This window comes from Devosia nitrariae (genome assembly GCF_030160115.1).
Classification (GTDB): Bacteria; Pseudomonadota; Alphaproteobacteria; order Rhizobiales; family Devosiaceae; genus Devosia; species Devosia nitrariae.
The window spans coordinates 281,535-337,920 of the sequence record NZ_BSNS01000002.1 but is presented as its reverse complement, the minus strand read 5'-3'; the positions used below and the strand labels follow the sequence as shown (position 1 = coordinate 337,920).

Annotated in this window: 53 protein-coding genes, 1 tRNA gene and 2 pseudogenes (2 of these 56 only partly in view); 31 read left to right on the top strand and 25 right to left on the bottom strand. The window is 63.8% G+C overall.

Going from position 1 to position 56,386, the window contains the following annotated elements; translation table 11 throughout:
• The 6 genes from QQK18_RS02280 to QQK18_RS02255 form a co-directional block, all read right to left on the bottom strand.
• Positions 1–975 carry the 5' portion of an aldehyde dehydrogenase family protein gene (locus QQK18_RS02280; RefSeq protein ID WP_284338651.1) on the bottom strand. 408 nt of this gene lie to the left of the window's left edge, so only the first 975 of its 1,383 coding nucleotides appear in the window; it begins with the start codon at positions 973–975; its stop codon lies off the left edge, out of view.
• An 8-nt stretch (positions 976–983) separates the two neighbouring features.
• Positions 984–1,400 carry a type II toxin-antitoxin system VapC family toxin gene (locus QQK18_RS02275; protein WP_284338650.1) on the bottom strand — a complete coding sequence of 139 codons (417 nt, stop codon included), beginning with the start codon at positions 1,398–1,400 and terminating at the stop codon, positions 984–986.
• The gene (locus QQK18_RS02270) at positions 1,390–1,842 is read right to left on the bottom strand and encodes a helix-turn-helix domain-containing protein (protein ID WP_284338649.1); all 453 of its coding nucleotides are present in this window, start codon (positions 1,840–1,842) and stop codon (positions 1,390–1,392) included. Before QQK18_RS02270 ends, QQK18_RS02275 begins: the two co-directional genes overlap by 11 nt.
• A 50-nt stretch (positions 1,843–1,892) precedes the next feature.
• On the bottom strand, positions 1,893–3,257 hold the full coding sequence (locus tag QQK18_RS02265; protein WP_284338648.1) for a glutamine synthetase family protein: 1,365 nt from the start codon (positions 3,255–3,257) through the stop codon (positions 1,893–1,895).
• A 60-nt stretch (positions 3,258–3,317) separates the two neighbouring features.
• Entirely contained in the window at positions 3,318–4,808 is a 1,491-nt protein-coding gene (locus tag QQK18_RS02260) for an amino acid permease (protein ID WP_284338647.1), read from the bottom strand.
• Between the two features lie 85 nt (positions 4,809–4,893).
• Entirely contained in the window at positions 4,894–5,664 is a 771-nt protein-coding gene (locus QQK18_RS02255) for an N-formylglutamate amidohydrolase (protein WP_284338646.1), read from the bottom strand.
• Positions 5,665–5,754: 90 nt separating this feature from the next.
• Between QQK18_RS02255 and QQK18_RS02250 the strand changes: the two genes are divergently transcribed.
• Together QQK18_RS02250 and QQK18_RS02245 are read left to right on the top strand one after the other, a co-directional pair.
• Positions 5,755–6,627: a MurR/RpiR family transcriptional regulator gene (locus QQK18_RS02250; protein ID WP_284338645.1), complete on the top strand. Its 873-nt coding sequence runs from the start codon at positions 5,755–5,757 to the stop codon at positions 6,625–6,627.
• Between the two features lie 199 nt (positions 6,628–6,826).
• Complete coding sequence (locus QQK18_RS02245; RefSeq protein WP_284338644.1) at positions 6,827–7,366, top strand: GNAT family N-acetyltransferase; 540 nt, start codon at positions 6,827–6,829, stop codon at positions 7,364–7,366.
• 3 nt (positions 7,367–7,369) lie between these two features.
• Here the strand turns inward: QQK18_RS02245 and ppk2 are convergent, their stop codons facing one another.
• Positions 7,370–8,227 carry a polyphosphate kinase 2 gene (ppk2, locus tag QQK18_RS02240; protein WP_284338643.1) on the bottom strand — a complete coding sequence of 286 codons (858 nt, stop codon included), beginning with the start codon at positions 8,225–8,227 and terminating at the stop codon, positions 7,370–7,372.
• Between the two features lie 32 nt (positions 8,228–8,259).
• On the opposite strand from ppk2, the gene QQK18_RS02235 reads away from it, so the two are divergent.
• The 7 genes from QQK18_RS02235 (at position 8,260) to phoB (ending at position 16,068) form a co-directional block, all read left to right on the top strand.
• On the top strand, positions 8,260–9,591 hold the full coding sequence (locus tag QQK18_RS02235) for an ATP-binding protein (RefSeq protein WP_284338642.1): 1,332 nt from the start codon (positions 8,260–8,262) through the stop codon (positions 9,589–9,591).
• Positions 9,592–9,893: 302 nt separating this feature from the next.
• Positions 9,894–10,931, top strand: coding sequence for a substrate-binding domain-containing protein (locus QQK18_RS02230; protein ID WP_284338641.1), 1,038 nt, complete (start codon positions 9,894–9,896; stop codon positions 10,929–10,931).
• 73 nt (positions 10,932–11,004) lie between these two features.
• Positions 11,005–12,384 carry a phosphate ABC transporter permease subunit PstC gene (pstC, locus tag QQK18_RS02225; RefSeq protein ID WP_284338640.1) on the top strand — a complete coding sequence of 460 codons (1,380 nt, stop codon included), beginning with the start codon at positions 11,005–11,007 and terminating at the stop codon, positions 12,382–12,384.
• Between the two features lie 7 nt (positions 12,385–12,391).
• Entirely contained in the window at positions 12,392–13,678 is a 1,287-nt protein-coding gene (gene pstA / locus QQK18_RS02220; RefSeq protein WP_284338639.1) for a phosphate ABC transporter permease PstA, read from the top strand.
• A gap of 51 nt (positions 13,679–13,729) precedes the next feature.
• A complete protein-coding gene (gene pstB, locus QQK18_RS02215; RefSeq protein WP_284338638.1) occupies positions 13,730–14,554 on the top strand; it encodes a phosphate ABC transporter ATP-binding protein PstB in 825 nt (274 codons plus the stop codon).
• Between the two features lie 73 nt (positions 14,555–14,627).
• The gene (gene phoU, locus QQK18_RS02210) at positions 14,628–15,338 is read left to right on the top strand and encodes a phosphate signaling complex protein PhoU (protein ID WP_284338637.1); all 711 of its coding nucleotides are present in this window, start codon (positions 14,628–14,630) and stop codon (positions 15,336–15,338) included.
• 28 nt (positions 15,339–15,366) lie between these two features.
• A complete protein-coding gene (gene phoB, locus QQK18_RS02205) occupies positions 15,367–16,068 on the top strand; it encodes a phosphate regulon transcriptional regulator PhoB (RefSeq protein WP_284338636.1) in 702 nt (233 codons plus the stop codon).
• Positions 16,069–16,201: 133 nt separating this feature from the next.
• Here the strand turns inward: phoB and arsK are convergent, their stop codons facing one another.
• A complete protein-coding gene (gene arsK, locus QQK18_RS02200; RefSeq protein WP_284338635.1) occupies positions 16,202–17,425 on the bottom strand; it encodes an arsenite efflux MFS transporter ArsK in 1,224 nt (407 codons plus the stop codon).
• 29 nt (positions 17,426–17,454) lie between these two features.
• On the bottom strand, positions 17,455–17,958 hold the full coding sequence (locus tag QQK18_RS02195) for a DUF6428 family protein (protein WP_284338634.1): 504 nt from the start codon (positions 17,956–17,958) through the stop codon (positions 17,455–17,457).
• Between QQK18_RS02195 and QQK18_RS02190 the strand changes: the two genes are divergently transcribed.
• The 4 genes from QQK18_RS02190 to QQK18_RS02175 all read left to right on the top strand — a co-directional run bounded on the left by QQK18_RS02190 (position 17,957) and on the right by QQK18_RS02175 (position 23,313).
• Complete coding sequence (locus tag QQK18_RS02190; RefSeq protein ID WP_284338633.1) at positions 17,957–18,358, top strand: ArsR/SmtB family transcription factor; 402 nt, start codon at positions 17,957–17,959, stop codon at positions 18,356–18,358. The two genes, QQK18_RS02195 and QQK18_RS02190, sit on opposite strands and share 2 nt — an antisense overlap.
• A gap of 106 nt (positions 18,359–18,464) precedes the next feature.
• Positions 18,465–18,944, top strand: a complete 480-nt coding sequence (locus QQK18_RS02185) for a GbsR/MarR family transcriptional regulator (protein ID WP_284338632.1) — start codon at positions 18,465–18,467, stop codon at positions 18,942–18,944.
• A 19-nt stretch (positions 18,945–18,963) separates the two neighbouring features.
• The gene (locus QQK18_RS02180; RefSeq protein ID WP_284338631.1) at positions 18,964–20,178 is read left to right on the top strand and encodes an efflux RND transporter periplasmic adaptor subunit; all 1,215 of its coding nucleotides are present in this window, start codon (positions 18,964–18,966) and stop codon (positions 20,176–20,178) included.
• A gap of 3 nt (positions 20,179–20,181) precedes the next feature.
• Positions 20,182–23,313: an efflux RND transporter permease subunit gene (locus tag QQK18_RS02175; protein WP_284338630.1), complete on the top strand. Its 3,132-nt coding sequence runs from the start codon at positions 20,182–20,184 to the stop codon at positions 23,311–23,313.
• Positions 23,314–23,317: 4 nt separating this feature from the next.
• Here the strand turns inward: QQK18_RS02175 and QQK18_RS02170 are convergent, their stop codons facing one another.
• On the bottom strand, positions 23,318–24,058 hold the full coding sequence (locus QQK18_RS02170; RefSeq protein WP_284338629.1) for a phosphotransferase family protein: 741 nt from the start codon (positions 24,056–24,058) through the stop codon (positions 23,318–23,320).
• A 277-nt stretch (positions 24,059–24,335) separates the two neighbouring features.
• Between QQK18_RS02170 and hemA the strand changes: the two genes are divergently transcribed.
• Positions 24,336–25,616 carry a 5-aminolevulinate synthase gene (gene hemA / locus QQK18_RS02165; RefSeq protein WP_284338628.1) on the top strand — a complete coding sequence of 427 codons (1,281 nt, stop codon included), beginning with the start codon at positions 24,336–24,338 and terminating at the stop codon, positions 25,614–25,616.
• 343 nt (positions 25,617–25,959) lie between these two features.
• Here the strand turns inward: hemA and mscL are convergent.
• Positions 25,960–26,397: pseudogene (gene mscL, locus QQK18_RS02160) on the bottom strand (large conductance mechanosensitive channel protein MscL); the annotation flags it as partial.
• A gap of 189 nt (positions 26,398–26,586) precedes the next feature.
• Here mscL and QQK18_RS02155 point away from each other — a divergent pair.
• Positions 26,587–28,203, top strand: coding sequence for an ATP-binding response regulator (locus tag QQK18_RS02155; protein ID WP_284338627.1), 1,617 nt, complete (start codon positions 26,587–26,589; stop codon positions 28,201–28,203).
• Between the two features lie 17 nt (positions 28,204–28,220).
• On the opposite strand, the gene QQK18_RS02150 is transcribed toward QQK18_RS02155, so the two are convergent.
• Positions 28,221–28,892 carry a response regulator gene (locus tag QQK18_RS02150; RefSeq protein ID WP_284338626.1) on the bottom strand — a complete coding sequence of 224 codons (672 nt, stop codon included), beginning with the start codon at positions 28,890–28,892 and terminating at the stop codon, positions 28,221–28,223.
• Between the two features lie 214 nt (positions 28,893–29,106).
• On the opposite strand from QQK18_RS02150, the gene QQK18_RS02145 reads away from it, so the two are divergent.
• The 3 genes from QQK18_RS02145 (at position 29,107) to QQK18_RS02135 (ending at position 34,656) form a co-directional block, all read left to right on the top strand.
• Entirely contained in the window at positions 29,107–32,535 is a 3,429-nt protein-coding gene (locus QQK18_RS02145) for a peptidoglycan-binding protein (RefSeq protein WP_284338625.1), read from the top strand.
• A 430-nt stretch (positions 32,536–32,965) separates the two neighbouring features.
• Complete coding sequence (locus QQK18_RS02140) at positions 32,966–33,898, top strand: sulfite exporter TauE/SafE family protein (protein WP_284338624.1); 933 nt, start codon at positions 32,966–32,968, stop codon at positions 33,896–33,898.
• Positions 33,895–34,656 (top strand): TIGR02186 family protein, encoded by a 762-nt coding sequence (locus QQK18_RS02135; RefSeq protein WP_284338623.1) that lies wholly within the window; start codon positions 33,895–33,897, stop codon positions 34,654–34,656. Before QQK18_RS02140 ends, QQK18_RS02135 begins: the two co-directional genes overlap by 4 nt.
• A gap of 6 nt (positions 34,657–34,662) precedes the next feature.
• On the opposite strand, the gene pdeM is transcribed toward QQK18_RS02135, so the two are convergent.
• Together pdeM and QQK18_RS02125 are read right to left on the bottom strand one after the other, a co-directional pair.
• Entirely contained in the window at positions 34,663–35,331 is a 669-nt protein-coding gene (gene pdeM, locus QQK18_RS02130; protein WP_284338622.1) for a ligase-associated DNA damage response endonuclease PdeM, read from the bottom strand.
• Between the two features lie 38 nt (positions 35,332–35,369).
• A complete protein-coding gene (locus QQK18_RS02125; protein WP_284338621.1) occupies positions 35,370–37,859 on the bottom strand; it encodes a ligase-associated DNA damage response DEXH box helicase in 2,490 nt (829 codons plus the stop codon).
• Positions 37,860–37,940: 81 nt separating this feature from the next.
• Here QQK18_RS02125 and QQK18_RS02120 point away from each other — a divergent pair, with 81 nt between their 5' ends.
• Both QQK18_RS02120 and QQK18_RS02115 read left to right on the top strand, forming a co-directional pair.
• A complete protein-coding gene (locus tag QQK18_RS02120) occupies positions 37,941–38,609 on the top strand; it encodes a nucleoside/nucleotide kinase family protein (RefSeq protein WP_284338620.1) in 669 nt (222 codons plus the stop codon).
• 44 nt (positions 38,610–38,653) lie between these two features.
• Positions 38,654–40,012: an MATE family efflux transporter gene (locus QQK18_RS02115; protein ID WP_284338619.1), complete on the top strand. Its 1,359-nt coding sequence runs from the start codon at positions 38,654–38,656 to the stop codon at positions 40,010–40,012.
• On the opposite strand, the gene QQK18_RS02110 is transcribed toward QQK18_RS02115, so the two are convergent.
• The 4 genes from QQK18_RS02110 to QQK18_RS02095 form a co-directional block, all read right to left on the bottom strand.
• Positions 40,009–40,419 carry a DUF1801 domain-containing protein gene (locus QQK18_RS02110; protein ID WP_284338618.1) on the bottom strand — a complete coding sequence of 137 codons (411 nt, stop codon included), beginning with the start codon at positions 40,417–40,419 and terminating at the stop codon, positions 40,009–40,011. The two genes, QQK18_RS02115 and QQK18_RS02110, sit on opposite strands and share 4 nt — an antisense overlap.
• Positions 40,420–40,487: 68 nt before the next feature.
• Entirely contained in the window at positions 40,488–41,348 is an 861-nt protein-coding gene (locus tag QQK18_RS02105) for an AraC family transcriptional regulator (RefSeq protein WP_284338617.1), read from the bottom strand.
• 95 nt (positions 41,349–41,443) lie between these two features.
• Positions 41,444–42,529 carry a quinone-dependent dihydroorotate dehydrogenase gene (locus tag QQK18_RS02100; protein WP_284338744.1) on the bottom strand — a complete coding sequence of 362 codons (1,086 nt, stop codon included), beginning with the start codon at positions 42,527–42,529 and terminating at the stop codon, positions 41,444–41,446.
• Between the two features lie 29 nt (positions 42,530–42,558).
• Complete coding sequence (locus tag QQK18_RS02095; protein ID WP_284338616.1) at positions 42,559–42,912, bottom strand: DUF952 domain-containing protein; 354 nt, start codon at positions 42,910–42,912, stop codon at positions 42,559–42,561.
• A gap of 119 nt (positions 42,913–43,031) precedes the next feature.
• On the opposite strand from QQK18_RS02095, the gene QQK18_RS02090 reads away from it, so the two are divergent.
• Both QQK18_RS02090 and aac(6') read left to right on the top strand, forming a co-directional pair.
• Complete coding sequence (locus tag QQK18_RS02090; protein WP_284338615.1) at positions 43,032–43,673, top strand: S24 family peptidase; 642 nt, start codon at positions 43,032–43,034, stop codon at positions 43,671–43,673.
• A gap of 10 nt (positions 43,674–43,683) precedes the next feature.
• Positions 43,684–44,133: an aminoglycoside 6'-N-acetyltransferase gene (gene aac(6') / locus QQK18_RS02085; RefSeq protein WP_284338743.1), complete on the top strand. Its 450-nt coding sequence runs from the start codon at positions 43,684–43,686 to the stop codon at positions 44,131–44,133.
• A gap of 4 nt (positions 44,134–44,137) precedes the next feature.
• On the opposite strand, the gene QQK18_RS02080 is transcribed toward aac(6'), so the two are convergent.
• Positions 44,138–45,757, bottom strand: a complete 1,620-nt coding sequence (locus QQK18_RS02080) for a lysine--tRNA ligase (RefSeq protein ID WP_284338614.1) — start codon at positions 45,755–45,757, stop codon at positions 44,138–44,140.
• 177 nt (positions 45,758–45,934) lie between these two features.
• Between QQK18_RS02080 and QQK18_RS02075 the strand changes: the two genes are divergently transcribed.
• The 6 genes from QQK18_RS02075 to QQK18_RS02050 all read left to right on the top strand — a co-directional run bounded on the left by QQK18_RS02075 (position 45,935) and on the right by QQK18_RS02050 (position 48,836).
• Positions 45,935–46,345: a tellurite resistance TerB family protein gene (locus QQK18_RS02075; protein WP_284338613.1), complete on the top strand. Its 411-nt coding sequence runs from the start codon at positions 45,935–45,937 to the stop codon at positions 46,343–46,345.
• Positions 46,346–46,707: 362 nt separating this feature from the next.
• Positions 46,708–46,914 carry a cold-shock protein gene (locus QQK18_RS02070; RefSeq protein WP_284338612.1) on the top strand — a complete coding sequence of 69 codons (207 nt, stop codon included), beginning with the start codon at positions 46,708–46,710 and terminating at the stop codon, positions 46,912–46,914.
• Positions 46,915–47,020: 106 nt separating this feature from the next.
• Positions 47,021–47,269, top strand: a complete 249-nt coding sequence (locus QQK18_RS02065; protein WP_284338611.1) for a hypothetical protein — start codon at positions 47,021–47,023, stop codon at positions 47,267–47,269.
• Positions 47,270–47,370: 101 nt separating this feature from the next.
• Complete coding sequence (locus tag QQK18_RS02060) at positions 47,371–47,724, top strand: hypothetical protein (RefSeq protein WP_284338610.1); 354 nt, start codon at positions 47,371–47,373, stop codon at positions 47,722–47,724.
• 165 nt (positions 47,725–47,889) lie between these two features.
• Positions 47,890–48,123 (top strand): hypothetical protein, encoded by a 234-nt coding sequence (locus tag QQK18_RS02055; RefSeq protein ID WP_284338609.1) that lies wholly within the window; start codon positions 47,890–47,892, stop codon positions 48,121–48,123.
• Between the two features lie 167 nt (positions 48,124–48,290).
• Positions 48,291–48,836, top strand: a complete 546-nt coding sequence (locus QQK18_RS02050; RefSeq protein ID WP_284338608.1) for a hypothetical protein — start codon at positions 48,291–48,293, stop codon at positions 48,834–48,836.
• On the opposite strand, the gene QQK18_RS02045 is transcribed toward QQK18_RS02050, so the two are convergent.
• Genes QQK18_RS02045 through QQK18_RS02035 form a run of 3 tightly spaced genes read right to left on the bottom strand, consistent with a single transcriptional unit; the run spans position 48,775 to position 50,941 of the window.
• Positions 48,775–49,590 (bottom strand): transporter substrate-binding domain-containing protein, encoded by an 816-nt coding sequence (locus tag QQK18_RS02045; protein ID WP_284338607.1) that lies wholly within the window; start codon positions 49,588–49,590, stop codon positions 48,775–48,777. The two genes, QQK18_RS02050 and QQK18_RS02045, sit on opposite strands and share 62 nt — an antisense overlap.
• Before the next feature lie 2 nt (positions 49,591–49,592).
• Positions 49,593–50,801: an O-succinylhomoserine sulfhydrylase gene (gene metZ / locus QQK18_RS02040; RefSeq protein ID WP_284338606.1), complete on the bottom strand. Its 1,209-nt coding sequence runs from the start codon at positions 50,799–50,801 to the stop codon at positions 49,593–49,595.
• Between the two features lie 8 nt (positions 50,802–50,809).
• Positions 50,810–50,941, bottom strand: a complete 132-nt coding sequence (locus QQK18_RS02035) for a hypothetical protein (protein ID WP_284338605.1) — start codon at positions 50,939–50,941, stop codon at positions 50,810–50,812.
• A gap of 192 nt (positions 50,942–51,133) precedes the next feature.
• On the opposite strand from QQK18_RS02035, the gene QQK18_RS02030 reads away from it, so the two are divergent.
• Entirely contained in the window at positions 51,134–52,246 is a 1,113-nt protein-coding gene (locus QQK18_RS02030) for a 2'-deoxycytidine 5'-triphosphate deaminase (protein ID WP_284338604.1), read from the top strand.
• Positions 52,247–52,302: 56 nt separating this feature from the next.
• Positions 52,303–52,376, top strand: a tRNA-Gly gene (locus tag QQK18_RS02025).
• Positions 52,377–52,570: 194 nt separating this feature from the next.
• Here QQK18_RS02025 and QQK18_RS02020 read toward each other — a convergent pair.
• The 3 genes and pseudogenes from QQK18_RS02020 to QQK18_RS02015 all read right to left on the bottom strand — a co-directional run bounded on the left by QQK18_RS02020 (position 52,571) and on the right by QQK18_RS02015 (position 54,998).
• Positions 52,571–53,710, bottom strand: coding sequence for an aminotransferase-like domain-containing protein (locus QQK18_RS02020; protein ID WP_284338603.1), 1,140 nt, complete (start codon positions 53,708–53,710; stop codon positions 52,571–52,573).
• 144 nt (positions 53,711–53,854) lie between these two features.
• A pseudogene (locus tag QQK18_RS27490) lies at positions 53,855–54,040 on the bottom strand (GntR family transcriptional regulator); the annotation flags it as partial.
• 166 nt (positions 54,041–54,206) lie between these two features.
• On the bottom strand, positions 54,207–54,998 hold the full coding sequence (locus QQK18_RS02015; protein ID WP_284338602.1) for an SDR family NAD(P)-dependent oxidoreductase: 792 nt from the start codon (positions 54,996–54,998) through the stop codon (positions 54,207–54,209).
• Between the two features lie 333 nt (positions 54,999–55,331).
• Here QQK18_RS02015 and QQK18_RS02010 point away from each other — a divergent pair, with 333 nt between their 5' ends.
• On the top strand, positions 55,332–56,386 hold the 5' portion of the coding sequence (locus QQK18_RS02010; RefSeq protein ID WP_284338601.1) for an ABC transporter substrate-binding protein. The gene runs 937 nt beyond the window's last position; only the first 1,055 of its 1,992 coding nucleotides appear in the window; it begins with the start codon at positions 55,332–55,334; the stop codon falls past the right edge of the window.

Here is a 56,386-nt window from a genome sequence, read left to right as displayed (position 1 = left end):
CTTGCGCAGGGCTTCGAGAGTCTGGCCGCGCACATGATCGGCAAAGCTCGCCCGCGCCATTGGCCCGACCACCGTCTCCGGGTCGAGCGGATTGCCCAGCGTCCATCCCTTGGCCGTCTCGACGAACCGCTCGACGAAGTCGGCATAAACGGCGTCATCCACATAGATGCGCTCGATCCCGCAGCAGCTCTGCCCGGAATTGAAGAACGAGCCGTCGACGAGATTTTCGACTGTCGATGCGAGTTCGGCATCCGCGCGGACATAGGCCGGATCCTTGCCGCCGAGTTCGAGGCCGAGTGTTGCGAACGTTCCCGCCGCCGCTTTCTCGATCCGCCGCCCGCCTTCGACCGACCCGGTGAACTGGATGTGGTCGATGGCGCCCGAGCCGATGAGCTTTTCCGCATCCTCATGCCCCAGCACCAGGTTCTGGAAGAGCCCCTCCGGCAGTCCCGCCTGCGCCGCCGCCATAGCGAACCTTTCGCCGGCAAGCAGCGTCTGGCTCGCATGCTTGAGGATCACCGCATTGCCCGCCATCAACCCCGGCACGATGGAGTTGACCGCCGTCAGGTACGGGTAGTTCCATGGCGCGATGACCATCACCGTGCCCAGCGGCTCGCGCGCGATGTAGCGTACCAACCCTTCCTTGCCGGGTTTTGCGCTCGGCGCCAGCGCCTCTTGTGCGATCGATATCATGTAGCGCGCCCGCTCCTCGACGCCGCGCTTCTCGCCGCCATAGCGGATCGGCCGGCCCATCTGCCAGGCGAGCTCCGGCACGATCTCGTGGTTCATCTCGAGAAGCGCATCGACAAAATGGCTGATGATCTTGGCGCGCTCGGCGATCGTCACCTCGCCCCACGACAGCCGCGCATAGCGCGCCCTCGTTAACGCAGCCTCGATCTCGGCGGCTGGAGCCAGCGGCCGCTCGGCATAGACCCGGCCGTCGACGGGTGAAACGATTCTGACCGACTCGGCCATGGAAGCTCCTAGCAAGCCAGGGCAAGGACATGGCCTTGCCGCGCATAGTCAAGAATGGCACGGTCGCGCGTCACGATGGTAAGTTCTAGCGCGCGTGCCGTTGCGACGATGATCCGGTCGGCGGGATCGTTGTGGAATTCACCCGGCAGGAACGAAGAATCGATCAGGATGGACGGTACCAGCGGTTCGACCCGCACCCCCACGAGACTTGTCAGTCGCTCAAACAGGCTATGCGGCGACAGCGCTGCGTTCAGGCGCCCGCGACGGCTGAGAAGTCCGATTTCCCAGGCGGTGATAGGCGAGATGCTGATGCCGTCGCCATTGGAGAGCGCATCACCGATCTGCTCGCGCGCTGTATCTGCTACCGGCTGATCCTGCGCCATCCAAATCACGGCGCAGGTATCGATCAGAAATCTAGTCCTCATAGACTTTGCCCCAGTCCGTGTCAGCGGGCTGGGTATAGTCGTGGTTAGGATCCAGGGTTACCAATCCCTTCCAAACTCCCCAGATCGGGTGGCGCGCAGGCACTTCCTGACCGGCTCCCGGCTCTCCTGCCTTGCTCTCAGCTTTCGGCGCGAATCGGCGTTGCTGCATTTCCCCAAATCCTGCGGTCGTGTTCGAATGCGTGACAACTGGCGTGGCTTCCGCCACGTCGATATGCTCCAGAACATCACCGGGTGTCTTGCCGAATGCTCTCGCCAGACTCCTAATGTCCTGGGAGGATAGCTTTCTTTGTGCATTGAGTGAGCGGGAAAGTGCGCTGGGATCCATATCGATCTTGGCGGCAAGCGCCCTCAGCGAAAGACCCTGTTCTTTCATTTGTGCCTCGAACCAGGCCTTGTCGACCTTCAGCGTTGTGTTCGGCATCGCTACCTCCATTGTTGTGGAGATAGCATCACAACTGTTGTGTTGCAATACTAGTACCGCTCGAACCCACGCTTGAGTTCCCAATCGGTCACCCGCCGGTCGTATTCGGCCTGTTCCCAGCGCGCCGTATGCAGGTAATGATCGACCACCCCGTCGCCCATCGCCGTCCGCAGCATCGCCGACTTGTCGAGCGCCATTATGGCCTCGCGCAGGGTCTTGGGGATCTCGGGCAGATCTTCGCCCTGATAGGCATCGCCGGAATAGGGGGCGCCGAGCGCCAGCTCTTCCTCGATTCCCCTCAATCCCGCTGCGATCAGCCCGGCAAAGGCCAGGTAAGGGTTGAGGTCTGCACCCCCGATCCGGCACTCGATCCTCACCCCCTTGGTGTTCTCGCCGCAAAGCCGGAAGCCCGCCGTGCGGTTGTCGCGGCTCCAGATGGTCTTGGTCGGTGCGAAGGTGCCGGCCTGGAAGCGCTTGTAGGAGTTGATGTAGGGGGCAAGGAACACGGTGACGTCCGGCGCGTACTTCAGAAGCCCCGCCACGTAGCGCTTCATCATGTCCGACATGCCCAGTTCATCGCTCTCGTCGACGAACGCGTTGGCCCCGTTTCGCGCCAGAGACATGTGGATATGGCTCGAGGAGCCGGCGAGCCCGTAGTCCCACTTGGCCATGAAGGTCACAGCCTTGCCCTGCAAATGCGCGATCTCCTTGACCGCGTTCTTCAGCACCACATGCCGGTCGGCCATCGTCAGCGCATCGGCATAGCGTACGTTGACCTCTTCCTGGCCCGGTCCCCACTCCCCTTTGGAGTTCTCGACGGGAATGCCCGAGGCCTGCAGTTGCCGGCGCACCGCCCGCATCATCCCTTCTTCCTTCGTCGTCTGGAAGACGTGGTAGTCCTGGATGTAGTAGCCGGCGGTCGTCAGATCCCGGTAGCCCTTGTCGTGGATCGAGCGGTAGCCCTCGTCGAAGAGGTAGAATTCGAGCTCGGAGGCGAAATTGGCCGTCAGGCCCAGGCTGTCGAGCCGGGCGAGCTGGGCCTTGAGCACTGCGCGTGGCGAATGCGCAACCGGGCGGTGATGATGGTGGTCAAGAACGTCGCAAAGAACGATTGCCGTTCCCTCGAGCCAGGTCGCCTTCATCAGGGTCGAGAGGTCCGGCTTCATCACGAAGTCGCCATAGCCCTTCTCCCAGTTGGCGACCGCGTAGCCGGGCACCGGTTCCATATCGATGTCGTTGGCGAGAAGGTAATCGCAGCCATGCGTCTCCTCGAATGCCCCTTCAAGAAAGAACTCGGCCTGGAAGCGCTTGCCGATCAGCCGTCCCTGCAAGTCGGGAAAGGCGGCGACGACCGTGTCGATGGTCCCGGCGGCGACATCGGCTTTGAGCGCGTCGAAGGAATAGGCGGCGGCCATGCGCTGTCCTCTTGTGGAGACATTTGGGAGGGCCGCGGCGTCGCCGCCGCGGCCTGCAAGTCAGTTGGCCGGCGCGCCGTGTTCGAGAGCGAATTCCTCTTCAGGCGAGAGGATGAGCTTGTGCCGTCCGACGAAGGCGAAATAGGCAGTGAAGGCGGCGAACCAAATCGCCACGCCCGCGATGCCGGCGCGATAGGCCGGATCCCCTGTGACCTGGAAGTAGATCGTCACTGCTGCGATGACCACCGTCAGTGCGGCACCTGGCACTCCGAACGGATTGCGGAACGGCCGCTCTATATTGGGGTGGTTCTGCCGCAAGAGGATGAAGCTGATGCCCTGCATGATGTAGCTCAGCATCGCCCCGAACACCGCCATGTTGAGGAGCGTGAAGCCGATGACCGAACCGCGGCTCTCTTCGCCTGCAAGAAACCACACGGCAAGGATGACGATGAGCCCGAGAACAGCGCCGCCCACCATGGCGATGTGCGGCGTCTTGCGCGTGCCGTGGGTCTCCGAGAGGACGGTCGGGAAATAGCCGGCACGCGAGAGCGAGAAGATCTGGCGGCCTTGCGCGAAGATGATGGTGTGGAATGAGGCGATAAGCCCCACCACCGCCACCAGTGCCAACCCCTTGGCAATCCCGTCGCCATAGACCGCGCGGAAACCGTCCAGCAGCGGCTCGCCGGAAGACCCGAGGGCGAACGAGCCGACGCCAATGACCGCCGGATTAAGAGTCAAGATGGCGAGCGCCGAGACAACAAGGGTGAGGAATCCCAGGATGATGCCGCGCGGCATGTCACGCTTTGGATCCGTGGATTCCTCGGCTGCGAGCGGCAACTGCTCGATGGCAAGAAACAGCCACACGGCGAAGGGCAGGGCGGCGAATGCCCCCATGATACCGTTGGGCAGGAACGGTCCGTTGCCTTCCGCTAACTCGGTTCCGCCTGGGCCGATATTGAGTGCCCAGCGCGTAAAATCGATGTTGGGGATCGCAGAGATCCAGAAGACGAGGAGGCACGCCAGCGCCAACAGCGTCACGATCAGCGTTACGCGGAAGCTCAGCGCAACGCCCCAGACGTTAAGTCCGACGAAGACGATGTAAGCCAATATCCACCAGACTGGCTGGAAACTATCCGGTGTCTCGAAGATGCCGGTGAGATAGGAGCCGATGAAGAAGACGATCACTGCCGGCGTCAGCACGTATTCGACGTTCTCGGCAAGCCCGGTAAGGAACCCGCCCCACGGGCCCATAGCGGTGCGCGCGAACGAATAGGCGGCGCCCGTGTGCGGCAGCGCCGGGCTCATCTCGGCGATCGAGAAGGTCAAGCCGAGGTACATGATGCCGATGATTATGGTGGCAATCAGCATGCCGCCCCACCCGCCTTGCAGCAGGCCACCGTTCCAGCCCGAGAAATGGCCCGAGATGACGGCGCCGACCCCCAGTGCCCACAGGTGCCACGCATTGGCGTGGCGGATGAGGCCGCGCTTTTCGAAGTACGATGCATCCCGCGCCGCGTAGGCGACGCTGCCGACTTTCCTGCTCTCTGCCATTTCAACCCCCTGGCTCGTTGGACCCTTGCTCCGCGAAAGCCAGTTGCGGTGGATGAGTCCCATCATCACCCATCGCAGAAGCCTTCTATACCGCCTCCGCCCCGACCAGCGCCATTCGCGCTGTGTTGAGGCCTCTGGCAAGGCGGGTGGCCCAGAGCGCGACCCCCGCCGGTTCGAGGATTTCGTCGTTGCGAATTTCGATCATCGTGGCCGGCAGACCGCGGGCATCGCCGTGTTTCTCGAGAGTGAGCGTCACGCCGTTGAGCGCCGCGTAAGGCTCGTTCCAGCCGATGTTGAGGGTCGGGTCCTCGGCCAGCAGCGCTGCACCCAGCGCAACGGTCAGGCCGCTGTCGCGCCCGTGCAGGAGCCCGATCGGCCATGGCCGTGCAACGCCCAGATAAACCGGCGTGAACGAATGCATGCAAACGAGCACTGTGTCGCGGCCCGCATCACGCCGCGCCTCGATCAGCGTGTCGATCGCGTCGTGGTATGGCCGGTGGAAATGCGCGATCCGATAGGCCCTCTCTTCTGCCGAAAGGTTCTCGTTGACTTCGATGCGCGTTGCTTCCGAGAGCGTCCAGATGAGATCTGGCGCGTTCAGGTCGCGATTGCAGTCGATGACGAGGCGAGAAACGGTCGAGGCGACCAGGGGCGCATCGAGGATATCGGACAACGCCCGGCTCACCGCCAGTGCGCCGGGATCCCAGGCGATGTGGCTTAGCCGTTCGCTCGGCGTCAGCCCCATGTCGCCATAGCGTTCGGGGATGCGGTTGGAGGCGTGGTCGCATACCAGGACGAAGGGGGAAGTCCCGTTCGCGTTCGTCAGCTGTACTGCCTTGTCCGCCTGAGTTTCCACGAGCCCCTACCGCGTCGCGTTAACTTGTGTACTAGTTGTTCCGGGAATGCGATAACTGTCAATGCTGAAATTGACGTTTCAGAGGGGATGATGGCAGACTATGCGGAGGACGAGAGGGCTGTGCCGCTCGATGGCCTAAGCGTAGAGGCGCGTATCCACGACGTCATGATGGAGCTTACCGCAGCCGAGAAGCGTGCCGCCCGCGGTCTCCTCGGGTCCTATCCAACCCTTGGCTTTGCGCCTGTGGCCGAGTTCGCCGCGGTGTCTGGGATCAGTTCCGCCACGGTCCTGCGCTTCGTTGCCCGGTTGGGCTACCGATCCTATCCCGATTTCCAGCGCGCGCTACGCGAGGAGCTCGACGAGCGGTCCAAATCGCCTCTGCAGCGGGCGGAGGCCGCGCCACCCCGTGCGGATGGGGACCTGCACTACCTCGACCGCTACATGGCGCGCATGGCAGCCAATCTCTCGGCCACCGCCGCGCGCATCCCCATCTCCGAGTTCGAGGCCTTAGCGGCGCGCCTGGCCGAAGGCAGGGGCGGCTGCCATCTGATAGGAGGGCGCTTCACCGATGCCGTCGCCGCCTATATGGAGGCACACTTGCGGCTCGTTCGCCCGGGCGTGCGCCGGCTCGACGGCCGCACCGCCACCCGTGCCGACCAGTTGATCGACGTGAGGGCCGGCGACATCGCGGTCATCTTCGACGTGCGCCGCTATGATCCTCAATTGCTCGAGACCGCCCGTAGTCTTGCCGGCCGACGCGCCTTCACCGTGCTGGTCACCGACGAGTGGATTTCCCCGGTGTCGCGCCACGCCAAGATCGTCCTGCCCTGCTTGACCGAGACCGGCAGTACCTGGGACGCCAATTCCGCCCTCTTTACCCTCGTCGAAGCAATTATCGCGCGCACGACCGAGCTCGCCTGGCCGGCGGCGAGCAGGCGCATCGGGTCGCTGGAGAAGGGTTAGGTGCTTGACAGTTTCGAGCCTGCCGGGCTCAATCGTGTCATGAGCGATCGTTCCGCTACCGCCGTGATTACCATGCTTACGCTTGCCCGTTCGGGGTCGGCGGAAGTCGAGCGGTAGCGCGATTTTCTGCAACCCCGCCGGAACGGTGGGGTTGGATCTGACAACTCTCCTCCGTCCGGCTCAAGCGAGGAGAGTTCTATTGGCAGTAATAGAGAAGGACGGACCGGCCGCCTGCATCGGACCGCGGGGATTGGTTTTGCGCGCTGTGCGGCTCGAGGATGCCGAGGGCCTCAATGCCCTCTCCAATCTGCCCGGCAGCATGAGCGGCACGTTGCGCCTGCCGTTCAAATCCCTGGCAATGACACGCCGGCAGATCGAGTCGATGCCCGAAGACAACATCCATCTCGTCGCCCTGCTCGACGATCGCGTTGTCGGCACGGCCGGGCTCCAGAGGTTCCAGCGACGGCGCCGGCATGTCGCCAATGTGGGCATGGCGGTGCATGACGAATTCACCGGGCGCGGCATCGGCACGGCGCTGCTGGCGGCCCTCACCGATGCCGCCGACAACTGGCTGCAGATTCGTCGCCTCGAGCTGACCGCCTATGCCGACAATGCGCCGGCCATCGCGCTTTACCGCAAGTTCGGCTTTGAAATCGAAGGCACGCATCGCGACTACGCGTTCCGTAACGGACGCTATGTCGACGCGCTGGCGATGGCGCGGTTGCGGGCAACCGAGTGAGGGCTACTGCTCCCGGTTCCATTCCAGGAACTGCGGTGCGGTCATCACGATCGATCTGTCGATCTCGCCGATTGCCGCCTCATCCCTGCCCGCATAATCAATCTGCGAGAGCACGCGGCGGATCATGTTGAGCCGGCCGCGCTTTTTGTCATTGGTCAAGAGCACCGTCCACGGCGCATGTGCGCTGTCGGTGCGCCGCAGCATTTCGTCGCGTGCGGCCGAATAGGCTTCCCACTTGTCGAGCGCTTCGAGATCGACGGGCGAGAGCTTCCAGGTCTTCAACGGATCGTGCCGGCGATCGTGGAAACGCTTCAATTGCATCTCGCGTCCGATCGAGAGCCAGAATTTGAACAGGCGAATACCGTCCTTGGTCAACCGCCCCTCGAAAAATGGCGCTTCCTCGAGGAAATGCTCGGTCTGCTCTCGTGTGCAAAACCCCATGACCGGCTCGACGCCCGCCCGGTTATACCAGGAGCGGTCGAAGAGTACCTGCTCGCCGCCGGCCGGCAGCCAGTCGACATAGCGCTGGAAATACCATTGCGTGGCCTCGCGGCTGTTGGGCTTGGGAAGCGCCGCGCTGAGGTTGTAGCGCGGGTTGAGGTGCTCCAGGTACCGCTTGATCGTGCCGCCCTTGCCGGCGGCATCCCGCCCCTCGAAGACGATGGCGATCCGCTCGTCCGTGCGCGCCACATGCGCTTGCAGCAGCACGAGCTGCTTTTGCAGCTTGTGCATCTCCTTCTTGTATCGATCGGCATCGAGCTTTTCCTCGTACGGATATCCGCCCGACGTCATTGCCGCCTTCTTGATATCCTTGGGCAGTTCCGGGTTCTCGATATCGAAATGCCTGAGCGGATCGTTCATTCTCGTCTCTCCCATATCCCGCGCAACGTGCTATGAACGCGCCGGCCGGGCAAGGCCGCCGCTTCTTGATCTGCCGGGTATCCATGGACGCTCCTCAATCCGAAACGACGAACCTTGTCGCAGCGCTGCAGGTCGTGCGCCGGGCCGGTCTGCGCGTCGGTCTCCTTGCTGCTGCTTTTTTGGCACTTGCCGTTCTCGTCTGGGTCGAGACCCTGCCGCTCATCATCGCGGCATTCATCTTTCTCGCCGCCGCTTTCGTGGCGGCCGCACTCCCCTTCCGATCCGAGGTCTCGCAGAGCGCGATCCTTAGCGGCGCCAGAGGTGGAGAGCCCGACATCTTCGCTTTCGCCGATGCTCTGGCCGATCCATGCCTCATCCTCGACCGGCGCGCCGTCGTCGTCCATCGCAATCCGTCCGCCGCGCGGCAGTTCCCGGCGACCGCCTCGGGCAATCCCATCACCTTTTCGCTGCGCAATCCTGATTTCGTGCGCGCCATCGAGCGGGCTGGCGAAACCGCCACCACCCAGACTATCGAGCTGCACGAGACGGTGCCGTCCGAGACCTGGACCAAGGTCGTCGTCGCCCCTCTGCGCACGCCCGGACGGGGCTGGGTCGGCGACGACGGGCGCCGCCTCGTCGTCACCTTCCAGAGCCTGACCGAATTGAAGCGCGTCGATGCCATGCGCACCGATTTCATCGCCAATGCCAGCCATGAACTGCGCACACCACTGGCCTCGCTTCTGGGCTTCATCGAGACGCTGCAGGGTCCCGCCGCCAAGGATGCGGCCGTGCGTGAGAAGTTCCTCGGTATCATGCGCGGCCAGGCCGAGCGCATGGCCAAGCTTATCGAGGACCTGCTCTCGCTCTCGCGCATCGAGATGCACCAGCATATGCGCCCGACCGGCGAGATCGATCTTGTCCTCCTCCTGCGCCAGGTCTGCGAGGGTCTGCAGACCCACGCCCGCGACGCCTCGGTCGAAATCGCCCTCGACATCGAGGCCGAGACCGCCATTTTGACTGGCGACCGAGAGCAGCTCTACGAGGTCTTCGAGAACCTCATCGACAACGCCGTCAAGTACGGCGCTTCGGGAGGCAAGGTCGAAGTCTCCCTCGCACTTGCCAGCCGCCCGGGCTACGCACATCTCGTCACGGTGACCGATTTCGGACCCGGAGTGGCCGAGGAGCACGTGCCGCGCCTGACTGAGCGCTTCTACCGGGTCGACGCCGAGTCGAGCCGCAAGAAGAAAGGCACCGGTCTCGGCCTCGCTATCGTCAAGCACATCATCACTCGCCATCGCGGCTTGATGACTATCCGCTCGCGTCCAGGCGAGGGCATGCGCATCGAGGTGCTGCTGCCGCGCTAGACGGCCGGATGTTTGACCGGAAACGTCTATATATCCCGGCGCTCGTTCTCCCTCGTCACAGCCGTTGCCGGCATGGCTGCTTTTACGGCAGCACGACTGACTAATATTGAGTTTAAACTGGAAAAATACGCGGTAATTCCAGAACTTAGGTCGTCGCAAAACTGTAATGGAACTGACATAAAACCCTAAAGAGCAGGCCATAGGGTGCCCCACGTAAACAGGGGGCGGGGGATCCCGGTCTCTGGGTCGCGGTTGCTTTTTTTGGGGCGCGCGGCCTCACCGATCTCCGAAAGGGAACCATCATGAAACTTGCACTTCTCACCGGCGTGGCCGCAGTGGCGCTTACTGCGCTCGGCGCCAACGCCGCCTATGCACAGTCGCGCGACCAGATCCGCATCGTCGGGTCCTCCACGGTCTTCCCCTACACCCAGGCCGTTTCCGAACAGTTCTCGGCCATGACCGGCGGGACGGCTCCGGTGGTGGAATCGACCGGCACGGGCGGCGGCATGCAGATCTTCTGCGGCGGTGTCGGCCCGGACCATCCGGATATCACCGGTGCTTCGCGCGCCATGAAGGCGTCCGAGTTCGAGCTTTGCCAGCAGAACGGCGTCGATTCGGTCACCGAGGTTCTCATCGGCTATGACGGCCTGTCGGTCGCTCACTCCCAGCAGGGTCCGGATCTTACCCTGACCAAGGCTCAGCTCTTCCAGGCGCTCGCCGCCCAGGTCGAGGTCGACGGCGAGATCGTCGACAATCCCTACACGAACTGGTCCGAGATCGATCCGTCGCTCCCAGACGCTGCCATCACCGTCTTCGGCCCCCCGCCGACCTCCGGTACCCGCGACGCCTTCGTGGAACTCGTCATGCTCGAGGGCTGCGAGGAGTTCGAAGCCATCGCCGCCCTCGATGAGGATGCGATGGAAGAAACCTGCTCGCGGATGCGCCAGGACGGCCCATTCATCGAGGCCGGCGAGAACGACAACCTCATCGTTCAGCGCCTCAATGCCGACGCGAACGCTCTCGGTATCTTCGGCTACTCGTTCCTCTACGAGAACTCCGATACCCTGAAGCCCGTCGCCATCGACGGTGTCGAGCCGAGCCCGGAGACCATTGCCGATGGCTCCTACGGCGTCTCGCGTCCGCTGTTCTTCTACATCAAGAACGCGCACCGTGGCGTCATTCCTGGCCTCGAGGAGTTCGTCTCTGAATACGTCTCGGAAGAGTCGTTTGGCGAGGGTGGATACCTCTCCGAGCGTGGCCTGATCCCGCTCCCGGCGGAAGAGCGCGACGCCACCCGCGAGGCCGTCGCCAACGCAACGCCGATGGAAGATCCCAGCTAGGGCTCCCTGTCATCGAGGAGCCGGGTTTGCCCGGCTCCTCTTATCGGTTTCCTCGTAATCTGGGGCTCGCACCGTGGTCGGCTATCTCTTTCTGGCAATCGTGATCTTTTCGATCGTGGCCTTCTTCGTCGGCCGTGCCGCAGGCAACCGCTTCGTCACCACCGAGGGTGTGACCACCCACTCGCTGCCCGGCTACCACGGCGCATTCGTCGCCGTCTGGGTCGGTGTTCCGGCCTTCGTTCTGGTGCTCCTGTGGCTCCTCTTCCAGGGATCCGTCATCGACGGCCTTCTGTTCCAGTCTCTGCCGGCCGCGGTCACCGAGGGAGTGACGTCCGCTCAGCGCAGCCTCATCCTCTCCGAAATCAAGAACGTTGCAGCCGGTCGCATATTCGCCGAACCCTCACCCGAAATCGCGGCGGCGGCCGAGACCCTCAATCGCTGGCAGGCGATAGCTGGCTGGGCGATGGTCGTGGTGGCTGTCGCAGTGATGCTGTTGGCGCTGTTCGTGGCGCGTAGCCGCCTGTCGCCCCGGTTCCGCGCGCGCAACGGGGTCGAGCGCTTCATGATGGTCCTGATGGTGTTCTGCTCGGTCGTCGCGATTCTGACGACCGTCGGCATCATTGTTTCCCTGCTCTATGAATCGTTCGAGTTCTTCCTCCTCGTGCCGCCGCACGAGTTCTTCTTCGGGCTGCGCTGGGAGCCGCAGATCGCCATCCGCGCTGACCAGGTCGCAGGCCAGGGAGCGTTCGGCGCCGTGCCCGTCTTCCTCGGTACCCTGGTGATCGCCACGATCGCCATGGCGGTTGCCGTTCCGATCGGCCTCTTCACCGCCATCTATCTCGTCGAATACGCCTCCGAGCGCGTCCGTTCGACCGTCAAGCCGATCATGGAGATCCTCGCGGGCGTTCCCACCGTCGTCTACGGCTTCTTTGCGGTCCTGACCGTCGCTCCGGCGATCCGCAATGCCGGCAGCCTGATGGGCATCGCGACCTCGCCCAACAGCGCGCTCGCCGCCGGCGGGGTGATGGGCATTATGATCATCCCCTTCATCTCCTCGCTGTCCGACGATGCGCTGCGCGCCGTGCCGCGCACCATGCGCGACGGATCACTGGCGATGGGCGCCACCCGCGCCGAGACCATGACCAAAGTCCTGCTGCCCTCCGCCCTTCCGGGCATCATGGGTGGCATTCTGCTGGCACTGAGCCGCGCCATCGGCGAGACGATGATCGTCGTCATGGCCGCCGGTCTCATCGCCTCGCTCAACATCAATCCGCTCGACTCGGTCACCACCGTGACCGTTCAGATCGTCACGCTCCTTATCGGCGATACCTCGTTCGACAACCCCAAAACGCTCGCCGCCTTCGCTCTGGGCCTCGTGCTGTTCCTCGTCACGCTCGGCCTGAACGTTATCGCGCTCACCATCGTTCGCAAGTACCGCGAACAGTACGACTGAGGCCAGAATGTCCGAAGCAGTTCAGTCAATATCGGCGTCCATAACCTCGGATGAGGCGCAAGCGCGCCGCCGCCGCCGCAATGCCGCCGACACGCGCCTGCGCCTCTATGGCATCGGCGCCATCAGCATCGCGATCGGTCTGCTCGGCATTCTCATTCTCACGCTCGCCATCGGCGGCTACCAGGCCTTCGTGCAAACCCACATCCGGATCCAATTTCCGATCTCAACCGAGAACGTCGATCCGGAGAATCCCAGCGAAGGCAACTATCGCAACGTGGTGCGCGAAGGGCTCGCAGCCCTGCTGCCGCCGGCCGAGAGCCCGGCCCAGCAGCGCGCGATGGATCAGATTCTCACTAACAACACCCAGTTTATTGTCCGCAATGCAGTCGTGGCCAATCCGTCGGTCATCGGCGGCGCGCTGACGCTCGAAGTGCCCGCGTCCGATATCTTCGACCAGTTGAACAAGGGCGTAGTCCGCCGGGCTACACCCGAACAGAATCGGCGCGTCACGGACCAGCAGATCGCCTGGTTCGATGCCCTGGTCGAGGAAGGTCGGGTCTCGACTCCGTTCAACTGGGGGCTCTTTTTCAACGCCGATAGCCGCTTTCCTGAACTCGCCGGCCTTGCCGGCGCCATCACCGGTTCGTTCTACGCGCTTCTCGTCTGCTTCCTGATCAGCTTCCCCGTCGGCATCGCCGCGGCGACCTACCTCGAAGAGTTTGCACCCAAGAACCGCTGGACGGATCTGATCGAGGTCAACATCAACAATCTGGCGGCGGTCCCTTCGATCGTCTTCGGACTTCTCGGTCTTGCCGTCTTCATCCAGATTTTTGGCTTGCCGCGCTCCGCTCCCCTGGTCGGTGGCATGGTACTCGCTCTGATGACGCTGCCGACAATCATCATTGTCACCCGCAATGCCTTGAAGGCCGTGCCGCCCTCCATCCGCGAGGCAGCCTACGGCATGGGAGCTTCTCCCCAGCAGGTCATCCTGCACCACGTGCTGCCGCTGTCCCTGCCCGGAATCCTGACCGGCACCATTATCGGGTTGGCACAGGCCCTCGGCGAGACCGCGCCACTTCTGCTGATTGGCATGAACGCCTTCATCACCAGCCCTCCGGGCGGCATCATGGACGCCTCGACCGCGCTGCCGACGCAGATTTATATCTGGGCCGACAGCCCCGAACGCGGCTTTGTTGCACGCACGTCGGCCGGTATTCTGGTGCTACTCGGCTTCCTGCTGATCATGAATGCCATTGCCGTATTCCTGCGCCAGCGGCTGGAGCGGCGCTGGTAGCGCGATATGATTGGAAACCAGGCGGCTGCCGCCAAACATGGACTGTGAAAGATGAACGCCATGACTGAAAGCAAAGGTTCGACACTCGTTGAGAACCCGTCGGTGCCGACCGTCTCCGCAGGAGTGGCGATGAAGGGCGATACCGTAAAGGTCTTCTACGGGGCCAAGGAGGCCCTGCATGGGGTGAGCCTCGAGATCGAGCGCAATCGCGTGACCTCGCTCATCGGCCCCTCGGGCTGTGGCAAGTCGACGTTCCTGCGCTGTCTCAATCGCATGAACGACACGATCGAGGGGTGCCGCGTCGAGGGCAGAATTACCCTCGATGACGATGACATTTACGATCCGTCTCTTGACGTCGTGGAGCTGCGCGCCCGCGTTGGCATGGTGTTCCAGAAGCCCAACCCGTTCCCCAAGTCGATCTACGAAAATGTTGCTTACGGTCCCAAGATCCACGGCATGGTGCACTCGAAGAGTGAGCTCGATGAGGTCGTCGTCTCCTCGCTGAGGAGGGCGGGCCTGTTCGAGGAGGTCAAGGATCGTCTCAACGAGCCCGGCACGGGCCTGTCCGGTGGACAGCAGCAGCGGCTCTGCATCGCGCGCGCCATCGCCACGCAGCCCGAGGTGCTCCTGATGGACGAACCCTGCTCGGCGCTCGACCCCATCGCCACGGCCGTCATCGAGGAACTGATCGACGAACTGCGCGAGAACTTCACCATCGTCATCGTCACCCATTCCATGCAGCAGGCGGCGCGGGTGTCCCAGAAGACTGCATTCTTCCACCTGGGCAACCTGATCGAAGAAGGTCCGACCGAGCAGATCTTCACCAATCCGGTCAACAAGCAGACCCAGGACTACATCATGGGCCGTATCGGCTGACAGCCACTGACGCATGCGGTCGCAGCAGACGCTCGACCTCACGTCGTCAAACGAGGATTTCTAGGAACCGGCCATGACCACCAACCCCAGTGAACACATCGTCACCTCCTACAACGAAGAGCTCACCAACCTTGCCCAGACGATTGCCGAGATGGGCGGTCAGGTCGAGGTCGCCATCGAGAACGGCACGCGCGCGCTGCTGAAGCTCGACCGCGAACTGGCCGACGTCACCGTCATCGCCGACAAGCGCATCGACGACATGCAGCGCAAGATCGACGACATGGCCGTCTCGATGATCGCCCGCCGCCAGCCCATGGCCTCCGACCTCAGGGCCATCGTCACAGCCATCCATGTGGCGAGCGACCTGGAGCGCGTGGGCGACATGGCCAAGCAACTCGCCCGCCGCTCCCTCAAGATCGAGAATCTGAGCCTGCAGCCGCAGTTCTACAATGGCGTCAAGAACATGACCAACCGGGTCCAGAGCCAATTGAAGGACGCGCTCGACGCCTACGCCAACCGCAATGCGGCCGCCGCCATCGAGGTGTGCAATCGCGACGACGAGGTCGACGCCATGTACAACTCGCTGTTCCGCGAGCTCCTCACCTACATGATGGAGGATCCGCGCAATATCACGCCCTGCACGCATCTGCTGTTCTGCGCCAAGAGCCTCGAGCGCATCGGCGACCATGCCACCAACATTGCCGAACGCGCCTATTATCTGGAAACCGGCAAGCAGCTATCCGAAGACGTCAAGGAACTGCAGCGCACCCAGCTCAAGGCCTGACAATACCTTAAAGACCAGGTAGAGACCGATGCCAGCTACCATTCTTGTGGTTGAGGACGAGGCGGACCTGTCCGTCCTCATGCGCTACAATCTCGAAGCCGAAGGCTTCCGCGTACTGACGGCCGAAAGCGGCGACGAGGCCGCCGAGATTCTCCAGGAGACTGTTCCCGATCTCATCCTGCTCGACTGGATGCTGCCGGGCCTGTCGGGCATCGAGCTCTGCCGGCGCTGGCGCGCCCGCGAGGAGACCGCCCGCGTGCCGATCATCATGATCACCGCCCGTGGTGAGGAGGAGGAGCGCATCCGGGGCCTTGCGACCGGCGCCGACGACTATGTGGTCAAGCCCTTCTCGCTGCCCGAACTGCTGGCGCGCGTGCACGCACTGCTGCGTCGCTCCAGCCCCCAGCTCGTCACCTCGATCCTCAAGGCCGGCGACCTCGAGCTGGATCGCACCAGCCACCGTGTACGCCGCTCCGGACGCGAAGTGCATCTGGGCCCCACCGAATATCGCCTGCTCGAGTATCTCATGCGCCACCCCGGCCGTGTCTATTCACGCGAGCAGCTTCTCGATGGCGTTTGGGGCAACGACGTCTATGTCGACGAGCGCACGGTAGACGTCCATGTCGGGCGCCTGCGGAAGGCGATCAACCGCGGCCGCGCCGCCGATCCCATCCGCACCGTGCGCGGCGCCGGCTACGCGTTCGACGAGCGCTTCGACAAGGTCGGCTAAACCCCGGTGATGGCAGTGTCCGCGTCGGCCTGCTGACGACCGGCAGTCAATCGATGAAACCGGACCTGCCCCGCGAGTGCCGGCGAGCCGTCGCCCTCAAAGCCGAGGCAAGCTGATCGAATAGATGGATGTCTCACGCGATCTTGGGGATAGCGCCCGGCACCTCGGATCGTGTCATTGCCGCAACCCACGCAAACACCACGATCGGTACCGCGCCGATCGCGACCACTACCCACAACGACAACGGTACGCCGACCAAACCCATGACGACCGCCATTGCGAATGGCGCGACGGCTGATGCGATTTGCCGGGCGGAGGACAACCAGCCAAGACGCGTGCCATAGCGTTCGCGACCGAACAACTGGAGCGGCAAAGATCCCGAAACGATGCTGGTGAGGCCCGAGCCCAGTCCGAACAACAGGGCGAACAACACAGCGCCAGTCGTAGACGGTGCCGTGAGAGCCAGTAGCATTGTGCCCGCCGGTAATAGGACGGCGGCGACGATGGCGAGGGACGTTGCAGGGAAATCCTTGCCAAAGACCATGTTGGTCAATCGTGAGAGCACCTGCGCCGGGCCGAACACAGTGGTGATCAGGACCATACTGCCTCCAAGGCCCAGGGTTGTGAGCAGCGGCACGATCTGGAGCGTGACAGCCGACATGAGGACCCCTTGAAGGGCGAATGCCACGAGAACCAAAGCGAAACCGAGGCTGCGTCTGCTCTGCGGCAGATGAACGCTCGCTTTGCCGCCGCTGTCGTTCGTGCCAACAAGATCGGATTCCGCAATGTACTGTGGAATCCTGCCGAGCCAGAGGTGCAAGGGTGCGCAAACGACGACGTTGAATGCCGCAAAGACCAGGTAAACGCTGCGCCAGTCCATCCACGACAGCAAGGCTGCGGTGAGCGGCCAGAAGATCGTCGAGGCGAAGCCGGCGATGAGGGTGAGGTGCGTGATGCTCCGTTGCGCACTTCGGCCGCCTAGCTGCACGAGAGCGGCGAAGGCTGCCGCATAAAGCACCAAGGTGGAAGCCGCTTCCATGAGGATAAGCGCAGCCGCGAACAGGTAGCCGTTCGCCGCAAAGGCCATCAGCACCAGAGCTAGACCGACGGCCAGCGAGCCTGCGGTCATGGCTGGGACGGCACCCCATCTGTCGATCACGTGCCCGCTGAGCGGAGAGACAAGCCCGCCCGCCAGAAGAGCAATGGTAAGCGCCCCGAACGTCCACTCAGGCGACCAATTGAAAGTCGCGCCGATGGCGGGCGCCAGTACGCTGAACGAATAGTACAGCGTGCCATAACCGACGATCTGGGTGATGCCCAACGCCCAAATGGCGGCGGCCGGGACGCGGCTGGTCATGACGAGGTATCCTCTGTTGCTGGCGTCCCTCAGGCGCAGCACGCTGCAGACGTGTTCGCAGCACAGCAACTCGCGGCCTCCGCCACGGCAGCCCGATGGCGCGGTTTGCAGATGGCGGGACGGGCCGCAAGGCGAAGAACGGCTTTATCGCTCTCGATTGCCGTGCCGGCGACATCGAAGACCTGCATCGCTTCGCCCGGACGGCTCACTTCGAAGGTCAAGCGCGCATCGGAATGGAGCCCCACCTTGCGATCGACCTGTGCCAGAATGCTGCAGAACTTGCCGACGCTAAGGAAGGTCTGGCCGTCTTTGGCTGGAATGTCTTCGACCTGCAGCACGGTTTCCTGCCAGGTGTCCGGCTGCCCACCACAGTCGAGCGCAACGAAGGATCCAGCCTTGACTTCGGTGATATGATAGCCCGGCGCGATGCGCCGATCCGCATAGTCGATGACTAGAGATTTGGCATCGTGACCCGCGAGGTGAGCCAGCAACTGATCCAAGGAAGTATCGAACGGAGTGGCGTTGACAGTCATGGCCGGCTATCCTGGTTTAAACATCTCAAGAGATATTGAAATGAAACTCGACGAACTTCAAGCCCTCGCCGCTTTCGCCGCGCTGTCGCAAGAGACGCGGCTGTCGATGGTGCGATCATTGGTCGTGGCCGGCGAGCAAGGCCTGCCGGCAGGTGTCGTCGGTGATGCCGTCGGCGCCTCGTCTTCAAGCGCTTCGTTTCATCTGTCGCACTTGGAGCGGGCGGGGCTTGTGACGTCGCGTCGTGAGGCGCGCTCCATCATCTACGCCGCCAACTTCGACGCTTTGTCCGGTCTCGTGGAGTTCCTCATGCGCGATTGCTGCCAGGGGCATCCCGATGTCGTTGCCGGAGCCACCAAGGCTGCGGCAGATTGTTGCGCACCCGACGAGCAAGCGGGATAGGAACTAACGTGCAAGTGCTTCGACAAGGTCGGCTGAAACATTAAATTTAGTTTATTCAGTTCGTTCAGTGTTGACTGAACGAGACTCTGCCGCTAACGCACATCGCATGGACAGCAAGTCGGCCGCGGAAAATTTCATCGAGCGCATGGGGGTCATTTCTCAGGCGGATGGCCAGACGCGGATTTCCGGCCGTATCCTCGGTCTCCTCATCGTCGAGGGCCGCCCATTCACACTCGGCGAGATGGCCGAGCGGCTGCAGATCAGCAAGGCGAGCGCCAGCACCAACGCTCGGCTCCTGCGCACCTCCGGCGTCATCCGGCTGGTTTCGCACGCCGGTGACCGGCAGGATTATTACGAGTTGGGTACAGACCCCTATCGGCGCATGATGGCGACGGTCGGGGAGCGCCTGGCCAACATCGGCGCCGAAGTGCTGGAGGCAGAAGCCTCTTTCCCCCCGAACGACATGGACACCAGGCGGCGGGTTCACCAGCTTGCCGATTTCTATTTGCGGATGGCCGAGCGCTTGAAGGACTGGTCCGACCACCCCGAGAACGGGCCTGCACCCGCCCCCCGACATAATTCCTGAATCAAGCGGTCCAAACGCCATGACGACTGAAAAAAGGGTCGAAAGTCCCAAACCCGTGTGGGCGCAGAGCAAGCGCGACAAGGATAATGCGGCACGGATTGCCGCCGGGCTTCCGCCGCGTCGCCGGCGCTGGCCCTGGATCGTTCTCGTCCTTGTGGTCCTTGCAATTGTCGCGGGCGTGGTGATCACAAGCCGCCAGCCAGCGCCTGAACCGGTCGAGCAGTCGGTCGCCGAACCGGTCAAACAGCTCAACCAGGCGGAGATCACGACAATTGAGCCGACGACGCTCGCCGAGACCGTCCGCGTTACCGGTTCGCTTGCCCCCCAGCGCCAGACGCAGCTTTCTTCGCAGGTTTTTGCGCGCGTCGTTGCGGTCCTCGCTCGCCCGGGCGATGCGGTCAGCAGCGGCGACGTTCTCGTCCAGCTCGATACCGATTCCCTGCAGGTTCAGCTCAATCAGGCGACCAGCACTGCAGAGGCGACACGCGCCCAGCTCGCGCTGGCCAAGAGCCAGCTCGCCCGCACGCGTGACCTCATCGAGCGCGGCGTAACCGCCTCGTCGGGTCTCGAGCAGGCCCAGTCGAGCGCCGATGCGCTTCGCGCCAATCTCGCCGCCCTCGAAGCGCAGGTCGCCGCCGCCGAGATCGACCTTCAGAACGCAACCGTGCGCGCGCCGATGGATGGCGTGATCTCCGAGCGCACCGTCGAGCCGGGCCAGACCGTCCAGCAGGGGACAGCTCTCCTCACTCTCGTCGATCTCAGTTCGGTTGAATTGCAAGCGTCCTCGCCCATCGGGGCCAGCGCGCAGATCCGGCCCGGCCAGACCGTTGCCGTCACCGTCGAGGGCCTGCCCGGCCGCGAGTTCGAAGGCACCGTCTCACGCGTCAATCCGGTCGCCGCTTCCGGCACGCGCACCATCCCCGTCTACATCACGCTCTCCAACGAGGATGGGGCACTGCGCGGCGGCATGTTCGCCACGGCCCACATCACCGTCACTGAAGAGCCGGACGCGCTGTCCGTTCCCGCAACGGCGCTGCGCGAGGATGCCGAGGGCGTCTATGTCCTCAAGGTGGAGGATGGCGAGGCTGTGCGCCAGGCGATAGAGCGGGGCGGCGCGTGGAACCGCGGCCGCGTCATCGAGGTCGTCTCCGGGGTCGAGGCGGGCGACGTCGTCGTCACCGTGCCGCTGACGGAGCTTCAACCGGGCGACAAAGTCGAGATGGTCGAGGGCTAGCCGATGTTTCTGACCCGCATCAGCGTCAACCATCCGGTTTTCGCCACCATGGTCATGGTGGCGTTGCTGGTTTTCGGCTTCTATTCCTATCAGCGCCTGCCCATCGAGCAGATGCCCGATGTCGACTTTCCCGTCGTTGCCGTGGTTGTGAGCTATCCTGGCGCCTCGCCCGAAGCGGTCGAGAGCGACATCGTCGAACCTATCGAAAATCAGGTCAACACCATCGCCGGCCTCGACACCATACAGTCCACGGCCATGTCCGGCTCGGCCATGGTGCTGATGATTTTCGACCTCGAGGTCTCGTCCGAAACCGCCGCCCAGGACGTGCGCGACAAGGTCTCCCAGATCGAGGCGAACCTTCCTGACAACGCGGGTACGCCCACCATCCTGCGGTTCGATCCGAGCGAACTGCCCATCATCTCGCTCGCCGTTACCTCCGATACGCTTTCGGCCCGCGATCTGACGACGCTCACTGAAGATGTGATCGTCACGCGCCTCTCCAACATCGCTGGCGTCGGCAGCGCGTCGGCCGTCGGCGGCATAGAACGTCAACTGAACATCCTCGTCGATCCCGACCGCCTGGCTGCTTTCAACGTCGGCATCTCCGACGTGATGAACGCGCTTTCCCAGGAAAACCAGAACCTGCCGGCCGGCACCATCACCCAGGGCGCAACGGTCCAGACCATCCAGGTCGAAGGCCGTGTGGAGAACGCCGAGGATTTCCTCGACATCATCGTCTCGCGCCAGGGTGGCCAACCGGTCTATCTGCGCGACGTCGCGACCCTCGAGGATGGCCAGGGTGATGAGGAAAGCCTTGCCCTTCTCAACGGCGAGCGGGCGCTTGCCGTAGACGTCATCAAAACCCAGGGCGCCAACACCGTTCAAGTGGCTCGGGACATCCATGCTGCCATCGATCAGATGATGGACGGCGAGTTGCCCGAGGGCGTGCAAATCGACGTGGTGCGCGACAACGCCGTCCCGGTGGAGCAGAGTTTCCATGCCGTCCAGAACATGCTGATCGAAGGCGCCTCGCTTGCCGTTGTCATCGTGTTCCTGTTCCTCAACTCCTGGCGTTCCACAGTCATCACCGGCCTGACCCTGCCGATCTCGATCATCAGCACGATGATCTTCCTCAGGTTTTTCGGCTTTACCCTGAACATGATGACGCTGATGGCCCTTTCGCTCGCCGTCGGCATCCTCATCGATGATGCCATCGTGGTACGCGAAAACATTATGCGGCACCTGCATATGGGCAAGAACCATCGCCAGGCCGCTCTCGATGGCACCAACGAGATCGGCCTTGCGGTTCTGGCCACCACACTTTCCATCGTCGCCGTTTTCCTGCCGGTAGCGTTCATGGAAGGCATCATGGGCCGGTTCTTCCTGCAGTTCGGCGTCACGGTTTCGGTCGCCGTCCTGATCTCTCTTTTCGTCGCCTTCACACTCGATCCGATGATGTCGAGCGTATGGTACGATCCGGCCGCCCATCCCGATGCCAAGCGCGGTCCGGTCGGCAAGGCGGTGGGGCAGTTCGACAGGTTCTTCTCCTGGATCGCCGGTGGCTATCGCAGGTTGCTGCGCTGGTGCCTCAAATGGCGCAAGACCACACTGCTTGTCGCCATCGCCTCGTTTATCGGCACCTTCTTCCTGTTCCCATTGGTTGGCGCCGAGTTCATCCCGGCCACCGACAACAGTGAAGTGCAGGTGACGATGGAAACACCTTCGGGGTCCTCGCTCGACTATACGGCCATGAAGATCGGTCAGGTCGATAAGGTGCTGCGCAGTCTGCCGGAGGTTGAATCGACTTATGCGACGGTCAATTCTGGCAATTCGCGTGGCGGCAACAACTCTGCCAACATTGTCGTCGGCATGGTGCCGGAATCCGAGCGCAACGTCTCGCCTACGCAGTTCGCCATCACCGTCCGCCAGGCGTTGACTTCAATTCCGGGCGCCACCTACACCGTTGCCGCCTCGGGCGGTTTCGGCGGTCCCACGGCGCCGATCTCAATCGGCATCTCGGGTCCCAGCTTCGACACGCTCGACCGCATCGCCGATAACCTTATCGCGCGCATGAGCGAGATCGATGGTCTCATCGACATCGAGTCCTCGCTCGACGATGCCACCCCGATCATGGCTGTCCGCGTCGACCGTGACCTGGCCAGCGACCTTGGCGTGAGCCTCGCCCAAGTGGGCGCGGCTCTGAACCCCATGCTCGCCGGCGATGAAGTGACCGATTGGACCAGCCCCAGCGGCGAAAATCTCGGCGTCTTCGTCCGCTTGCCCGAATGGGCCCGCAACGACGTCAACGCGCTGGGCAGCCTTCCCATCGTTCAGAGCGGCGCTAGCGGCTCCAAAGCGGTGATCCGGCTCGACCAAGTGGCCAGCATCGTCCAGGCCACGGGCCCGGCAACCATCGAGCGCGAGGATCTCGACCGCCGGGTCAATGTCACCGCCAACATCGAGGGAGTGAACCTCGGCGATGTGACGCCCCGGATCCAGGCTATCATCGACAGCATCGAATTGCCCGTCGGCTACAGCATCAGCCAGGGTGGCGAGGCTGAGGACCTGGCCGAAACCGGCGCTGCCGCTGGATCAGCCCTGCTGCTCGCCGTCATATTCATCTATCTGGTATTGGCCAGCCAGTTCGGGAGTTTCCTCCAGCCCATTGCCATCATGGTCTCGCTGCCGCTTTCGCTGATCGGCGTGGTGCTCGGCCTGCTCGTCGGCGGCTCGACGCTCAACATGATGTCGATGATCGGCTTCATCATGCTGATGGGCCTGGTGGTCAAGAACGCGATCCTGCTCGTCGATAATGCAAATCAGCACGTACGTCAGCAGGGCATGAACCTCTATGACGCCCTGGTCGAGGCTGGCTCCACCCGCTTTCGCCCGATCATCATGACCACCATGGCCATGACCTTTGGTATGCTGCCCCTGGCTTTGAGTCTCCACGAAGGCAGCGGGCAGAATGCGCCCATGGCCCACGCGGTCATCGGCGGCCTGCTGAGCTCGACAGCTCTGACCCTCGTCGTCGTGCCGGTGATACTGACCTATATCGACAGCTTCGGCCGCTTCGTCGGCCGCTTCCTTCCAAAGGCGCCTGACGAGGAGGCGCATCGCGCGCCCGCCGAATAAGGGATCAGAGGCGGGCCAGGGCCAGCAATCTCTCCGTTTCGTCCGGCACGCCTTCGGCAAGGCGTGCCGCCGCAACGTATGGCACCCACGCCTCGATCTCCGACCGCGCGATCCCGGTAGCCGCCAGATAGGCGTCGACATAGGCAGTGGCGATATCCGGGCGTGCGTTGGCCATCAGCACATAGGAGCGACAGATGTCCGCCGCCGGCACGCCGATGCTGGCGTCCAGCCAGTCGACCACTATCGGCGTGTCGATGTTGCCGAGGATGTTCCATGGATGGAAATCGCCGTGGCAGAGTCGATCCCCGTCGGGTCGCGCGGCAAGCCCATCGAGCAGCCGCTTGCGCAAGACCTCGTCGAGCAGCGGCGTCTTCGAGATGTTGCGCCTGAGCATGGCGCGCTGAGCGCCGAGGGCCGGCGCCGGTTGCGCGTGGATATGTGCATGCAGCCGCGCCATTGCCGCCAGGTGCGTTTCGAGCGCCGCACCCCCCTTGAGCGCCGCCTCGGCGAAAGCCGGTCCCTCTGCCCGCTCCATGATAACACCCCAGCGCCCGTCGAACTGCTCGACGCCGAGGACCCTCGGCGCCGGCACGTCGAGCGATTCGATGGCGGCAAGGATGGCTGCCTCCCTGAATGCCGAACCCTTGCGCGGCCCCGCCCGGTAGAGCTTGAGCACCCGGTCGCCAAACTCGTAGACCTCGGCCTCCTTGCCAGAGCCGATCAGGTTGCCGCGTGGGTGATGCATCCCGTTCCCCTCGATGGTCGCCCGAGTCTCAGTCAACCACCGAGCCTGTCAAGCGGCACACCCAGCGCGATATGACGCAGGACGGCGATGGCCCGACCGGATTGGCAGCGGCTGCGATCTACTTTAGGATGACTCTAAATTTCAGCGCCCGCTCACGAACACATGAACAACCGGTTCGCCGCGCGGCGAATTGACCTATGTCATGGATCCGGTGGGCCGAATAGGGTTGGGTCGCTTCGGCAGATCACAATCCGATCCGCGCCGAAAGGGGCACTTCATGGACTATCGCGGCATATTCGAAGATGCGGTGGACACCCTCCGCCAGGAAAAGCGCTATCGCGTCTTTGCCGATCTCGAGCGCATCGCGGGCCACTTCCCGAAGGCCCTCTACCGTGATGCTTCCGACAACGCCCGCGAGATCACCATCTGGTGCTCCAATGACTATCTGGGCATGGGCCAGAACGATCAGGTCATCGCTGCCATGCAGGAGACTGCCGGCAAGCTCGGTGTCGGCGCCGGGGGCACCCGCAACATCTCGGGCACCAACCGGCCGCTGGTCGAGCTTGAGCGCTCACTGGCGGACCTCCACCGCAAGGAAGCCGCGCTCGTCTTCACCTCGGGGTTCGTGTCCAACGAGGCGGCTATCTCGACCATCGCCCGCCTGCTGCCCGATTGCGTCATTTTCTCCGACCAGTTGAACCACGCCTCGATGATCCAGGGCGTACGTCAGTCGGGTATGGAGAAGCGCATCTTCCGGCACAACGACGTGGCGCATCTGCGTGAGCTCCTCGCCGCCACCGACCGTAAGCGGCCCAAGCTCATCGCCTTCGAATCCGTCTATTCGATGGACGGCGACATCGCTCCGATCGCCGCGATCTGTGATCTCGCCGAGGAGTTCGGAGCGCTCACCTATATCGACGAAGTCCATGCTGTGGGAATGTACGGGCCGCGCGGCGGCGGTATCGCCGAGCGCGAAGGGCTGATGGAGCGCATCGACATCATCGAGGGCACGCTTGCCAAAGCCTTCGGCGTCATGGGCGGCTACATCGCCGCCAATCAGGCGGTCGTCGATGCCGTGCGCTCCTATGCGCCCGAATTCATCTTTACCACGGCGCTGCCTCCGGCCCTCTGCGCGGCGGCTCGCACGTCCATCGAGCACCTGAAGACGAGCGGCCACGAGCGCGAGATGCAACAGCGCCAGTCCCGGCTGACCAAGGCGATCCTGGCCGACGCGGGTCTGCCGGTCATGGAAACGCCGACCCACATCGTGCCGCTCATCGTCAGCGATGCGCGCCTCGTCAAGGCCGCCAGCGATATGCTGATGGACAAGCACAACATCTATATCCAGCCGATCAACTATCCGACCGTGCCCAAGGGCACCGAGCGGCTGCGCATCACACCGACCCCGCTCCATACCGACGAGATGATCTTCGAATTGCGTCACGCGCTCGTCAGCGTATGGGCCAGCCTCGAAATCCCGCGCGAGAAGGCCGACGCGGCCATCACCGCCAGCAAGCTGACGTCCGGGGACCTGACCCTGCCAACAGTCGGGGGCTGACCCCGGTCGGACGAGGCGTTGGTGGAGGCGACGCTTTCAGCCATTCACGCGAAGGCGGGGAGGCCCCCTCACCCCGCCGGCTCCGCCGTCGACCCGTCCCAAGGGAGAGGTGAAGAGGGGCACTGTGCTGGCCACCGCGACACCTCTCCCTTTGGGGGAGAGGTCGGATCGCAAGCGGTCCGGGTGAGGGGCCCTCAGCTCGCGGAGATGAGGACGGTCTGCTGACAACGCTCTATTGGCCGGTGGGTTTGCGTGCCGCAGGTTTGCGCGTTGAGGACCGCCGGGGCGCCGTGGCTGGCGCCTCGCTGACTGATTTGGCCGTCGCAGTGGCCGGCGCGGCCTTTGCCGGTGCCTGCGCCTTGATGGCGTCGCGGATCTCGGTCAGCAGCACTTCTTCCTTGCTGGGCGCTGCAGGCGCGGGATCCTCGGCCGCCTCGCGCTTCAGGGCGTTGATGCCCTTGACGACGAGGAAGAGCACGAACGCGATGATCAGAAACTTGACAAGCGCGTTGAGGAAGAGGCCGATGTTGAGTGTGGCAACCCCAGCCTCGTTGGCCGCGGCGACCGACGGGACCGGTACGTCGTTGGGGTTGGAGAGGACGATGAAGAGGTTGGAAAAATCGACGCCGCCTATGATGAGGCCGATGAGCGGCATGAAGATATCATCGACGATCGAGGAGACGATGGCTCCGAATGCTACCCCGATGATCACGCCGATGGCGAGATCGATCATGTTGCCCTTGACGGCGAAATCACGAAACTCCTTGAGAAAGCCCTGCATATCCATGCCCTCGCTGTGCTTGCCCGGCGCAACGCCCAGCCGGGCCTATGTTGTGCAGTAGGCTAGAGTCACCCAGTTCGCCCCCCAATGCAATCGCCTCGCGATCCATGCCTTCGTCGGGCTTGCGCGTCGACGTCGCTGCGCCGATAGTTTGCCCGACCGCAACACCTCGATGGGCTGGCCTCCACCATGCCGCACAAGCTGGCCGGCGCCGAACACAGCGTGCGCCAGGCGCTCGATTTCATTCCCCAGGGCATTGCCGTGTTCGACCACGGCCTGCGGCTGTTTTCCTGCAACCGGCGCTACGGCGAACTGCTGTCGCTTCCCGACGCTCTGCTGCGCGCGGGTACGCCGCTTTTCGACATCGCTCTTTATCTCGCCGATCGCGGGGACTTTGGCTCGGGCGATCCGGCCCGGCTCGCCATTGAACGCATCAACACCCTGACAGCCGCGCCGACGACCGTCACCCAGCGCATCGATAGCCTCGGCCAGGCGCTCGAGTTCCATTCGAGCCGTCTGCCCGACGGCGGTCTTGTCATAAGCTTTGCCGATGTCACCGCCCGTGTACGGGCAGAGGAGGAGTTGGCTCAGGTCAACCAGAGCCTCGAGAGGCGCGTCGAGGAACGCACGGCGGCGTTGACGCGGGTCAATGCTGAACTGGAGACGGCGCGCGCAAAGGCCGACGCCGCCAATCACGACAAGACCCGGTTCCTGGCCGCCGCCAGCCATGACCTGCTCCAACCCCTGAACGCGGCCCGGCTCTATACCTCGACCCTTGTCGAGCGCGCCAAGGACACCAGCCTTGCCGAACTTGCGACCTCCATCGAAGCTTCGTTGACCGCGGTCGAGGATATCATGTCGGCCCTTCTCGATATCTCGCGCATCGACAGCGGCGCAGTACGTCCGGCGCCTGCCCCGTTCAACACCATCGACCTCTTGAAGAAGATCGAGGTCGAGTTCACGCCCATGGCGCGCGAGCGCGGCGTGCGCCTCGGGATCATGCCCGCCTCCGCGACGGTCATGACCGACCGCATGCTGGTCTCGCGCATCGTACAGAACCTGGTCTCCAACGCGGTCAAATATACTCGACCCGGCGGCAGGGTGCTGGTCGGTACGCGCCGTCGCGGCAATCGGTTGCGGCTCGACGTCATCGATACCGGCATCGGCTTCAACAAGGACCAGCACAAGCTGGTGTTCGCCGAGTTCTCGCGCCTCGACCACGGCGCCCGCATGGCCCAGGGGCTTGGTCTGGGGCTCTCCATCGTACAGCGGCTCGTTGCCACCCTCGGCCTCTCGCTGGAACTCGACAGCGTCGAGAACCGCGGCTCGCGCTTCTCGATTTACCTACCGCTGGCGCGCAGCATCACGCCGGCCGCAGCCAACGAGGCTCCCACCAGCGAAGCCAGCTTCGGCACGCTCGACCTCAAGGTTCTCTGCGTCGACAATGAACGGGCGATCCTGGAGGCGATGGACGGCCTGCTCGTCCATTGGGGGTGTGACGTGCGAACGGCGCTCTCCCTCAAGCAGATCGACCGCGAGCGCCTGCTTGAAGGTTGGTATCCCGATCTCGTGCTGATGGACTACCACCTGGAGCAGACGTCGGGGCTCGATGCGATCGAATGGTTGCGCCAGAACGTGGGCGGTCACTTGCCCGCTGCGCTTGTCACCGCCGACCGCAGCCCGGCGGTGAGGGCGCTTGCCGAGGAACGCGGGGTGGCGGTCGTCACCAAGCCGGTCAAGCCCGCAACCCTCAGGGCCGTCATCAGCGGCTTGGCGAGCCAGAGCGGCCGCCAGCCGCGGCGCTAAGCTTTTGCTAAAGCGCCCTAGCTCTTCTCCCCGCTGAGGGAAAAGAGCGCTTCGAACTGACCTTCCTCGATGCGGGCGGCAACGATCACCGCCTGGGTGCGGCTGTCGACGTCAAGTTTCTGCAGAATGGCTGAGACGTGCGCCTTGACGGTCGCCTCCGAGATCGACAGCTCGTAGGCGATCTGCTTGTTCATGAGCCCATCCGAGAGCATCATCAGCACGCGCACCTGCTGCGGCGTGAGCGTCCCCAGCCGCCGCATCAGTTCGGTTTGCTCGTCCTCGATGCTGAGGGTCAGGCCCGAGGGCACAAACACCTCCCCCGAAAGCACCGTCTCGATGGCGCGACGGATTTCGATCGGGCCGGCGGACTTGTGCAGGTAGCCGGCCGCGCCAAGTTCAAAAGCCCGCCGCACGACCGTCGCGTCCTCGACGGCCGAGATGATCATTACCGGGATGTCGGGATACTGGGCGCGCAGCAGCAACAAGCCCGAAAAGCCGCGCACGCCCGGCATGTTGAGGTCGAGCAGCACCAGATCGCAGTCGCGGTCGGCCTCGAGCGCGGCGCTGAGGCCGTTGAGGTCGCCCGCCTCCTCGACGCTCACGGCCGCATCACCCCCCGCCAGCGTCTGGTGCAGGGCGGAGCGGAACAGCGGGTGGTCATCGACGATGATGATGCGGCGGCGCGTCATGGCCGATCGCCTCCAGAATTATCTAGTCCTTGCCTACGCGCTCGCGACCGCTTGGTAAAGCGCACCGGCACCAGACTTTCGGCCAATTTCGACCCGCGGTTTGCAAACTGCGGCAAGACTTAACGGCTTGTTTACCATGTTTTCCCAAGAGTGCAGGGCAGACCTCCGCACCGAATCGCGAGGGTTCCGCTTTTTTGATCCGATTGGGACATCCATGGCCCGCGCTTATTCCCTGCCAGAGACGGCCGACGCCGAAACCGACGCCCAGTCGAATGAATGGCAAGCGTTGCGTGGCGAACTGGTGGCGCTTCTCGACCAGGTGGAGGGCCGCTACGATACGCGCCGGTCGGCAGCCGACCCGCAGATTGAGGGTCTCGCACGCCGCGTCCGGGCCCTGCGCAGCCAGGTCGTCGAAACGCCGGGCACGGAGCGGCGGCGCGAGGCGCTGCGTTCTGTCAAGCGCGCCGTCGACCGGTTCAGCGACCGCGATGACAACGGTACCGGCGAGCCGGACGAATTGCGCGCGGCCATCGCCGAAATCCGCAGCCGCCAGACCGCCGCGCAAGCCCCGATCATCGGTCGGCGCGAGGGTGGCGGCGGAGAGCTCGCGGAGCTGACGGGGTTGGTCAGCGGCCTCTCGGGTCGGCTCGAGCGGCTCGAGACCGAACTGCACACCCTGCATCAGGATGCGGGCGGCGTGCGCGAGATCGCCTTGCAGGTCGAGCAACTGACTCAGGTGATCGAACTTGTGGCCGGCGCCGTGGGCGAGACCGGACAGGTCAAGCGCCTCGAAGCGCAGCTGGCAAGTCTGGCGAGGCTCGTTGCCGATACGCCCAAGGTCGATCTCGATGCGGTCAACCACCGGCTGGACGAGCTCGCAACCACAGTCGGCAAGCTCGCCGAGCTGCAGGTGCAGCAGATAGAGCGCGAGATCGTGCGCGACGAGAGCCCGCCGGTCTCGGATCCGGCGTTGCGCACGATCGAGGAAGGCATCCGCAACGTCTACGACCGTATCGACACCATAGAAAAGAATGTCGGCCTTTCGCAGGGCGATCTCGAGCGGGTGACCAGCGAAATGGCGGCTTTGACCGCTGCCATTCAGGACGGTCAGAACGCCGTTCCGCAGGCGCTTGTGGCCAAGATCGATGCCATGGCAGCCCAGATCGGCGGCTTCGAGGACAAGAATGGGGATGTTGCCGACCTGCGGCGGGATATTGCGGCCCTTCGCGACGCAATGACCGGCGCGCTCGAGCCGCGTTTTGCCCGCATCGAGTCGCAGATCGAGGCCCTGAACACAAGTGCAGTGCTCTCGCCTGGCGATGCCCCCACGGTCGGCCAGATCGAGGCGCAGCTGCAAAACCTGATGCAGCGGCTCGACGAAACCGGGATCAAGATCGACGACCTGGCGCGGCTGCAGTCGGACGCCGTTCCGACGGGCACGCCGGACATGGGCGCGCTCGCCGATCTCGTGGCCGAACGCACGTCCGCCGCGGTCGGCAAGTTGGTCCCCTCGGACCGCGCCGGCGTCGACGGCGGCACGCTCGACGCCTTGGAAAAGCGCATGTCCGCGCTGATCAACACGGCGGGCCGCGAGACCGCCGAGCGCCTGACCCGGCTGGAAAGCGTTCTAGCGGGACGCACCCAGTCTGCCGCGACCGCCGCACCCGCCGCAAAGCCCGACCCGGAAAACCTCCCTGCGCCGCCGCGCAAATCCGCTTCGCACGATCCCGCGCGCGATCTCATGCCCGCCAATCCGGCCGAGGAAGTTCCGCTCGTCGATCCCGGCTTTGCCGGTCTCGGACCTGTCGGTGCGGCGCTCGAGGCCAAGAATGGTCCGCGTCAGGCGGCCGGAGCATCTGCCGAAAAGTCCCCCAAGGCCGCAGCACCCGCCTCGCGGCCCGAGTTCGATCCGACAAGCGTCGAGCGTCCTCCGCGGCCCGTTTCGAGCCTCGCCGAAGCAAGGCCTGATCCGTTCGCGGCGCCAAACCGATCCGGCGAGGGCGTCGAACCGGTTGCGGCCTCTGCGCCTTTGACCTCGCAGAGCACATTCATCGCCGCCGCTCGCCGGGCCCAGCGCGCCAAGCAGGAGACCGTCGGCGCCCCGCCGGGTTCGAACTCCCTGATCGGACGGGCGCTGTCGCGCGTCATGACTCCGCAGGATGACAAGGCGCAGACGGGCGGTGCGGCAGGTGAGATCCAGCCGCCTGCACCGGGTGAGGCGCCACCGCGCAAGGAACGGCGGCGCTGGCGCAGCAAGGTCGAGACCCAGCCTGCCGGCGAGAATGTCGATGCCGAAGCGGCGCAGGATGGCTCAGCGGGCCCGGAGGGCGACGAGCAGCAGGGCGGTTTCCTCAAGCGCAATCGCCGCGCGCTGCTTCTTGCAGCGGCGTTGATCGCCGTTTCTGCGCTGGCGCTGAACCTCGCCATGCAGCGGCTCGGGGCTGATCGCATACCGCCGGCGCCGCAGGTTGGCAACGAAGACGCCATTGAGTCGGGCAAGGCGCCCGACATTGCGCCCATGCTCGGCGCAGAGCGCCTGGAATCGGCCGCGGAGCTCACAGCGCCGCATGTCGGCGACGTGATCGACGCATCGGCCACCGCCTCGATCAATCCCCGGGGCGCGTCGGGGTTTGCCAAGCCGCGGCAGCAGGCCACGCCGCCGGTGCTCGAACCTGACGAGCCGGTGACTTATGCGGCGACGGAAGCCGCAACGGATGCGGCGGTCGCCGAACCTGCCAGCGACATTCTGACCGGCTCCATACCGTCGGTGCCCGACGGCCCGTTGACCTTCGATCCCCCCGCCGAGGGCGTCGGCCCCGAGGCGATGCGTCAAGCCGCCGCCAATGGCGACGCGCGCGCCCAGTTCGAGGTCGCTGCCATCCTGACCGAGGGTCGGGCTGTCGAGCAGAACTACGAAGAGGCCGCGGTCTGGTACGAACGGGCGGCCGCCCAGGGCTTCGCGCCCGCCCAATATCGGCTGGGCAACCTCTACGAGAGCGGCAATGGTGTCGAAAAGGATCTCGACATCGCCCGCCTCTGGTATCAGCGGGCCGCCGAGGCGGGCAATCGAATGGCCATGCACAACTTGGCTGCCATTCATGCGAGCGGCGGACTCGGCGAGCAGGATTTCGAGACGGCCGCCGAATGGTTCGAGCGGGCCGGCGAGCGCGGCATGACGGACAGCCAGTTCAATCTGGGCATGCTCTATGCGCGCGGGCTTGGCATCGAGCAGGACTTCGAGAAATCCTACAAATGGTTTGCTCTCGCTGCCAAAAGCGGCGATGGAGACGCCGCCAAGGCACGCGACGATATCGCCCGCTCCCTAAGCGCCGAAGCCGTCAGCCGTCTCAATGAGGACGTGGCCGGCTGGAAAGCCGCGGCGATCGACCTGCCGACCAATTTCGCACCCATCGGCACCTGGGACGAGAACTTCAACCCGGGAGAGGCGATCTCCAACGGGGAGGTGGTCACCAAGGTCCAGGAAACGCTGGCAAAGCTTGGCTACGATGTGGGGACCGCCGATGGACTCTCCGGCCCCAAGACGCGCGAAGCGATCATGGCATTCGAGCGGGCCACGGGCATGAGCGAAAGCGGCGCCGTCAATCCCAGACTCCTCGCCGTGCTGGGCAGCCAACCCGTCTGAGCCCCGGAGCGCGTTCAGCAAAAGTGGGCACCGCTTTTGCGGTTCGAACGCGCGGCACTTTAACCGGCGCGTTCAGCAAAAGTGGGCATCACTTTTGCGGTTCGAAAGCGCGGCACCTTAACCGGTGCGTTCGGGGTGCGAGAAACGCGGGAACCGATTTTTCGCAATCAATCCGCGACCACAAAAGCTGGAGCGCGAAGCGGTGCGACTCCATCGATCGCATCACGCTCCGGGCTCCGGCCCCGGCTCCGCAACATTGCGTTACGAGTTGGTTTGACAGCACGTCAACGGAACCGTAAGTCCTTTGACCATACAACAAATGCATGCCTCCAGCCCGTCGGAAGACGGATTGGGGGCGATCAGCTTTTGTCGTACGAGCCGCCGCGCGCCAGCGCGGTCTCCTGGTTCGTGCCGTCGTCGGAATAAGGCCTTGCAGATCTATCTGCCGATCGCCGAGTTGTCCGTGAACCTCTTCTTCCTCATCGGAATAGGGGGCGCCGTCGGATTCCTTTCGGGCCTGTTTGGTGTCGGCGGAGGCTTTCTGCTGACCCCGCTTCTGATCTTTTCGGGCGTGCCGGCCTCTGTCGCCGTCGCCTCGGTCACCGGTCAGGTGGTCGCCGCATCGACATCGGGAGCGCTGAGCCACTACCGACGCGGCGGCATCGACATGCATCTGGCCATGTATCTGGTACTCTCGGGCATTGTCGGCGCGTTCGGGGGCGTTGCCGCTTTCTCGATCCTGCGCGCCCTCGGCCAGCTCGATCTCGTCATCGCCCTCGGCTTCCTGCTGCTGCTGGGATCCGTCGGCACGCTGATGATGATCGAGTCGGTCAACGCCATCGTCAAGCAGCAGCGCGGCGTCGTGGTGCGCGAGCGCATGCCGCACCAGCACAACTGGGTCCACGGCCTGCCTATGCGCGTGCGGTTCAAGAAGTCACGGCTCTATATCAGCGTGCTGCCGGTGCTGATCATCGGTTTGATCATCGGCTTCCTCGGCTCGCTCCTCGGCGTGGGCGGTGGCTTCATCATGGTGCCGGCGCTTGTTTATCTGCTGCGCGTACCGGGCAGCGTCGTCATCGGCACATCGCTCCTGCAGGTCGTTGCCATGATGGCGGCAACGACAGTCCTTCACGCCGTCCAGAGCCAGAGCGTCGATATCCTGCTGGCCTTCTGCCTGATGATCGGCGGCGTCGCCGGTGCCCAGTTCGGCGCCTCGGCCAACAAATACCTGCGCGGCGAACAGCTGCGCGCCCTGCTCGCGATCCTCGTCCTTGCCGTGGCCATCCGCTTCGGCCTCTCGCTGGTGCTCACCCCTGCCGATGTTTTCAGCATGGCGGTCTTCGGGCCGGGAGGCGCAAGATGAGGTGGCTGGTTTTGGCACTGGTGACGGTCTTGCTCGCCATCTCGCCGGCATCGGCCGAACGCCTCGTCTCGCAGCTGTCGACCGATTTCATCGAGATCACCTCAAGCTACGATGGAGAGCGCATCACCTTTTTCGGCAGTATCGAGCCGGAGGCCGGCGCCGAACAGCGTTTCGTCGAGGGGCCGTTCCACGTCGTCATCGTCGTCACCGGCCCCGCGCAGGATCGTGTGGCGCGGCAGAAGACGCGCCAGTTCGGCATCTGGCTCAATACCGATCAGGTGGTGTTCGAGGAGTTTCCAAGCTTCTTCCAGGTGCTCTCGAGCGGCGAGCTCCTGAATATCACCAGCCCGACGACCCTCGCCGTCGAGAACATCCTGCCCGAGGCCCAGCCGAGCATCTCGACCGAAGCGGGGTGGTGGAGGTCGTCCGTTTTCGGGCGCGAGCTCGTGCGCCTGATGACCCAGAAGGGCTTCTTCGGCCTCAACGAGAGCGGCGTGCGGTTCCTGTCCACTTCCGCCTATGTGGCACGCTTGACGCTGCCAAGCGATGCCCCGCCCGGGTCCTATCTCGCCTCGACCTATGTCTTCAAGAACGGACAGATCGTCGCGCGCCGCGCCGAAGGCTTTGCGGTGCGCAAGACCGGCTTCGAGCGCTTCCTTGCCGTCAGCGCCTCACAGCAGCCGTTCGCCTACGGCCTGGTCGCCGTTGCCCTGGCGCTTTTTACCGGGTGGCTCGGCGGCGTGATCTTCAAGCGCTGAGGCGCTCTAACCGCCTACAAGCCGCTTCGAGCTGACCGTGTAGAGCCGGTCCCGTCCCATCATCGTCACCCTGATTTCCGACCAGGCGAAGAGCCCCATGAAGGCCGGCGACAGGATGTTGAGATTGCCGGTCGAAACGCCATAGGCGGGCATGACCATCAGTCGGCTGTCGTGAACGAAGCACCCGCGCCGTATCGAGCGCCCGTTCATCAGGACCCGGGCCGCCGGATGCAGATGCCCGGCAATCAGTCCCTCGGCGGCGCGCTGCGGTTCGTGTCTCAGCACGAGGCCGCGATGGGCGAATTGAGCAAGGCATCGCCCACCGAGCATGTGGGGGGCCGGGTCATGGTTGCCCGACAGCCAGATCCACTCGCAGCGCTCCATCAGCCCGTCGAGACGCGCACGGTCCATGTCCTGCAGAGAGGCGGTGCCTTCGTCGCGGTGGAAGCTGTCGCCGAGTGCAACGAGCGTTGCAGCGCCCGTTTCGATGATATCGCGCTCGAGTCTGCGCAGTGTCAGCCCCGTGTCGTAGGGCGGCAGCATCTGCCCGCGCCGGGCAAAGGACGACATCTTCTCCAGATGCAGGTCGGCAACGAGCAGCATGTTCTCGTCCCGCCAGTAGAGGGCGCCGGAAGCGAGCGGCTCGAAGCTGTGGCCGGCAAAGCGGATGAACACGGTCTCCGCCTCGTTCGTTTGGATCTGACCTTGAAACACTAACCGCCCAGAGCTTCCCGCATCAATTCGTCGGCCGCATCCGCCATCGCGGATTCGCGCGCCTCTCCGAAGATCGGCTCCTTGCCGATCTCCAGCATCACCGGTACCGCGAGCGGGGAGATTCGGTCCAGCGGCTTGTGCACGATATGCTTGCGGATCCGCTTGAGGCACTCGCCCAGCCGCTCGATGTCGAGAAGCCCGCGCGCCGCGTCCCGGCGCGTCGCCTGGATCAGGATGTGGTCGGGCTCATGGGCGTAGAGCACATCGTAGATCAAGTCGGCCGACATGGTGATCTGCCGTCCGGTCTTTTCCTTGCCCGGGTGCCGGCGCTCGATGAGCCCCGCGATAATGGCGCAGTTGCGGAACGTGCGCTTCATCAGCGCGGATTCATCGAGCCACGCCTCGAGGTCGTCGCCGAGCATATCCTCGGAAAACAGCTCGTCGAGCGACAGCCGGCCAGTGCGGATGAGTGCCGAGAGATCGCCGAGCCCCCAGATGGCAAGCGCATATTCGGAGGCAACGAATCCCAGCGGGCGGGCGCGGGCGCGCTCGAGCCTGCGGGTCAGCAGCATGCCGAGCGTCTGGTGGGCGAGGCGTCCCTCGAAAGGGTAGCAAACGAGATAGTTATGCGTCTCGCGCGGAAAGGTCTCGACCAGAAGGCTCTCGCGCCCCGGCAGAACCGAGAAGTCCCGCTGCAGGTGCAGCCAGCCGGCGACTTGATCGGGCAGGGCCCTCCAGTCCTCGGGCGTCGCCAGCATCTTGCGCACGCGGTCGGCGAGATACGTCGAGAGAGGAAACTTGCCGCCCATATAGGATGGTATCTTCGGGTTTGTCGCCTGGGCGCGTGACACGAACGCCTCGTTCTCGTGCATGCCTTCGAAGGCGACGATCTCGCCGCCGAACATGAAGGTGTCTCCCGGCACGATGGTGGTAAAGAAGTACTCCTCCATCTCACCGAGCACCCGCCCGCCACGGCTGATTGGCCCACTGGTCGCGCCCTTGCGGAAGCCCCGCCCACGCACGAGGCGTATGCGCACCATCGGCTCCTCGATGATGGTGCCGACGTTCAGCCGGTATTGCTGGGCGGTCTGCGGATTGGCGATGCGCCAGAGACCCTCGGGAGTGCGGCGCAGCCGTGCATAGCGCTCATAGGCGCGCAGCGCATAGCCGCCGGTCGCGACGAAATCGAGGATGCGGTCGAACTGACTGCGCGGCAGCTCGCGATAAGGCCAGGCCCGGGTCACTTCGGCAAAGAGGTCGTCGGCATCGAACGGACCGGCGCAGGCCCGGCCCAGAACGTGCTGGGCCAGAACGTCATAGCCTCCCGTCGTCGGGTCCTCGCTGTCCTGGTGGTTCTCGGCAACCGCCTCGACTGCCGCCTCGCATTCGAGCACCTCGAAGCGGTTGGAGGGCACCAGCAGGGCCTTGGACGGCTCGTCGAGCCGGTGATTGGCGCGCCCGATGCGCTGCAGCATGCGCGAGGAGCCCTTGGGCGCTCCGACCTGCACGACGAGGTCGACGTCGCCCCAGTCGATGCCGAGGTCGAGCGTCGAGGTGCAGACGACCGCCTTGAGGTCCCCGCGCACCATGGCGCTCTCGACTTTGCGCCGCTGCTCGACCGAGAGCGAGCCGTGGTGCAGCGCGATGGCAAGCATGTCCTCGTTCATCGCCCAGAGATTCTGGAAGAGCATTTCCGCCTGCGAGCGGGTGTTGACGAAGAGCAGCGTTGTGCGATGGCGTTTGATCGTCTCGTAGAGCGCTGGCACCGCCCAGGCGGCCGAATGGCCGGCCCAGGGCAGGCGGTCCTCGGTGTCGAGGATGGAAAGCTCGGGTGGCGCCCCGCCGGTGGCCTTCAGCAGGTGCGCCGGCGCCTGCGGCGCGGGGAGCGCGATCCACTCGCGCAGGAGATCTGGCCGCGCGACGGTTGCCGAAAGCGCCGTGATCCGCATCTGCGGGGCGAGCACGGCGATCCGCGCGATGGCGAGTGACAGCAGCTCGCCGCGCTTGGAGGTGACGAGCGCATGCAACTCGTCGAGGACAATCCGCTTTAAGGAACCGAAAAGCTGCACGGCATCCGGATGGCTGAGGAGCAGGGCGATCTGCTCGGGCGTGGTCAAAAGGATGCTGGGTGGATCGAACCGTTGCCGCTGCCGCCGCGCCGCCGGCGTGTCTCCGGTGCGCGTTTCGACCCGCATCTTGAGACCCATCTCGCCGATTGGGATGGTCAGGTTGCGCGCGACGTCCACGGCCAGCGCTTTCAGCGGAGAGATGTAGAGCGTGTGCAGGCCGTCGTGCGGCGTCTCGATGAGGTCGGTCAGTGTCGGCAGGAACCCAGCGAGCGTCTTGCCCGCTCCGGTCGGGGCGATCAGCAGCGCCGAGGCGCCCGCCTGCCAGCTCTCCAGGACGTCGAGCTGATGCTGTCGGGGCGCCCAGCCCTTGCCGGCGAACCAGGCCGCGATCGTCGGATGAAGCTCGAGCGGGTAGCGCAATGTGGGAATCCGGCGGGCCAAATGCTGCAAAATCCGCGTCAGCCTATATTATCGCCCACTCAGGTAGAAGGAGGAGAGGCCATGCCAACGCGGCTGGAACTGACCCCGCAGTCGGCGTTGTCCGTCATTGTCACCCACGCGCTCGAAATGGAGCGCCACACGCGCAACCGCATCGCCATCGGTCTCGCCGGCGGACCTGGCTCGGGCAAGTCGACACTCGCCGCTGAGGTCGTGACCACACTCAACGCCACGCGCCCGGGCAGTGCCGGGCTCGTGCCCATGGACGGTTTCCACATGCGCCATTCCAAGCTCGAGGCGATGGGGCAGGTGGACTTCAAAGGCGCCCCACATACCTTCGAGGGCGCCGCTTTCGTCAATTTCCTCCATCACCTCAAAGCGAGCAGGGACACCGTCAAGGGACCGCTCTACAGCCGCAAGGTCGAGGATGTTGTCGACGACGCGTTCGAGGTTGCGCCGGACGTGCGCGTGCTCGTGGTCGAGGGTAACTACCTGCTGCTCACCGAACCGCCCTGGGCCGGGGTCAAGCCGCTGCTCGATTTTTCGGTCTATCTCGACGTGCCGCGCGAAACCGTGCGCGCACGGCTGTTGAAACGGCATGCCGAGGAAGGCCTCTTTACCGAGGAGCGCAATCGGTTGCATATCGAGCGCACTGACCTGCCCAACTACGACCTCGTTTTCGAAAGCCAAAACCGAGCCGATCTCGTTATCGGCATCATCTCCGAGCGCTGACCGCCTAAGAGACCACCCAGAAGTCCGGGTAAGAGTATCGCATTATGACCAACGCCGAGGGCGGCAAGCGCGCCCAATACCCGTTCGACGTGCGCCACGCGGACGTCTGGAAGATCGCCCTGCCGGCTTCGGTTGCCTTCATCACCGAACCACTGGCGGGACTCGTCGACATCACCGTCATCGGACGGCTGGGGGACGCCGGGCTGCTCGGTGGCCTAGTGCTCGGTGCCCTGGTCTTCGATTTCATCTTCTCGATGGCCTATTTCCTGCGTATCGGCACAGGCGGGCTCGTCGCCCAGGCGGTCGGCTCACGCGACCCTCGCGACGGGCTCCTGCACGCCGCCCGCGCCATCGGGCTCGGCGTCGGTACCGGTATGCTGATGATCGTGCTGGCGGTACCGATTCTGTGGCTCGCTGGTTGGCTACTGGCGCCCGATGCGGGCGTTGCCGAAGCCTTGGCGACCTATTTCCACGTCCGCATCTGGTCGGCACCGTTCTCGCTCGTCAACTACGCGCTGCTCGGCTGGTTCTACGGGCGGGCGGCGGCAACGACGGGCATGCTGCTGCAGATGATCATCCACGGGGTCAACATCGCCGCCAGCATCGGCCTCGTCTACGGGCTTGGCTGGGGTGTTGCCGGCGTGGCGCTGGGCACCGTCCTGGGGCAGGTCGCGGCCGCGATCCTCGGGCTTGCACTGATGGCACGACACTTCGGCGGCCTGCGGGCAGTCCTGTCGGCGATCGTTCTCGCCGAGCTCTTCGATGCGGCGGCCCTCAAGCGTATGTTTGGGTTGAGCCGCGACCTGATGATCCGCTCGATTGCGCTGATGGGCGCCTATGCCTATTTCGCCGCCCAGGGCTCGCGCATGGGCGAGGTGGCACTCTCGGCCAACGCCATCCTCCTCAACCTCCTGATGGTCGTCGGCTTTTTCATGGATGGTATTGCCCAGGCGGCCGAGCAACTGACCGGCAAGGCGTTCGGCGCCAACTGGCGGCCGGCGTTCGACAAGGCCTACGGCCTCAGCTTTCAATGGGGGCTGGTGCTTGCTATCGGCCTCGGTCTCGCCTGGTACTTCGGCGGCAGCCATGTCATCGGCTTCATGACCACCAACGCCGAGGTCAGGGCCTATGCGCTCGACTATCTCTGGCTCGCCGCGCTCTGCGCTTTGACCTTCATGCCCGCCTTCGTCTACGACGGTATCCTCATCGGCATCACCCTCAACGCCACCATGCGGAACGGCATGGTCGCCTCGCTCGCCGTCTTCCTTGTCGCGGCCTTTGTCCTGCAGCCGCCGCTCGGCAATCTCGGCCTGTGGCTGGCGCTCCACGCGTGGTTCCTGGCGCGCGGCGGCTTTTATTGGTGGGCGCTGGAGCGGCGGCGCGAGAGCCTGTTTGCCAGCTAGCGCGAGATGCGAGAAAGCAGCCTGGGTGAACGCCGAACTCCAGCGTTTCGCTGTGACCAGGAACCGGCGCCTTTCCACCGATGATAGGTCAGCGCTGCGCGCAGGCAGAGTATCAGCGGCTCGCGTGGCAAAGGTTGCGAGGTGGGCACGATTAGTGCGCGATTGTCCTCGAACGCGAAGTCATCGGCAAAATAGGTTCGGAATGTTTCGATAAGCATCGTCTTGCAGTTGAACAGCACTGCACATTCTTCGGGAGCCGATCTGGTGGTGCCGAGCCTGATTGTTGTTCCACTCTTGCTTGCCTCGGTCAGATAGGCCGCCTCGTCCCATTTGAGCGTTTCGGTCAGCGGGCCGACCTCGTCCGTTTCCGTGGCGACCATAAAGATGATCTCGCGAATCTCGAGCAAGCGCGCCCGTACCGGTTCGGAGTACCGCGAGAGCGCTTCGTCAACGGCCTTGGAGACTGCCGGGACCGTCATGGCGCTGCCTTGAGTGGCAGGTGGATATCGGTGCGCAATTCGCTTTGCGGCACTTCACGCGGGTCGTTGAGATAGGCTTCGAAGATCGGAGCGTCATCCGGCTCATATCCCGACCCGGGAAGCCACACGCCCAGAAGCCAGCGATAAGCGCCGCGCATATCGGCATACGGGCCGGCATAGCTCAGCTTCGCATAACGACCGCCGCGCAGAACCATCTCCACCATGGGTGCATCGATTGCGACGGTCTCATCGACGGGCAGGCAGGCGCGCGAGCGTAAATCCTCCTCGGCTCCGAGATCCGGATCGTCGAAGAATACCCCGATCATGGTGGGCTGGGCCGGCAGGGCCTGACGGGCGACAAGCTCGGTAAAGAGCCGGCCCATGGCATGGTCGATTTCCATGTAGGAGCCGGTATGATCGATCCCGGCGCAACGCCGTTGCGGCAAAATCTCCACCATTACCGGAAAGCTGGCCGCATCGCCGGCCGCGTTGGCGGCCTTGAAGGCAGCATGGGAGCCCCCTTCCCGGTAGGCGGCCGGGCTCACGCCGAATGCGTCCTTGAAAGCCCGTCCGAACGTGTCGGTCGAGCCATAGCCAGCACGCGCAGAGACTGTCCCGATGTCGAGATCGGAGTTGGCGAGCCGGTCGGCGGCGCGCTGGAGCCTCAGCCTGCGGATCGTCGCGACGATGGTTTCTCCGCGCATGGCCGAGTAGATACGACTCCAGTGATAGGGCGAAAGGCATGCGATGTCCGCCAGCCGGTCGAAGGAGATATCGTCCTCAAGGTGGGCATAAACGTAGTCGAGGACCCGGTTTAGCCGGGCGATATAGCTTGCTTGAGTCTGGTTCTTGGGCATTCGCGTCCTCAGTCGCGCGTGAAGTCGCAAAAAGACTTGCACGATGCTGACAGGCAAATCCTGCGGAAAATCGAAGCCCGGCCAGTCGGTCTATGTCAACAGAACGAGTTGCCGGCCCGGCCGGCGGCCCAGTCGGCCGTCCGCCGCCCGACGAGATCGGCGATACTGGTCTTGCCCTCGGCGCGCACGGCCGCTGCAACACCCCGCTTCAGGCGCTCGAGCAGATCGAGGCCACCGAAGACCAGGGCCGAATAGAGCTGGACCGCGTTGGCGCCTGCCTCGAACTTGGCGAGCGCCGTCTGCGGTGAATGGATGCCGCCCACCCCGATGATCGGCAGGTCGCCGACCCGCTGCCGCGTCTGGGCGAGGCGTCGCGTTGAGAGCGCAAAGAGTGGCTTGCCCGAAAGCCCCCCGGCTTCCTCGGCATTCTCGAGGTCCTGGACGGTATCGCGTGCAATCGTGGTGTTGGAGACGATGAGGCCATCGAGGTCCGTCGCCAGCACTGCGGCCGCGACCGAATCAAGTCCTTTTTCGTCGAGGTCGGGCGCGATCTTGAGGAACACCGGCACGCGCACCCTGGCCTTCGCCCGTGCTGAGAGCACCTCACCCAGCAGGCGCCGCAGCGCCTCATCGGCCTGCAGGTTGCGAAGTCCCGGCGTATTGGGCGAGGAGATGTTGACGGTCAGATAGTCGGCGACATCGGCGAAGCGTTTGACCCCCGCCACATAGTCGGCGACGAAGTCGGCACTGTCCTTGTTGGCCCCGATATTGACGCCGAGCGCGGCCGGCACCCGCGTCCGCTTCAGGCGGGCGAATGCCGCCTCGTGTCCCTCATTGTTGAAGCCCATCCGGTTGATGACCCCGTCGGCCTGGCCAACACGGAAGAGGCGCGGCTTGGGGTTCCCCCCTTGCGGGCGCGGCGTTACCGTCCCCACCTCCACCATGCCGAAGCCCATCAGCGCCAGCGGTCGAGGCACCTCGGCGTTCTTGTCGAAGCCGGCCGCCATGCCGACGGGATTGGAAAGGTCGAGCCCGCAGAGCTGCGTTCTGAGTTCCGGCGGGTCGGGATCGAGCTGTTCGGGTGCAAGGCCCAGCCGCAATGCGGTGATGGTCGCGGTATGCGCGGTTTCCGGCTCCATCTTGAGAAGAGCGTCGCGGCTAAGGTTCGCCAGCATGGGCATGCGCAGCAGCGGCGAGAGGGCGGAAAGGATCATCTGACTGCCTCGGGCAGGTCGCAGGCACCGCTCGCGCTGACCGAGATATGCTTTTCCCAGGCGACGGCGGAAAGCGGCAGCGCGGCATAAAGGTGCGGGAAGAGATCGCCGCCGCGCGAGGCTTCCCATTTCAATGCGTCGCCGAGATGAGCCGTGCGCACCGCAACGAGAACGAGATCATCCTGCCCGGCAAAATGCAGCCGCAGGGTATCGGGCAACTGCGCCGCGGTCGAAAAATGCATGTAGCCGTCCTTGGCGTCCACCGGCATACCGGGGAATGTCCCGGTGCTGCGGGCGGGCGCGAAGGCGGCTTCGGTGGCGATCTTGTAGATGAATTCGGGTGCGTGCATGGGCCGGACCCTAGTCGCAGCCGTCCGGCTCGGCAAGCCGGCCTGCCGGTGCTTTACAGGCCTACAGGCCGATTATAGGAATAGGACTGTTTTCCGAAGCCAAGACACAGTTCTGACGCATGCTGTCACACCGCGCCATATGGGATGGCATCGACGCGATCGCAGGGCGGCACAGCCTAAGCGTTTCGGGTCTGGCGCGTCTTGCCGGGCTCGATGCCACCGCATTCAACCCCTCCAAGCGTGTGAGCAAGGATGGGCGCGAGCGCTGGCCCTCGACGCAGAGCATTGCCAAGATCCTCGAGGCGACCGGGGAAAGCCTGGACCAGTTCATCGACGGCGCCGGAAACATTCCGCAGAATGGCACGCCAGCGCACACTTTCACCGTACCTCTACTCGGCCTCGCCCAGGCCGGCACCGGCGGCTTCTTCGATTCCGCGGGCTTTCCCGCAGGCCAGGGCTGGGATGAGATCGTCCTGCCGTCGTCGGGTCATGCGGGCATCTACGCGCTCGAGGTTCAGGGTGATTCCATGGAACCGCTCTACCGCGAGGGGGAGCGCCTCATCGTATCGCCGACCGAGCAGGTGCGGCGCGGAGACCGGGTCGTGGTCCGCACCCGCGACGGCGAGGTGATGGCCAAGATCCTGGCCCGCCAGACAGCCCGGCAGATCGAGCTGCACTCGCTCAATCCGGTCTACGAACCGCGCATCCTCGATATCGAGGAGGTTGAGTGGATGGCGCGGATCATCTGGGCGAGCCAGTAGCGTGACCGGCATCCACATCTCGCCTGCTCGCGCTACTGACCATGCCGATTGGCTCGCCATGCGTGTTGCGCTCTGGCCAGGAGGACTGGACGACGAGCATGGCGCCGACATAGAGGCGTATGATGAAGATGCCCAGTCACCCATTTGCCTCATTGCCCGTAATGGGGCCGGTGTCGCGCTCGGTTTTGCCGAAGCGGCTCTGCGCCACGACTACGTCAATGGTTGCAAGACTTCGCCGGTCGCCTTTCTCGAAGGCATTTATGTGCGCCCTGATACGCGGGGCAGGGGCGTCGCTAGGAAGCTTGTCGCCGCGGTCGAGGCGTGGGCGGCCGGGCTGGGCTGCACCGAATTCGCCTCCGACGCGGCTCTCGACAACGTCCAGAGCCATGCCATGCACAAGGCACTCGGCTTCACCGAAACCCAGCGCGTCGTCTACTTCCGCAAGTCCGTGAAGGCCTGAGCCGTCAGGCCGGCTCGCTGACCAGCTTGCCCGCCAGCGAATCGGCGATGAGCTTGCGCGTTTCGGCAACCCCGTAGAGTGCAACGAACGAGCCAAAGCGCGGGCCCTGGTCGGCGCCGAGCAGAACCTGGTAGATCGCGCCGAACCAGTCGCGCAGCGGCTCGAACTGGTGCGCCTTGCCGACCTCATAGACGAGGTTCTGCAGCTCTTCGGCACTGGTCGAGCCCTCATGGGGCGCGAGCTGGTCGGCCAGATCCTGCAACGCCGCCCGTTCCTTCTCGGTCGGTGCGCGGAAGACCTTGGTCGGCCGCACCCGGTCGTTGAAGTAGCGCACCGCGTAGGTCGCGAGCCTATCGAGCTCGGGTTCGCTCTTGGGCGTCGCGCCTTTCACGTAGCGCGAGATGAAGCCCCAGAGCACGTCGGTATCGTGGGCGTTGGAGGCCGAAACGATATTGAGCAGCAGCGAGAACGTGATCGGCATCCTGGCCGCGGGCGGGTGGCCGAAATGCACATGGAATGCCGGGTTTTCCAAGCGCTGGGCCACGTCCTGTTCCTGGTACGCCGCCACGAACTGGTAATACTCGTCGACCGCCCGCGGGATGACATCGAAGTAGAGACGCTTGGCCGCCCTCGGCTTCTGAAACATATAGAGCCCCAGGCTCTCGGTATTGGCATAGGCCAGCCACTCATCGATAGTCAGGCCGTTACCCTTGGACTTCGAGATCTTCTGGCCGTTCTCGTCGAGGAAGAGCTCGAAGACATAGTGCTCGGGGGCCTGGCCGCCCAGGATTTCGCAGATGCGGTCGTAGATGGGCGCGTTGGTCTGGTGGTCCTTGCCGAACATTTCGAAGTCGACGCCGAGCGCGGCCCAGCGCATGCCGAAGTCCGGCTTCCACTGCATCTTCACGTGCCCGCCGGTGACGGGAACGGTGATGTCGCGTCCGTCCTCGTCGACGAAGGTCACCGTACCGTTCCTGGCATCGACCTCCTTCATCGGCACGTAGAGCACGCGTCCGCTCGTCGGCGAGATGGGCAGGAACGGACTATAGGTCGCCTGACGCTCGGACCCGAGGGTCGGCAGCATGACCTTCATGATGTCGTCGTATCGCTCGGCGGCCCGCAGCAGCACGGCATCGAACTTGCCGGACTTGTAGTAATCCGTGGCGCTCGCGAACTCGTAGTCGAACCCGAAGGTATCGAGGAACCGCCGCAGCATGGCGTTGTTGTGGTCGCCAAAGCTCGTGAACTCGTTGGTCCACGGGTCCGGCACCGAAGTCAGCGGTCTTTGCAAGTGGGGCTCGAGGAACGCGCGGCTCGGCACGTTGTCCGGGATCTTGCGCATCCCGTCCAAATCGTCCGAAAAGCAGATGAGCCGGGTCGGTATCTCGTCGCGGGTCAAGAGCCGGAAGGCCGTGCGCACCATGGTGGTGCGCGCAACCTCCCCGAACGTGCCGATGTGCGGCAGGCCCGAAGGACCGTAGCCGGTCTCGAACACCGCCTCGCCCTTGCCGCTCTTTTCGAGCCGCGCCACGAGTTTACGCGCTTCCTCGAAGGGCCAGGCACGGGCAGTCTGGGCGGCGTCGAAGAACGCGGGATCGAGGGATGGCAGCGGCGCGGGCGACAAGGTTGGCAGCCTTTTCAGGTTGGCATTGGAATGACCGGTGTGTGTTGCATTCTGCGTCCACCCCGTCAATGCTGGCTGGGCGCAGAGCAAACAAGGGCCGCGACAGCTGGCCACCTTGTCACGCGCAGGCAGCCCGCCTAGTTAATCAACGCCCGATATTTGAGGAAACCCGAAAGCATGTCCACCGCCGTTCAAGACGCGCTCATCGAACTGATGGTCATTGCCGCCTCCTCGGATGCGACAATGTCCGAACGCGAGCTGTCGCGCATCGAGACGCTGGTGGCTCGCCTGCCGGTCTTCGAAGGGTTCGACCTCGCCCGGCTGGCCGAGGTCGCCAATACCTGTGCCGACAAGGTCAACGGCAGTGGCGGCTTCGAGGAGGTGGTGGAGGCGGCCATCTCCGCCGTTCCAGAAAGGCTGCAGGATACCGCCTATTCGCTGACCGTCGAGGTTATCGCTTCAGACCTCCACACCAGTCAGGAGGAACTGCGGTTCCTCGAGTTCGTGCGCGACAGTCTGCGCCTCGATCGGCTGACGACTGCTGCCATTGAAGTGGCTGCCCGCGCCCGCCACCGTCGCCTGCCGTAGCCGCGGGCTCCAGACGTCGTCAAATACCCTCGCTGATGCGCCGTCGCGCCACCGGCAAGCCGTTGCCCGCAAGCCGGCCGCGCTGGGCAAGCGGTCGCTTGCGCCTCTACTCCTTCGACCAACCCACCATTGTACGATGGACATCCCGAGGCCCAATAGCAACTATCTGGGGCGTGCCTTGAAAACCGCGCATTGCGTCCCCATATTGTTTGCTACGTTTTCAGCCTCCAAGGCTACCCGATCTTCTGGCCCTGCCGGTCGCTTGGCGATCCCCGAACTTGCGAACGTTTAGCTCCCTGCCGCATGTCGCGGCCGGGAAACGCCCGTTCGCCATTTGGCCCCGGGTTTCGAAAGTCCATCTCATGATCAACGGCACTGTTAAGTTCTACAACTCCACCAAGGGTTTCGGCTTCATCGCTCCTGATGACGGTAGCAAGGACGCCTTCGTTCATGTCAGCGCCGTCGAGCGCGCTGGTCTGTCGGGTCTCGGCGAAGGGCAGAAGGTTACCTACGACATCGAAAACGGCCGCGATGGCCGCGCTTCGGCCGTCAATTTGCAGCTCGCCTGATGGATTGGGCCGCCCCTGAGCGGCCCTCTCCGACCTTGCGATGCGCAGCTTGCGCCGACGGCGCCTTCGTATCCGCCGAGACGATACCCACTCAAAGGAATGGATTATGACCCAGTTCAACTATTCCGCCGCCGCTGAACTCTTTCCCGGCAAGAATATCCACCGGCCCCAAACGTCACGTTATAGGCGCTTTTCATCTGCCGCCGAGGCGGTGCGCTATGTCATCGAGGACATGCCAACCGAACTTGTCCGCAGTTCCATACTTGAAGTCGAGGAACAGCGCTTCGACGGCGCGCAGATCCGTGGCCTCTACGATGCCGAAGCCTTCCCGCTGGCCCGAATGGCCCTTGCGTGAGCAAAGAGCGAACGCCCGCGCCATCGACTGAGCGACAGACACGCGCGCCGAACGGATCCGCACTGACCTACGGGCTCGTTGGGTTCTCCCTGGCGGTCGTTGTGCTGCTGGCGGTCGCGGGTTTCTACGATATCAATCTGCTGCGCCACGGCCTTTTGATAGTTGGCGTTACTGCCCTGGCCGCTGTCGCCGGCATCGTCGTGCACTTTAAGCGGACCGCCCGATATCGAGCGGCCCTGGAGAGCTGTGTCGCGTCCTGTTTGCACCTCAAAGGAGCATCGATGACCATGTCGACCAAAATCATTCCCTTCCATCGCCGCGCCCACTCGGTCATCACCCGAGCGGCGCCCGACGCAGGTGATCCGCGCTTCGCCCGAGAACTGGCACGCGCCGGCCTTCCGCTTCGCCGAGCACCGGAGTTGAAGGGCAAGAACGATGAACACCCGGTCCACTAGCCGCGAATGCCTCCGATCGTCGTGCCACCATCGAAAGGGCCGGGTGGGCGACGCCGCCTAGTGCTGAAACACCAAATTGCGCGCTGGCGCAGGCCTGTCAGCCCGCGCGGCAAGCCGGTCCGGGCGGCCGCGGCAGCAGCCCATTCCCCCGCAGCGGAGGTTTCAATGGCGACAATGTATCTGGTTCAGGCGTTCAAGCAGATCGGTCACAGGCTGGTGGCAGATCAGATCCAGACCTCCAAGTCCGCCGAAAAGGCGGTTGCCACAGCCGAGCGCCTGGCGCCCATACGGGCAGGTGTCATCGCCTTTTCCCAGGAGGTCGACATCGAAACCGACGCTTATGATGAGCCGCGCGTGCTGCTCAAGCTTGGCAGGTTACCGCCGGGACTTATGGAATAGCTGCAACCACGTTGTCGGGTTTCGCCCAACGCGGCCGTGCTGCTGGCGGCCTGTCGCGCTAGCGCGTTGTGATGCCGGCGGCCGAAATGCGCCCTATTCAAATCTGACTGTGACAATACCATGTAGGTTTGATATTTCCTCGATGACGCACTTTGACGGCTGATTGCATGAACTTACCGTTCGATACCCTCGCTCCCATGGAAACTGGGTTGCGACTACACCTCGAGCGTATGCCTGCCGACGCCCCCATCGAGTTCCGCCGGATCACGGACCGCGAGGAGTTGGGCCAACTCTTCACCTCCTGCCGCGCCACCGCCCGTCGCGTCGAGCGGCCGATATCGCATCCCTTCGCCCGCCCCCTGCGCGTCCATGGCGTCGCCGCGCGGATGGACGAGTACTCCAACAGCAATCGTGGGCGGTTTCTCGCCCTGGTCGATTACTTCAAAAGCAGCGCTGATCCGGTCGCCCTGCGCCTGCCAGCTTATCGCCTTGCCGATGGGGATGCGCTGCTGCTCGACGGCAATCATCGGGCGACGGCGCTCTGGATGTCGGGCTTGTCCGTCGACGTGACCCTGGCCATGCTCTGCGGACCGATCGACCGGCGCATGCTCATCGATCTCAAATATTGGGACGGCGGCTGGCGCCGGTTCCTCAATAGAATCCGATGGGGAACCACCTCAGATAGAGCTCGTCAAGCGACCCACTCCTCTTGAGGCGAACGAGCGCCCAGTCAATGGCGTGGCGCACGGAGTCGTGCCCGGCAGGTAGGGCGATGGCGAGGCCCTGCCCGAAAAGGTCTGGCCGGAAATAGGCTTCCCCCGCAAAGCTGCAGCAGGCGAGGTTGTCGTTGAGCCAGAATGAGGCGCGCATGGCATCGCCGAAATAGACGTCGGCCTGACCGGACTCTACGGCTTGGAGTGCGGCGATTTCGTCCTCGCTCGCTGTGACTTCAACATCGGGCAGGTAGCGGTGCAGAAATTCCTCATGGGCTGATCCCTCGCGTACGCTGATCGTGCGCCCGTCGAGGTCTGATGGATTGAAGTCGCGCGCGGCATCGGCTCGGGTGACGAACCGGCCCGGCAAGGCGAGGTAAATCGCAGAGAAGTCGAAGCGCTCACCATTCTCGGCCGTGAGCGCAAGCCCCGCGATCAGCGCATCGCCTTGTTTGTCGGCAAGCGCGTTGGCCGCCTGCTCCCAGGGCCAGGTCTGGATGGTGCAGGGCACGTCGACTTCGGCGCAGATGCGGCGGGCAAGGTCGATGTTGAAGCCGACCAGCGCTCCGTTCTCGTCGCGGTAGTTGAACGGCGGAAAATCCGCCGTCGTCAGGAATCGGATCGCCGGCAACGATGTGAGGTCGGGCAGTATGTCGCGTGCGCTCGGATCGACGTGATTGGGCAGCGTCTGACCGACAGCGCAACCGGTCCAAAGCCCCAGCAATACGGCAAGGATTGAGCGGCGCCGGCACATGGTCAGATCTGGTCGAGCCCATACATCAGGTCGGCAATGAGATCGTCGGTCGCCTCGAGTCCGACCGATAGGCGCAACAGGCTTGGTCGGATGCCCATGTCGAGCCGCACCTCCTCGGAGAAGCGCTGATGGGTAGTCGTGGTCGGATGGGTGATGATCGACTTGGCATCGCCCAGATTGTTGGAAATGAGGATGACCGCCAAGGCGTCCGCGACCTTGAAGGCCTCGGCCTGACCGCCTGCAACCTCGAACGCGACGAGGGTCGAGCCGGTCCGCATCTGCCGGCGCCCGAGTTCGACCTGGGGATGGTCCTGGTGGTGCGGATAGAAGACGCGAGCGACCTTGCTGTGTCCGGAGAGGACCTCGGCGATCCTTGCCGCGCTCTCGCTCTGCTGGCGCACGCGCAGCGGCAGCGTCTCGAGACCCTTGAGCAACGTCCAGGCATTGAACGGGCTCATCGAGGGTCCGGTCTGCCGGATGAAGGTGTGGATATCGCCCCCGATCAGTTCCTGGCTGCCGAGGATGGCTCCACCCAGCACGCGGCCTTGGCCGTCGATATGCTTGGTAGCCGAGTAGACCACGAGGTCGGCGCCCAGTTGCAGCGGCGACTGGTTGATGGGGGTTGCAAAGACATTGTCGACGACGAGCTTGGCGCCATGTGCATGGGCAATATCGGCGACGGCGGCGATATCGACCAGCTCGAGCGTCGGGTTGGTCGGAGTTTCGAGGAACACCGCTTTGGTGTTGGGTTGCATGGCCGCGGCAAAATTGGCCGGGTCGCGTCCGTCGACGAGCGTCGAGGCAACCCCCCAGCGCGGCAAGTAATCCTCGATCAGATAGCGGCAGGAGCCGAAGAGGGCGCGGGCGGCGACCACATGGTCACCGGCGCGCACCTGGCTCATTACCGCCGTGGTCACGGCCGCCATGCCGGTTGCAAGTCCGCGAGCGGCCTCGGCGCCTTCGAGCAGCGCCATGCGCTTCTGGAACATGTCGACGGTCGGATTGGAAAAGCGCCCATAGATGTGCCCCGGCGCCTTGTTGAGGAAGCGCGCCTCGGCATCGGCCGACGTCGGATAGACGAAGCCGGAATTGACGAACATCGCCTCAGACGTTTCCCCGTGCTGGCTGCGCTCGGTGCCGCCATGGACGATACGGGTCTCGGGCGCGCGGCGGCTGGGATCGGCGAGGGGGTTCTTTTCCTTGGGCGACATTAGGACCTCTAAAAAACAAAACCGGCGCGCGAATGCGGCCGGTTCAAACGGTCGTTTAGCATTTGAATTTTACCGCGCGCGACCTTGCCGAAATCTTTCGGAGCCACCCGCAGGAAGGTGGCTGCAATCTGACCGGCCAAATCACCACCCGGCTTCGTTCTATTGCCTTTTCACCCTTGGCGTCAATTGCGCTGGTTGCTATCGGAAGGGTGGCTAGAGCGGGACGCGAAAAAGTGGGAACCGGTTTTCGCGAACAATCCCGCGACAACAAAAAGCTAGAGCGCGCGATTTGATTCCGTCAAATCGCATCACGCTCTAGACGGCGGAGCAAGATGACGAGCAACGGGGACTGGCCGATCGGTGTCTACCCAGCACGGCTGATCGAGAAACTGGCTGCGGGCGGTGCGATTGCGGCTGAACGGGCATTCGATGCCGATCAGGTGCAGCCGGCGAGCCTTGACCTGCGGTTGGGCGAAGTCGCCTACCGCGTCCGTTCGAGCTTCCTGCCCGGTCCTGAACGCACGGTGGCGGAAGGTATCGCGGCTCTGAAACTTCATCAGATCGACCTCAAGGCCGGCGCCGTGCTCGAGCGCGGCTGCGTCTATATCGTGCCGCTGCAGGAAAGCCTGAGGCTGCCTGAAGCGGTCAGTGCTTCGACCAACCCCAAAAGCTCCACGGGTCGGCTCGACATTTTCACCCGCGTCATCGGCGACAGGGCGCGCGGCTTCGATCAGTTGCCTCGAGGCTATGAGGGACCGCTCTACCTCGAGATCAGCCCGCGTACGTTCCCGGTTCTGGTGCGGACCGGCTCGCGGTTGAGCCAGATCCGGTTCCGCTCGGGCGAAACGCTGCTGACGGTCACCCAGCATCAGGAACTCCACCACAGCCAGACGCTGGTCATCAATGCGACGCAGGAGGTCGGCAATGGCGTCGCGCTTTCGATCGACCTCATGGGCGAGGACCGCGGCGGTCTCGTGGGGTTCCGCTCCAAGCGGCATACGGCGGTGATCGATGTCGACAAGAAGGCCGCCCTCGATGTGCTCGACTTCTGGGAGCCGATCAACAGTCGCGGCAGGGGCGAGCTGATCCTCGATCCCGATGAGTTCTACATCCTCGTGAGCCACGAGGCGGTGCATGTGCCCCCCGACCACGCGGCCGAGATGGTGCCTTTCGATCCGCTGGTCGGCGAGTTCCGCGTCCACTATGCCGGCTTCTTCGATCCCGGTTTCGGCCATTCGGCCGCCGGCGGTACGGGCAGCCGCGCCGTGCTCGAGGTCAGGAGCCGCGAGGTGCCGTTCCTGCTCAACCATGGGCAAACCATCGGCCGCCTGATCTACGAGCGGCTCGCCGAACGTCCCGACCGCCTCTACGGCACCGCGCTCGGCTCCAACTACCAGGCCCAGAGCCTCAAGCTCTCCAAGCACTTCAAGCCCTATCCGGCCTGAGTGCCCATTGAGAGTGCTTGACGCTTCCGCCGATTTCGCGCAGAAAGTTGCCCGTTGCGGGTGTAGCTCAATGGTAGAGCAGAAGCTTCCCAAGCTTACGACGAGGGTTCGATTCCCTTCACCCGCTCCATTCCTGCTATCGGTATTTTTGCCAAGTCTCATCTGGCTTCGGCTGTTCGCTTTGCTTGGCGGGGCCGAGTTGGCGCAGGACGAACGCGCGACTGCTGCAGTTCCAAGTTCGGCGAGCTGGACTAGTCCAGCGATCCCGGCCTAGAGCGCTTTCAGCGAACGGGAAAGGCTCTGGTCCCGCAATTCGGTACACCGCTAAAGCGGGATCGAAATCTGCCCACGGTGATTGCCAGTCAGGATCGCGTCCGCCACCAGATTTGCGGCTTGGATTGCCTGATCATCGTGAATGCCGGAGATGCTCATCCGGATCATATCGTTATGCCCGGGGCGGATGTAAAAGGGCTCGCCCGAAACCAGCAGGACCCCGGCGCGCGCAGCATGGTCCACCACGTCGCTGGCCGCCACGCCGAAGGGCAGGCAGATCCAGATATTGAGGCCATCGCTGCCGCTTAGCTTGGCGCCTGTGCCCTTGAGGCGTTCACCGAGGACTCCAAGAATGGCATCGCGGCGCAGCCGATAGGCCGTGCGTGATCGGTTGAACGCCTCTTCCAGTTCCGGATCGCGCAACACGTAGGCTAGCGTATTCTGAGAGTGCAGCGACGTCCATCCGTCGAGCAGACTCTTTGCCTCGCCCAGCATGGCGGTAAGCCGCGGCCGGACCAAGGCGACCGCCGTCCTGATGTCAGGTGCGATCGACTTGGCGAAGGTGCGGATATAGACCGTTCGGTGTGCCGCCTCGCCGTCCAACAGCGAGCCGGGATGGGTGAGTGCGATGTCGGCGAACTGATCATCCTCGATGGCGATGGCGTGAGGATGGTCTTTTAGGACGTCGGACAGCGCCTTGCGCCGCTCCGGAGTCCACGACACGCCCACTGGATTGACTGCGCGGGGCGTGAATAGGACTGCTATGGCCCCGGCCGACAGGGCTGCGTCGAGCGATTCCGGGGTGACGCCCTGTTCATCGAGGCGCATGCCGACCAACTGGAAGCCCAGGTATTCAAAGGCATCGAAGACAGTCTGATAACCGGGCTCCTCCACCGCCACGATGCGCGGGCGGTCAGGCATGAGCCGTGCGGCGATCGACAGCGACATGACCATCAGTTGCTGGGCCGAGTTGCCTGCGATCATGCTGGTGTCGTTGACGGGAATGCCATCGGCCACAAGGCGCGGAACCAGGAGATCGCGCAATTCCGGAATAGCCAGAGGGCCGGCATATTGCAACGCGTCAGGCTGGGTATCCTCGGCGGCGCGCCGCTGAGCGCGGCGAACAATGTCGGCGAGGATGAGCGAGGTATCTGGCTTGCCGCGCGTGCAATCCAGGGCGTGGGGATACATCGAGAGCAGCCGATTGGCCGAAGTGAGGACTGTGCGCCGCCGCCATGGCGCGCGCGATTGCGGCGGGGCGTGCGTCCAATCGGGGAAATCGCCGTGCAGTGCAGCCCCATTGTCGATCGCGGGGAGCGATTGCACATAAGTACCCCGGCCAACCGTGCCGGCAATGCGACCGCGTAGACGCAACTGGCCATAGGCTGCAACGACGGTGGAGGGACTTACATCCAGGGCACGCGAAAGCGCACGCACCGTCGGCAAACGCGCGCCATGCAGGAGAGTGCCGGTCTCGATCGCCCGCTCTATCGATGTCGCGATCGCCTCGTGGCGCGTCATATGCCCCAGGTTTTCCCGGTACCCTGAAAGTAGAGGCGAAATATCCACGCGAGCAGGCTCTCGTCTGGTCTATGTTTCAAGTTGCTCCGTCGCACCGCGGGTGAACTCAAGTGCATCGGACAGGTCAACGCCCCGCATGCCAGCACGCGAGGCGTTTGTCTATCGGTCAGTCACGCAGGCCCATGATGCCGCCGTCGATGTTGAAGTCGGCGCCGGTGACATAAGACGCCTCGTCGCTAGCGAGCCACAGGATAGCATTGGCCTGCTCGATCGGCTCAGCCTGGCGGTTGAGCAGCGTGTGCGGGGCGCCGGCGGCTCGCATTTCCGCCTCGACTTCCGCGTAGCTCTTGCCAGTGGCGCGGACGCGGTTGTTGATGTGGAAATTGGTGAGGGTGGGGCCAGGCGAAATCGCGTTGACACGAATGTTCTGCTCGGCGTGATCGCAGGCCATGGAACGAGTTAGGGCCAGAACCGCCGCCTTGGTGGCATCATAAAGGCCCATGCCTTTGCGGCCCACCGTGGCATTGGCCGAGGACACGGTGACAATGCTGCCGCCGCCATTCTCGATCATCCTCGGAATGGCATATTTGCAGCTGTGACCGACCGCCAAAAGATTGGCGCCGATGATGAAGTTCCAGTCGTCCATTGTCGCGTCGACAATGGTGCCACGGACGCGCACGGCGGCGACGTTGGCCAAAATGTCGAGCTTGCCGAAGCGCTCCACCGTCTTTTCGACCGCCATTTTGGCTTGTTCTTCCTGATCCAGCCGGGCGATCACATAAGCCACCTTCTCCCCCGAGGGATCGATAGCCCTGCTGACGCGCTGACTCGCCTCCTCATTGAGGTCGACGATCATGACCTGGGCGCCCTCGCGCACGAACAATCGCACCGTCTCCTCGCCGATCCCGCCAGCGCCGCCGGTTACGATGGCGACCTTCCCCAATAAACGATCACCCATGAACATTCTCCTCCTGATCTATTGCGATCCAAGCAGTACAATACGAGTACAATTTGCATTGGTGTTTGATCGGTAACATGTTAGCAGGTGAGCAGTCAATTCGTTGATTGCAATGGTGGAAAGCGGTAAGAAACCCGCCGATCCGACGAATGGGGAGACAGAATTGAATGCGGATTAATTTCTATCGGTCGATTGACAAGCCGATCAATGGCTCAATACAGTCAAAATTGCACGAGGCAATATATCAATTGCACTGGTACAATGTGGCGCTCAACGGCCTACCTGGTGCTGAGGAAACAGAGCCGCCCGGGGGCGGCCGAGAGGAGGGGAATTATGAACAAGGACAAGCAGCCTTCGATGTCGCGCGGCCGCATGACGCGTCGCCATTTCACGGCTCTTTTGTCAGGGAGCGTCGTCGGCACCTTCGGGTTGCCGGCATTCGTAACCAAGGTGCTGGCGCAGCCGACCAGCTACAACGAAGCGCCGATGCTGGCCGAGCGGGTGAGCCGCGGCGAGCTGCCGCCGGTGGCCGAGCGCTTGCCGGCGGAGCCGCTCGTGGTGCAGCCGACCAATGAGATTGGTGTCTATGGCGGTCGGCTGGCCGGAGCCGGCATGGCGCCCGAGACCACCAACGACCTGCAGATCGGCCAAGCGACTGGTCTCTTCCGGTTCTCCAACGATCTGCGCGAAATCCATCCGGACCTGGCGACGGGATACGAGTTCAACGACGATTTCACCGAATGCGTCATCAGCTTGCGCCAGGGCGTGAAGTGGTCGGACGGCGAGCCGTTTACCGTGGACGACATCATCTTTTTCTTCGAGGACTGGAAGTACAACAAGGACCTCTATCCGGCGACGCAGGCCGTATGGCTTCTAGGCGGCGACAGGTTCGGCATCGTTAAGGTCGACGACCACACGATCCGCTTCACGTTTCCGCAGCCTTATCCGTCCTTCAGTGTCATCCATTTCTCGGGAGCGCCGACCGAGCCATACCGGCCGGCTCACTACCTCAGGCAGTTCCACCCGAAGTACAATCCCGACGTCGAGGCCGAGGCGGCGGCGGCAGGATTTAACTCCTGGCAGGCCTATTTTACGCAGATGGCCGATGGGGATTCTGACTCGCCCCACTACGGTGTGAGCAATTCGGACATGCCGGTCCTCTCGCCCTGGATCCCCGTTTCGGGGGACAGCCAGCGCCAGCAGTACGAGCGCAACCCTTACTACTTCAAGGTCGATACCGAGGGAAACCAGCTACCCTATGTCGACTACATGACCGTCGAATACACCAGCAATGCCGAGGTGATGAACCTCAAGGCAGTGTCGGGTGAACTTTCGGTGGCTGGGCTTGACATCCAACTCCTGAACTATCCGATCATCCGCCGCGGCGA

Excerpts from the sequence above, each read along its gene's own strand:
- QQK18_RS02145 (WP_284338625.1), top strand. The coding sequence starts at position 29,107 with ATGGCCCGCGCTTATTCCCTGCCAGAGACGGCCGACGCCGAAACCGAC.
- QQK18_RS02055 (WP_284338609.1), top strand. The coding sequence starts at position 47,890 with ATGGCGACAATGTATCTGGTTCAGGCGTTCAAGCAGATCGGTCACAGG.
- phoU (WP_284338637.1), top strand. The coding sequence starts at position 14,628 with ATGACCACCAACCCCAGTGAACACATCGTCACCTCCTACAACGAAGAG.
- QQK18_RS02185 (WP_284338632.1), top strand. The coding sequence starts at position 18,465 with ATGGACAGCAAGTCGGCCGCGGAAAATTTCATCGAGCGCATGGGGGTC.
- QQK18_RS02020 (WP_284338603.1), bottom strand. The coding sequence starts at position 53,710 with ATGTATCCCCACGCCCTGGATTGCACGCGCGGCAAGCCAGATACCTCG.
- QQK18_RS02275 (WP_284338650.1), bottom strand. The coding sequence starts at position 1,400 with ATGAGGACTAGATTTCTGATCGATACCTGCGCCGTGATTTGGATGGCG.
- QQK18_RS02150 (WP_284338626.1), bottom strand. The coding sequence starts at position 28,892 with ATGACGCGCCGCCGCATCATCATCGTCGATGACCACCCGCTGTTCCGC.
- QQK18_RS02030 (WP_284338604.1), top strand. The coding sequence starts at position 51,134 with ATGACGAGCAACGGGGACTGGCCGATCGGTGTCTACCCAGCACGGCTG.
- QQK18_RS02175 (WP_284338630.1), top strand. The coding sequence starts at position 20,182 with ATGTTTCTGACCCGCATCAGCGTCAACCATCCGGTTTTCGCCACCATG.
- QQK18_RS02155 (WP_284338627.1), top strand. The coding sequence starts at position 26,587 with ATGCCGCACAAGCTGGCCGGCGCCGAACACAGCGTGCGCCAGGCGCTC.
- metZ (WP_284338606.1), bottom strand. The coding sequence starts at position 50,801 with ATGTCGCCCAAGGAAAAGAACCCCCTCGCCGATCCCAGCCGCCGCGCG.
- QQK18_RS02235 (WP_284338642.1), top strand. The coding sequence starts at position 8,260 with ATGAACGCGCCGGCCGGGCAAGGCCGCCGCTTCTTGATCTGCCGGGTA.
- QQK18_RS02090 (WP_284338615.1), top strand. The coding sequence starts at position 43,032 with ATGCTGTCACACCGCGCCATATGGGATGGCATCGACGCGATCGCAGGG.
- QQK18_RS02075 (WP_284338613.1), top strand. The coding sequence starts at position 45,935 with ATGTCCACCGCCGTTCAAGACGCGCTCATCGAACTGATGGTCATTGCC.
- hemA (WP_284338628.1), top strand. The coding sequence starts at position 24,336 with ATGGACTATCGCGGCATATTCGAAGATGCGGTGGACACCCTCCGCCAG.
- QQK18_RS02105 (WP_284338617.1), bottom strand. The coding sequence starts at position 41,348 with ATGCCCAAGAACCAGACTCAAGCAAGCTATATCGCCCGGCTAAACCGG.
- ppk2 (WP_284338643.1), bottom strand. The coding sequence starts at position 8,227 with ATGAACGATCCGCTCAGGCATTTCGATATCGAGAACCCGGAACTGCCC.
- QQK18_RS02265 (WP_284338648.1), bottom strand. The coding sequence starts at position 3,257 with ATGGCCGCCGCCTATTCCTTCGACGCGCTCAAAGCCGATGTCGCCGCC.
- QQK18_RS02190 (WP_284338633.1), top strand. The coding sequence starts at position 17,957 with ATGGCCGGCTATCCTGGTTTAAACATCTCAAGAGATATTGAAATGAAA.
- QQK18_RS02115 (WP_284338619.1), top strand. The coding sequence starts at position 38,654 with ATGACCAACGCCGAGGGCGGCAAGCGCGCCCAATACCCGTTCGACGTG.
- QQK18_RS02250 (WP_284338645.1), top strand. The coding sequence starts at position 5,755 with ATGGCAGACTATGCGGAGGACGAGAGGGCTGTGCCGCTCGATGGCCTA.
- QQK18_RS02260 (WP_284338647.1), bottom strand. The coding sequence starts at position 4,808 with ATGGCAGAGAGCAGGAAAGTCGGCAGCGTCGCCTACGCGGCGCGGGAT.
- QQK18_RS02015 (WP_284338602.1), bottom strand. The coding sequence starts at position 54,998 with ATGGGTGATCGTTTATTGGGGAAGGTCGCCATCGTAACCGGCGGCGCT.
- QQK18_RS02195 (WP_284338634.1), bottom strand. The coding sequence starts at position 17,958 with ATGACTGTCAACGCCACTCCGTTCGATACTTCCTTGGATCAGTTGCTG.
- QQK18_RS02050 (WP_284338608.1), top strand. The coding sequence starts at position 48,291 with ATGAACTTACCGTTCGATACCCTCGCTCCCATGGAAACTGGGTTGCGA.
- QQK18_RS02120 (WP_284338620.1), top strand. The coding sequence starts at position 37,941 with ATGCCAACGCGGCTGGAACTGACCCCGCAGTCGGCGTTGTCCGTCATT.
- QQK18_RS02135 (WP_284338623.1), top strand. The coding sequence starts at position 33,895 with ATGAGGTGGCTGGTTTTGGCACTGGTGACGGTCTTGCTCGCCATCTCG.
- pstA (WP_284338639.1), top strand. The coding sequence starts at position 12,392 with ATGTCCGAAGCAGTTCAGTCAATATCGGCGTCCATAACCTCGGATGAG.
- QQK18_RS02100 (WP_284338744.1), bottom strand. The coding sequence starts at position 42,529 with ATGCCCATGCTGGCGAACCTTAGCCGCGACGCTCTTCTCAAGATGGAG.
- QQK18_RS02045 (WP_284338607.1), bottom strand. The coding sequence starts at position 49,590 with ATGTGCCGGCGCCGCTCAATCCTTGCCGTATTGCTGGGGCTTTGGACC.
- QQK18_RS02070 (WP_284338612.1), top strand. The coding sequence starts at position 46,708 with ATGATCAACGGCACTGTTAAGTTCTACAACTCCACCAAGGGTTTCGGC.
- QQK18_RS02170 (WP_284338629.1), bottom strand. The coding sequence starts at position 24,058 with ATGCATCACCCACGCGGCAACCTGATCGGCTCTGGCAAGGAGGCCGAG.
- pstB (WP_284338638.1), top strand. The coding sequence starts at position 13,730 with ATGAACGCCATGACTGAAAGCAAAGGTTCGACACTCGTTGAGAACCCG.
- QQK18_RS02230 (WP_284338641.1), top strand. The coding sequence starts at position 9,894 with ATGAAACTTGCACTTCTCACCGGCGTGGCCGCAGTGGCGCTTACTGCG.
- QQK18_RS02095 (WP_284338616.1), bottom strand. The coding sequence starts at position 42,912 with ATGCACGCACCCGAATTCATCTACAAGATCGCCACCGAAGCCGCCTTC.
- phoB (WP_284338636.1), top strand. The coding sequence starts at position 15,367 with ATGCCAGCTACCATTCTTGTGGTTGAGGACGAGGCGGACCTGTCCGTC.
- QQK18_RS02180 (WP_284338631.1), top strand. The coding sequence starts at position 18,964 with ATGACGACTGAAAAAAGGGTCGAAAGTCCCAAACCCGTGTGGGCGCAG.
- QQK18_RS02270 (WP_284338649.1), bottom strand. The coding sequence starts at position 1,842 with ATGCCGAACACAACGCTGAAGGTCGACAAGGCCTGGTTCGAGGCACAA.
- QQK18_RS02065 (WP_284338611.1), top strand. The coding sequence starts at position 47,021 with ATGACCCAGTTCAACTATTCCGCCGCCGCTGAACTCTTTCCCGGCAAG.
- arsK (WP_284338635.1), bottom strand. The coding sequence starts at position 17,425 with ATGACCAGCCGCGTCCCGGCCGCCGCCATTTGGGCGTTGGGCATCACC.